Below are 57,671 nucleotides of genomic sequence, written 5' to 3' on the forward strand. Positions count from 1 at the left end.
CAGCTCTTGAAAGACGGTGAGTTCTTTTGTCAGACGTATTAGTTCATGCAACAACACCTTTACGCTTTTATCAGCCGTATAAACTCAAATCGGTCATTAGACCACAATGTTTCAGGAATTCTTTTTTGGGGCTTCAGAATTTTGGAAGTCCCCCCTCACCTTACTAACGCTCCGCACTCTAAGTGCGAAGGCTTAGCACCACATGTGCAGAGGACCTATAACATTAAAAGAATAGGAAAAACCTCAGCAAACGTATGGTGAATAGTGCGACATATAGGGAGAAAAAACTGAATGTAAAGCATTCGTGAGAGTCGACAAAAAAGGAACATATTTGGCACTTATAGATTAAATAGGTGGAAACAGACTGTCGAAAGTTCTGCTATAAATCAAAAATACGCTGCTTGGCGAGCATAAAGCGACAAAAAGGGAATATTTTTTTAAGACGCAATAAAACAGTATAACTCACTGATTATCATCATAAGTACGAATATTGATAAAAGTAAAGTGCGACAAAAAAGTGACAAGTTTTTGTACTTTTCTAACGTAAAAGAGAAAGGGAATATCCATAACTTACTTAATATCAATGCTTTATCAAATAAATAGAGTAGGGTAGTGTCGAAAATAGCTTCCCTATTTGTCTCCGCTATCTTTAAACGATAAAACAGCGTTTTGCGAATGATTAAGAACGAAAAAGGGCTTAGGTGCGACAAAAAAGGAGGAAAAACTCTCATGCCAAAACCTATAAAAAGTATGTCGACAAAGTCATGAAAAGGAGAAAACTCAATGCGAATAACCTTCCTAAAATGTGAACATAAAAACCGAAAAGTTTGAACAATGAAAAGAAGAAATAATCCTTCTAAATTCGATACGAATACCGACAAGCTGATGACAAAGAAAAACATACAAACGTTCTGGCGCATCACCGCCCTTTAATCATTGAACACAAGGAAGTAAAGAATAGCCTCTAAGATGATTAAAAGTCGATAATATACTGATACACAAATATATAAAAACATATTTGAAGATAATAAGGATTCTGTATAACCGCCTAAAAAACAACCGAATAAAGCAAAGATCAACGGTAATAAAAATAAGAAAACGAAACAAAACCTACTACCAAACCGACATGAATCTCACCAAAATTTCCTACCCGAAACCACCGACTAAAAACCCACAAAACCATGAAACGGAAATGAAAACCCGACTCAAAACACTCGTCCTACAAGCCTACAGCAAAACAGAAAACGCCTGCACCGCTCCTAAAACGTATGTGCGACAAAAAGGGAGGTTGCGCCCAAAAACTTTGTTTAAAGTCTTCTTCCCCCAGCGAAAAAGTATATATTTTCTCAAAACAAAACACCTCTTCTTAACTTAGAATATCGTTATATATTCTTTATTAGATATTAGTAGAGGCCCTCAAAGCCATTGAACCTTAAATAGTTACACGACTAATCGACGACAAATTAGTAACTTAGCGGCGACAGATTAGTAAGTAGGTTGCGACAAATTAGTAACTATGGTGCGACACTTTAGTAGCTATTGGGGTGGGGTAGTCGACAAGTTAGGAGGTTAGGTGCGACGAATAGGGAAAGAATAAGGCTTCGTTATGAAAAATATAAACAAATTCTCTCTTTTTATAACGAATATTCCTTTCTTTCACTTCTTTTCCAGTGCTTCTTCCATAAATAAACTTGTGATTTTCTGAATTTGGTCTTCTTTATTTTATCTTATAAACTATTGTATTTTTGATAGTTACGAATTCTTCTCTAAACGTTCGAGACAAAAAGGGAAGATATCGCCCAATCTTCTGTTTACTATTTCTCGACAAATTAGTAAGTTCGTAAAAATACTTTACATAAAAGACCCTTTAAACCAGACATAATGAACGGAAGACATAATGGACAGAGTATGTAAAAGACAAAGTAACAGGGGAACAGAAGCCATAATGACATAATGGACAGAAGCCAAAATGACAGACAGAATGAACAGAAGTTATAATGACAGACAGAATGCCGCAGAAGCCATAATGACATAATGGACAGAAGTCATAATGACATAAGTAAAAAGACATAGAAGTGCCCCTCCCCCGTAGGGAGGGGAGTGAACACCGAGATACCCTTTAGGCTGTGGCAAGAAATAGTAAACGGAAGCTAATAAGCCTTCTTTGCCTTAAAAAAACTCTTAGATTGTGGCAAGAAATAGTAAACGGAAACTAACAAATCCTCTTTGTCTTAAAAGCCTTCTTAAGCTTATAAGGCTTATTAGCACTATTCTTCCAATATAATATCCCAAGCTTTGTTTTTTTGTCATTCTGTCTGAAAATGATTACCTTTGCAGTGAGTATGTATAACACTGTTTTGTACTAAATGAGGCGAGAGCTATAACCAACAATCACTGCGGTAGATGGTAATAGAATAAGGCTCTTGAAAGCACTCAAAACGCATAGAAATACTTAGTTATATTGCTCATAACTATTACCGATATATTGGATATAACTAAATCATATTAGGCTAAATGAATATAAATTATGGGGTTGAATAACAGATTACAGATAGGGGATGTATCAAACAATGGTCAGGTAGAGATTGTTGATGAGGACAGATTATGTTATTTGGTAAGGTCAACAAGTAAAGGTGCTACAGGTTTACGTACAATCTCAAAGAGTCTGTTGGAAGAATATGTAAACTATTGGAGTGAGCATTCTGATGCTACATCTGAATCTGCAAGGCAAGCATTGTCTGGAACCAGTGAGATAGATAAGTATGAGTATGGTTATACGTCCACACTGTCGGTAATGGCTCAAATGGTTCTTCAATCAACTCACAAAGTAAAGAATAACGTAAGCAGTCTCCCCCGCCAGCAAATCTTCTACGGTGCACCAGGCACTGGTAAGTCATTTACAATCAATCAGGAGATAAAGGGGGAGGACGTAATTCGTACTACGTTCCATCCTGATAGTGACTATTCGTCTTTTGTGGGAGCGTATAAGCCGACGACACGAGAGATAACGATGCGTGACTTGTCGGGACATCCTGTTGTTGAGCATGGGCAGACACTGACGGAGGAGAAGATTGTCTATGAGTTTGTACCGCAGGCTTTTCTACAAGCATATATTGGAGCATGGGAGAAGTATGCTGCGTGTGATGAAGGCAATCCACATCGACAGTTCTTAGTGATAGAAGAGATTAATCGAGGTAACTGTGCACAGATCTTTGGTGATTTATTCCAGCTCTTAGACCGCAACCATAGCGGTTTCTCTGACTATCCTGTGAAGGCAGATACCGATATGAAACGTTATGTGGCTAAAGCACTAAAGGGATTGACTATTCCTCAGGCAGGTGCCATCAATAGCCTTTATGGTGGTCGTGATGTAGTGAGCGAGGTGTTGGAGGGTAATATTCTCCTACTGCCAAGTAATCTGTTTATTTGGGCAACGATGAACACCAGCGACCAGAGTCTGTTCCCTATAGACTCAGCTTTTAAGCGTCGTTGGGATTGGAGCTATATGCCAATATCGGATGCAAAGAAAGGTTATGTCATTGATGTTGCGGGCAGTCAATATGACTGGTGGCAGTTCTTAGAGGAGATAAACGAGAAGATAGAGAACACGACCAATTCGGAGGATAAGAAGTTGGGCTATTTCTTTTGTAAGGCACATGGAGGCGTTATTAGCGCAGAGACATTTGTGGGTAAGGTTGTCTTCTACCTTTGGAATGATGTATTTAAGGACTTCGATTTAGTAGGTCCTATCTTTGATGATACAGTTGAAGGTGGAAGACTAACGTTTGCAAAGTTCTATACTGAGGGCGAAATGAAGACCAAGGTAAGGGCGGAGAAAGTGGCACAGTTCCTTGGTAACTTAGGCTTAACACCACTTGAGGAAAGCGAAGAGGAATACAACGGACAGGCTGAGAGTACAGATGACTCTGAGAATCCAAGGGCGACATGGTCGGTGACAGAACGAAAGCGTTATGATTTTTGGCAGGCATTCTTAGCCTATGCACAAAAGAATGACGAGTTTAAGACTTACTTTGGAGGAACCAAGAAGGCTGGTAAGGATCATTGGAAGAATTTCTATGTATCTGGTGCCGATTTCTATATGTCTGTAGTTCTGAAACTTTGGGAGCGTGCTATTGCACTGCAAGTATATTTCGATAGAACCACAGATACCTATTATCATCTTGCTACGCAGAAAAAAGAGATTGAAGCAGAGATGGATACAACGTATGAGTGGCGTGAGAATCCAGAAAAGAAATCAAGTACGATTGTAGAGCGGATAGACGATATAGATTTTGAGGATAAAGAACATTGGACTACTATTTTCGATCTTATTATTACACGAACACTTCGTATGCGTGAGGTCTTTGTTAAGTATTCAAAGCAGCAGTAGACACTCGTTATGCGAATCCTTATAGAAGAATATCAGTACGATGTCTCTAAGGTTAGGGACATTCTCTATGGTATTGATGCCTTAGAGAATATGGAGGGTAGGGTGTCTATCCATTACGTAGGGTATTATTATAACACCCTACTCAAAGACTGTGTGTTTATTCTTCCGAAGGTATTGCTGAAGAATGTTGATGGTCAGGATCTCGTTTTAGGGAAGTATAAGCCAGAGGATATTGCTAACGTAGACAGGTATAATTCAATTGACGAAGTAGAGCGTAGTTTCATCTATAAGTTTGCAGTATGGATTTATCGTGCTATTGTGGTCTATAAGAATGACAAGCGCAGTGACACAACGATTGTATGCCATTCTCGCATAGCACAGATGGGTAATGGAGGTCGTCGATTGAGCAACACCTACCTCGATATTCTCTTGTCGCTGATACAATTCAATCATGACAACCAAAGTTTTTTCTTCTTTGTTATAAAGAATCTGCATAGCGGACTAAACAAGATTAATTGGCAACGAACGATAGCAACGAAGCCGGCTATTATTCAAGATGGGCAGGCGGTCTATCTAAATCCTGTTAATAAGCGTAGACAAGTAAACTTTGATGAAGAATTACTCGTTATCTTCTTCTCTATCTTGAATTATATCGGTGACACCTATGGTTTCCCGAAAGATATCTGTTGTCAGTTTCCACTCATTACAGGGAAACGTTTTGAAACCTATCTCAAAGGATTAGGCAAGACGCGATTACGACAGATAAAGTATAAGTATTTCTCTGATAAAGCCCTGCGGCTATGGAATTTGTGTTATACCTTCTTTAAGGAGGCACGGCAGATATCTGTTTCTACAGAACAGCGAGAATACCTGTTGGTAAAGAACTTCAATATAGTCTTTGAAGCCATTATCGACGAGCTGATAGGCGATAAGGAGCCGCCACGAGGACTGAAAGAGCAAGACGACGGTAAGCGGGTAGACCATATTTACAGTTACCGTAATCTCACGAACAACGAGGAAGATAGACCGATTTATTATATTGGCGACAGTAAGTATTATAAGATTGGTAATAAGATTTCAGACGAGTCAGTCTATAAGCAGTTTACCTATGCTCGTAATGTGATACAGTGGAACCTTAATCTCTTTTTAGATAACAGTGAAGAGAATGCCGCATTGCGCAAGGAACACCCAATATACAGGGACGAACTAACGGAGGGATATAACATTGTTCCAAACTTCTTTATCAGTGCGAAGATGGATGAAAAGCTGTCGTATGCAGATAATGTTTCGACCACAAACCGTGAGAATAATACTTTCCTCTCTCGTCATTTTGAGAATCGTCTTTTCGATCGTGATACGCTGTTAGTATATCACTATGATGTAAACTTCCTCTACGTTGTTTCGCTCTATGCGAGAGAAAATGCACACCAGAAGGCGCAATGGAAGCAGAAGGTGCGTGAACTCTTTAGAGAGAAGATACAAGCCGCATTAGAGGAGAACTACAAGTTCTACGCCATGACACCGAAGCCGGGAGTGAATCATGAGGAATATCTACGTGAGAACTTCCAAGAGCTGTTGGGCAAGGTGTATCGTCCCTTTGATGACACCAACTACCTCTCATTGGCGTTGGATAAGCAAAAAGAGTCAGAAAATAAAGATTTACTGGATAAACTGCAGAAAGACTATTATGTGGTAGAATGTCCGTTAGGAAAGAATCCAACGTCCGTGTTGAGTGGCGAGAAGGCTCAAAATAGTTCTGAGGCTGTTCATGGTCGTAAGGGCGTATTGATGGTGATGATGGAGAAATATGCGACTAAGTCAGCTAATTTCTCTCATGGTAAACTGGCTATTGCTATTAAGATGACCGTAGAGAGTATGGATATTGTGGAAAACCTTAGTAATATTGGTTATGTGCTCTTTCATCATCGTAGCGATAACGACCAGCACCTCTTTTCAGTCAAGGGAACGTGCACGATAAAGGCTGCAGGCGAGTTAGAAGACGACCGCTATAAGAATATGGGCAACAAAGAACTGTATATCTCTGTAGATATTGATACAACCGAACTTCCCAACGATAATCTCCATGCGTCAATGATAAAACCCGCATCAAAGGAAACAAGATATGATGCGCAGTTCGCATGGTTGAGCGATTTGGAAAGTGACAATAGTAAAGTTGCTGAATAAAAAACTTAATCCTGATAAAGGCAGAAGGCAAAGAATACGACAAGACAAAGTAACATAGAGATAGAAGGTACAAGAAACAGATTTATTCTTTTATGGATAAAAATATAGATCTGTTTTTTGTAGCTTTTTTGGGGTGCTTTATGTTATTCTGTCTTATTTTGCTTATCTTTGCAACAGAAATAGGAAAGGTTTCTCAAATACCGCGTCGGATTGCAGTTTCGAAGGGAAGGGTTTGAGAAGCCTTTTCTTTTCTTTTTTCTTTTAGAAACAATGTAAATTATCTTTTGTAAAGATTATTATCGTTTTGTAGATACTTCCTTATCACCTGAGACCAGTCTGCAAATGACATTTTAGGATAGTATGTGGAAAACTCATTCATGCAGTCTGCAACTATCTCCAGGACAGAATTGTTTTGAGCCATAGAATCAATCTTCAACTGGATTGAAACATCTTCCTCTACGCTTACAATCCTTCCCTGAACATGGTTTCCAAGTTTCTTCTGAGTATTATAATCTGTTGGAGGCTCGGAAACACTTCTCGTATCTGTTTGGGTGTCGTCATGCTTTAATTCTTCGAAGTGGGTATCTATCATTTGGAAAAATGATACTGCATCTACACGCTTAAAGAGGACGAACTTATCTCCATTTGTGAGATATTCGTCACGGATTTTTCCTTCTTCAACACTTTCTTGAATGGAGAGACGGCTGTAAAACGAGACATAACTCCTGTTATTTAGTCGTGGTTTTACCTTAGCAGGCTCCCAACATACGAAAAGGTCATTGTCAATGTCGTAGCCAAGAAACAAGAAAGGTATATTATCATTCTTGATTTTGTCAAACTCAGGACGCTGTGGTAACTGAGATCTGCGGTGTTCCAAAGGATAAGGGTTGCCCTCGTGAGTAATACACTTAAAGTAAAGGTAATACTCCTGCCCCTCAAAACTGATATAATAATATGGCAAACCTTTCGAGTGTTCTTTATAGCTCGGCTCTTTTGCCAAGACATCAAGTAACAGTCTTGCCAGTTTTTCGCCCTTGGGGTAATTCACTTTTGCCATATCACATAAACTTTAATAAACCGCTATTGGTTGCAGATAAATCAATCGGCTCTACATCTTTCAGACATGATGCAAAATGTACCGAGGTAACACCTGACGGAACATGCTCACTCTTTATAGATGGCACATCGCGATAGTCGAACTTCATATATGAATTGAGTGCAAGCGTGAAATCATATTTTATCTTTTTTGCTTCTTCAAGGTGTGGGCCGATAGTCAAATAGGCTATCTCCTGAATCTTTGACATCTGCTCTATTGATAGCCCTCTTTGACTGATAGTATCAAGAACGTCAAAGACGTTTACACCTTGACCAGACCTAACCGTTATGACGGATGCAATAGCAAGTTCAGAGCCAGCATTTGGGTTAAGCTGCTCTAAAGCAAATGTGTGAACACGATCAAGGTTGCTCGTTGATTTTACTTCTATCTTATCCTTACCATCGTTAAAGTCATATTTATCTTCAGCTGTAACGTGCCATGCTTTAGCTAAATCTTCTGGAGATTTTGCATTGGCTATCACAAACAACTCTGCCCATAAACCCTGTATCACAACTGCGGAGAATGAGGGCGGCATCATAAAGATTTTTGCCACTTTGGATATTTCTGCTTTTAGGAGAGAAACACTGGGGGTGCTGGAAAACTTATTCAGCACCATAGCAAAAACTTCAAGAAAATAGCTTTGCAGGTCTGCTTCCAAAGAATTAAGCACAATGATAGTGTATTTCTTCGTTAGTGTTTCTCCTCCAGCATCCTTTAAAGTGCAGAGTTGGCTGAAATCAACACTTATCGCTTTTAAGCGGATAGGAGTTGAAACAGCATCATCACAACATTCTACGAAGATAACAGGAAATCCATCCTCGGTTGCACCAAATTTGTGTGGTTTTCCAATAATGAAATCTTCTACCTCGTAGAGACCTGACTCCTTTCTTCTTTCTCTGAGTTGAGAGTATGTTGAATATAGGTTGCTCATAGCCTTATCATTTAATCTTAATCATCCTCGTCATCACTATCCAAACCGACAAAGGAAGTAGCCAAGTTTTCGGGATAGTAAATACAAAGGTTATATAAGTCCTTACTATTAAGCCTATGCAAAGGCTGCTTAATCTTTATATGGTGTACCTGTACACATACCTCATTATCTGTACAGAATTTTATATCACCAGGGTATGAGCCATTTGCGGCACGACCAGCTTGCAGGTTGTTAGGCTTGTCATCCTTTATGCTACGAGTACGAATGTCGCCAGATTGCACGGTGGCTTTATACGCCATTTCATACAAGCGAATATGGTCAACATTCACAGAATCGCGGAGATAATACAGATACTGAATCGTAACTATCTTACGGGTAATGTTCGGTGCATCCTCATACTTAACCAATTTAAAGAAGTCGATAAAATCATTGATAGGAATATTCACCCAACGATGGTTACGAATTGGGTTATTACCGTAGTTTTCGCAATCCGTATATGCGGTTGAAGGAATGTTAGATAGGAAACTCTCAAAGAGAATTTTGTTGTTGTCGATGCAATCTAAAGACGGCATCTGTTTCCAACCAGACAACTTGTTGCGAACTAATTTAGACGACAAGATATTGGTTCTTGTTGGGTTAAGAGTCTCGGCTAACAACATTGCATGGCTATGCTTAGAGAACTCTTCCAAAGTCTCACATTGAGACAGGTTAGCACGCAAGGTCTCCTCGTGTTCAACATAATCGTTGTATTCCACAAGACTCTTTTTCGACAAGTAGATACGACAAATATCAGCATAGTCCATCTTATAACCAAAGAAACGGCAACGCTGTTCTATGGTGTCAGCATTAGACTTCCCTTGTGTCGTTCTTGTCATGTAGGTCATCGAGAGTTTTTCAATAGTAAAACCGCGATTGAGCATATCAGCACCAATCAGAATGTTTGCCTTTGCCGACTTCCACGAGATACCGTCGTCACCAACAGACCCACCTTGTGATTGTACCAAATGAATTTTGGTACGCAGAATAACCTTGACCATATTCTTCATCACTTCATCAAATGATGGAGGATTTTGAATATAGCGTGTCATTTCGTCGTAGGCATTTTTGAATTTCTTGCAGACGAGCTTTCTGCCTGGATCTTTCTCGTCAAGTGTAAGAATATCAATCCACTGCTGAAGAGCGTTTTTCGTCCAGTTGGCAAATAATGTATTTGTGTCACATCGTCCATCGACGTGAATCATCATAGATAGGAAATCTACATTCTTACGTTTCTGAATGAACACAACAATAGCTACACTAACAAGGAACTGTTGCAACGACTCAATCAGAGATTTCGGAGTTGTTGTTAGTGGGTTTCTCTTGTGGTGATAAACTTCTGCATCATCAACAAGGTGCACCAGTTGATAGTTCTTGTTCTTGAAAAAGAACTTACCACCAGTATAACCCTTGCCGGGTGTCAAAACAGTGTGGTATGTTGGTGATAGAATATCGCTGTTATCAATCAAGAAAGCTGCTTGTGGAGTGGCTGTATATTGAATATACGAATGATTGGGCAAGGATTTCTTCAGTGCAAGAATACTTGCATATGTTTTACTGAAATCATCCTCAATCCAGTCAGGATTAGCTGTGTTCTTTTTTGCAAATGTGTTGAAGCTGGACTGGTCTGCCTCGTCATCTATAATGATAACTCCCAAGTTGTTTAGGCAACTCTTTAGAGTGGGAGAAACAAATGTGTCAGCCAGTCTTTGAATGTGCTTGTAGTGCTTCAATATAGGAATAAGGATAACATCATCAGTGTGTATCAAGAAATTCTTAATACTGGTGTCTAAGGTGAAGTTATCATCAATTCCAGACATAAGATTATAGACATCCGAGGAGTCGGTGTCTAAATCGGATGCCAGACGGTCAGAAGTCTGCTTTTCAAGATTTGTTTTTGTTCCAGTAAGATATATTATCATTCGATACCCATTATCTGCCGCAAGTGCGGTTAAGGTAGTGAATGATAAAGTCTTTCCACTTTGTACATATCCAACAGCAATATTCGTTATTGAATCATTAGTGCCAGGTTTGACGCAATGACTTAAAATTTTCATAGCTTCATCTATGATGATTGACTTGCCTTCATCGTCAAGTTTACTTTGCGAATCCATGAAATGCAAGGTGTTGTTCCCAATGACCACTTGGTTGTTTTGCTTGTTGGTCGGATTGATTACTTGTATGGTAGATGACATATACCGTATTCGTTAAATAGTTCCAAATAGATTGTTGAAGGTAGAGCGGAACTTGGTTGCAGCATCACTACCTCCTTTAATCATACTTATCTCAGAAGCGACCATCACCTCAATCATATACGACAACTGCTCTTGTCCTTCTTGTGTTGATAGGGAACTTGCAAATCGCTGGAATACATTATTTTTCAGGTTGATAGTAGCTTCGTATTTATCATCTGCTATTTCGTTAAAAGTGTACAAACCTGCTACGGCCTCTCCTGTTTTGATAGTCAGTTCGACTTTCTCATTATTATCTAACAAGATGTCAACTGGTATGCCATCGAACAAATCAGTTGGAGTTGATTTGATTTGTTCTACCTTGGCTTGAGTCTGTGGAGTAGTTACGGGGATAACCAGCGCTGGCTTTTTAGGTGTTGTATCGTTAGGGGTTGAAATAGTTGTGCTTGGCGTGTGCACAATAGGTTTCGTAAAACCAGATATGATTTGTTTTACGAGCTTAGTTCCAATGTTCTTTATCTCCTTTTGAGTTCTGGGCTTGGTGTAGTGTTGTCCCTGCGCAAAGAGGTCAAATGTTTTGTCCTTGTTGAGATCTTCACGAAGAAGTTTGATTAATTCTGCGAAATCATCATCTTCTTGGAATGAGTTTTTGGTAAAACTTACATCGAAGCCTGTAAGATACAGTTCTCCAAATACACGCTTGTAGAGCGGTGATCCTTCCTGACCGCACAACTCCTTTGGGCGGTATCGTTCATCATAACTGCTACCGATAACACGTCCACGTCTGAACAGCAAGAAACCATTATCTATCGAAGTGCTCATGGTGTCAAGCAAAGCAATAAATCCACTAATAGCGTATCTTTCGCCAAAGGTCAGATTTATGTCTTTCTTCCATAAAATAGGTTTGCCGTTAGGCTCATTGTATTTAGGTGCATTCAGTATGGTAAGTTCCTTATATTCCAATGGCTCGTCATTCACAATAAGTTCGAGCGTTTGCTTTCTAAGATGTAGTGTATAAATACTTGCCAGATGCTTCTTGATATACGAAAGTTGTCTTGGTGTTGGCTTATTTCCAGACAAATGAGACAAGGTGATTCTTGTAAAGTGAGCCTCCTTGTCACATGACTCTTCCGTAACAGGAAGAGACAATTCTTCGTTTTCAACAACTTCATTGAGGTCAAAGGTAACAGTTTTCAGAACATCATCACCATAGGCTGTTGTTTCTACTTTCCATACATTACTCAACCATATTGAGGACACTTTCATTCCCATGCCAAACTCGTTGAGTCCCTTGTTGTCAAGAGGAATGTTTGCCAATTCAAATGCCCTTTGATAATTCTCTTCAGTGATACCAAAGGCATTATCCTCTATGATAATGGTGTCATTCTCGAAGTCCATGTTAATTGACACACGAAGTTTAATACCATCGGGATTTATTTTAGAGAGAACATCCTGATGGTCGAGAAAACTTTGAATAGAGTTATCTATATATTCAGCAAGGGCATTCCAAACCTTGTTACTGATATACCTAAAGGTGCTATACACTAAAGGTCTTGTTGCTATTGATACATTACTTGGCATAATCTAATAGTTTTTTTGCAATCATCTTCACTAACTCAACATTTACTGCATTGCCAAGAGCTTCATAGCTTCTTGCCAGTGATAGTCTAAAATCATCGTTGCCAAAAGATAGTTCTCGCATACCTTGGACGGACGCTGCTTCATGCAGTGTCATGTAGCGTCCTTTGGTTAAGCCTATCTCTGGCTTCTGCATATCTTTGGGAAGTTCTATCCACGGGAATATAGGTACTTGTGTTCCTACAAGATTTAGTGCAGGTACAAACGTGGGCTTCTTCACCCTTATTCCAGAAGCACGGAATTGAACAATCTTATTCTCTATGTGAGGCTCTACGTTTACGCCACAGTTCCATTCCATTTTTAGGTGGCTATTCTCAAAGTGAACGACTTTCTTCATCCAACCTTTAAGCCAACTTTTATGCTTGTTATAAAAGTCACGGTTTTGTTGGATGTATCTAATCTTCCAAACAGGGAAAACTCGTGTTTTATCCGTTTGGGAATAGTTAGGCAACTGTGCTAAACATTCCTTTAATGTCGTTCCTCTAATAATCTTCCCAAGTTTTCCTTTTTTCTCAACTAATTGCTCGATTGATTGAAAAGCAGGAGCTACTGTCTCAAAATCGTATGATGCCCCAAATTCCATTGCCCAAATGGGGAATGTTGGTATCGTACCACCATTGGCAATAGTTTTGTCTATAAACTCTTGCCATATATTCAACTGATAGTGGGTTTCCTCCTTAATAGGAGTAATATCTTTTGCGTTTGCCTCGATGATGTCATTTACATCACAGACCGGCTTATTTCCTTTTGGGAAAGTAAAGTTATCGAGCAAACCTAAATCTTTGCGGATGCAAACAATGTAGATACGCTTTCTGTGTTGTGGAATTCCAAATTCATGAGGAGAAAGAATTTCTGCCTTTACGGAATACTCCTGCTCGTCGAGTTTTTCTTGTATTATGCGCCAAGTGTTGCCATTATCATGCCCTTTCAAGTTTGAAACATTTTCCAAAATAATATATTTGGGCTTATGATATGCCACAATATCAATGATGTAATCAAAGAGCGTACCACGTCCTTTTTCATCATTGAAACCTTGTCGGTTACCAGCCTGACTAAACGGCTGACATGGAAAACCTGCACAAATAATGTCATGCGCAGGAATATCTTTGGGCGCAATCTTGGTTATATCGCCCTCTATTCTTACACCAGGATAGTTTATCTGATATAGCTTGCGTAAATCCTCTTTTAGTTCAGAGGAGAAAACACACTTGCATCCAAGTTTGCTTAGAGCAAGATGGAATCCTCCTAATCCAGCAAAGAGGTCTATAAATTGAAGTTGTTTCTTCTTAGCCATTCTCTAATACTTTATTCGGAAACAATAAGTTCACTAACAGGAATATTTAATAGTCCTGCTATCTTTTTCAAAGTATAGAGGTTTAGCTGTGTCGTATTAGTACACCATTTAGAAAAAGTTGTAGGATTAACTTTCAACTGTTCTGCAAGCCACTTGTTAGTTTTCTTGGATTTAACAAGAGCAAGCTTTATTTGATTTATATCTTCCATTGATTTGCTTATTGCTTTGAATGCAAATTTAGTGATTTTTTAGCAAAAAGCATTCGCTCACGAATGGATATTTATGGGTGATAAGCATTTTGGAACATACTGGTAAGCATAAGCTTCGTCTAAAATTAGTTAAAGTTCAATAATGCGCTCTCTTGAAAAATGTAATTAGTCATGTGGGTTATATCTTCCTCAATCGTTTCGGGCAACGAATCACGACACGAGGGATAGCTCAGCAATTGAAGCATTTTGCAGAGAAATACGGATTGAATCGTGATGTGGTCTATCCTCACTCTTTCCGTCACCGCTTTGCCAAGAATTTCCTCGACCGCTTCAATGATCTTGCTTTGTTAGCCGACCTTATGGGGCATGAGAGTATAGAGACAACACGTATCTACCTGCGACGTACCGCAAGCGAACAGCAGAAAATTGTAGATAGGGTAGTGAATTGGTAGAATAACTTATAACTTTTAGAGGTGGTAGCTTACACCTCTAAGTTTTCTTGTATCTCATCTAAGGCGGAAAATTAGTTGGTTATGAAGGCGTGCAAGAAAAGATGCCTAATTAGACTTCAAAAGGGCCTTAGTAAGGGGCTTAAAGGACATCTTTTCCAAGTTAATTAGGCATCTTTTAGAATCAAAAAGTGCATGTGGATTCTAATAAAAAAATATATATTTTATCTCTTTTGCTATTTAAACGTTATTGCAATAGTAGAGATTCCATCAGGAACACTAAATCCAAAGGAAATTGCTACAGGTACTTGCTGGATACTATTTTTGTTCAATTGGACTTTATATTTCCCTGTCTGTACTTTACTTATTGTCATAAAGTCAAATTCTATTTTCTGGAGTATGCCATTGTTGCAGTAGATAGTGGCTTTGTTGCCATCAGAAAGTTCTACAACAGTCTGTGCCTTTGATAAAATGTCCTTGATTATTCTTTTTGAGATGTTCGAAAAGAGTTTACAAATCTGTCTTCCAGTCCACTCGTCCACTAACTTGTGTTCTTCTGTTACCTTGTCTTTTATTAGAAACAACTCGTCCACTTGTCAACCTTGTTTACTTGTCTACTCACATTACTACATATATCTTCCTTGGAATCGGTTTTTTAGTGTTGTACCTTTGCATCGTCATTAGGAATGAAGGGATGACGAACGGAGTTTTAATGAACCAAATAATCTATAATAATTAATGTGTATGATCAACGATAGTCATTCTAATGAAATAGATTTTGAGGAGCGACTCTCTCCACATTTTACGGTGGGCGAGATGATGCGCTCGGGAAAGGCGGTGGGCATGGGTATTAAGAACGTGCCTGAGGAGAATCCTGCGCCCGGGGAGGCTTCGAGAGCGGAGGTGATAGAGAACCTTCGGGAGCTTTGTAGATGCGTCTTAGAACCGCTTAGGCGGCGTGTGGGACGTGTGATAGTCGTGGGAGGTTATCGCTGTGAGGCTGTGAATAGGGCTGTTCATGGGGCTGAACATTCGCAACATTTGCGGGGAGAGGCGGCTGATATTCATGTCACAGGACTGGAAATGTGTCGGAAATATGCGGCAATTCTCTCTCAAACAGACTTCGATCAGATGATTCTTGAGCCGCAGGAGTCGATAAAAAAGCGGTGGATTCACATCAGTTATAGGCGTGATGGGAAGAATAGACACCAGATTCTTGGGGCAAAATAGGGGAGAAAATGCGGTGAAAGATTTCACTTTTTTGTCGCCGAAAGTCTGAGAAATACTTTTTAAGTTACTGACTGTAAATATTTTAATTATTTACGTGAATATCTTTTCATATTTTTAATCGTTTATGTTTATGATGAAGTATGTTTTTACGTTTTTGTGTTTTCCGACTTTTACCTTTATATTTTTATACGTTTTTGCGTTATTGTGTTTTTAGTTATTTCTGTGTTTATCTTTTTATTTGTTTACGTGTTCATTTATTTACTTGTTTACTCGTTTACATAATTTTACACTTTTTTGTCGCAGTATGTCTTTTAGGTGGTTGTCCCTCCCCCTTCTTTTTGTGTGGGGAGGGGGTGAGGACTGGCGAACGGCAAGGGCGATGAGGAGTGGGAAGAAGGGTCTTCAGTAATAGGTTTGCCACTTAGTTTTAAGGTAGTATCACACAGAGAAAAGGAGGACACGGAAGAGTAATAAGAATAAAGCGATGTAAGTCACGGAGGCACCGTCGTGCGTGGAGCCACGGAGAGGATTTGCCTCTGTCTTATTAGAGCATAGAGTTAAGATTTCATTTTTTCATTTCAATAATTTCTTTGTTTCACTTTTTAAATTTTCAAGTTATGTCAATCAAATTTCGTATGTATCAGGACAATCGTAAGAACAGCAAGCGCAAGGGTTATTGGTATGCCCGTGCGGTGTCTCCCGACCTTGTTAGTGTTAAGGATCTCGCTCTGCGTATCAGTGAGCGTTGCACCGTAACTGAGCCCGACATTTTGGCTGTCATCAGTGCGTTGGTGTTCGAGATGAATCAGGTCCTCAAGGATGGTAACCGTGTGAAGCTCGACGGATTGGGAACTTTCCGCGTAGGTATTCACTCACAGGGTGTTCAGAAGGCGGAAGACTTTAACGCACAGAGAGATATCTATGGTGCGCATGTACTTTTCTCGCCAACGGTGACTATCGATGCGATGAAGCGTCGTGTGAAGACCCTCATCAGCGGTTTGCGTATTCAGGAGGCTGTGCAGTATGATGCGCCTAAGGCTGCCGAGAAGGCGAAGAACAAGGGCAAGAAGAAGGAGAACAAGCCTTCTGCTGGTCCAGAGCCGGGTGAGGCTACTGCCACTACTGAGGGCCACGCATAGTCGATTGGTTTGAGAGATGAGCGTGGGGAGTGTCAAGTTTGCGCCCCTCCGCTCTCCGTTTACTCTAAATCGCTTATTAGGAAACAATGTTATTGTAAGAACGTAACATATTGGCTTCTGATGAGCGAGAGGGATAGGGTGTTGGGTGTTGAATGTTGGGTGATGAGTTTTGCCACTTGTGTTTAGAGTTTGAAGCAATGTCACACGGAGTCACGGAGAGAACGGAGGTAAATGCAATGTTATGGAGGCACCGTCGGTGCATAGAGTGACAGAGCTTGTTTGCCAATTTTATTAGCTTAAATACAAAGCATTTATCCAAAAATAATTGTCAAGAATCTGTAAACTATACCTCCGTCGCTCTTTGTGCCGTCGGCACCTCCGTAACATTGTGCGTTACCTCCGTTGCCTCTGTGACTCCGTGTGCCTATTACCCCATATTTCGGAAGAACCTTTAGTATTCACTTTTAGTCCAAATCGGCTCGGATACAATGCCGTTAACAAGAAGGGACGGCAGTGTGATCTGCTTGCCGATTGGGCTTTTAATTTATTTAGACGTTATGATTAAACCTATTTGGAAGAATATCCTGCATATTCTCGTTACCGTACTCACAGCGTTAGCAACCACGTTGGGCGTCAGTTCTTGTATGTAAAACTCCTCCCATAAACTTCAGTCTTGGACTTAGACAATCATTGTCAGTCACTTTTTAAGACTTAGTTAGACATTCTTATATATTTGAAGTACAGGTGCTTACGCTGAAAATAGGCGACGTATATGTAGGTTACGTGCGACTTCATGGGAGGTTGTCCCCGACAGCGAAGTAGCTTCTGTGCGACAAAAAGGGAGTCTTTTTCCTCATTGTTCGACGGATAGGGAGGAGTGGAGAGACGGATAAGGAGGTTTGTCTCCTTATCTTTCTCTTTTCTTTACAAATATATCCTATTTGTGTTCTTTTCCTTTTGTTTTCATCGTTACTAATTTGTTTGCTACTGTTTTTCGTTTGATTTTCTACCTTTGTAATGTCATGTAAATCAAATGATTGTGGAATATCGCGACAAATTAGTAACTTTCTTCGGTTGAGGCTGTTTGCTGATCTGCGACAAATAGGTAGATTGCTGAAATAATTAAACTTTACACTTTTTTGTCGCAGGATTATATAAATATATATTCTTTTATAATTCATAGTTCATAATTCAAAATTCATAATTATGATTACTACTATAATTCAGAATTATTCGAATGAAGTTCTCATCAGTACGTCATAATTATGATTACCGATGTAGTGACAGTTCAAAGCTCAAGGGTTAAAACACAAATCATAAAGTTCAAAGCTCAAAGTTCAAAATTCAAAGGATTAACGGATTCGGGCAATTTGAGAAATTAGTAGTTCTTGAAGGTTCTATGATAAAGAGTAAATTTGTTTTTGTGTTACGAAGTTGACGAGTTAACAAGTTAGACGGGTTGACAAGTTGCTTGTGATAAAGCTAAATTTGTTCTCATGTTACTTTGTCTCTCTTGGGAGTTGACGAGTAGACAAGTTGGATGAGTTAGCAAGTTGCTTGTTATAAAGTCTAAAAAAAACAGAGCAACAAATTAGCTTGTTACTCTATTTTTATGATTCTATAAAAGAAGTCTTACTGTTTACGCCCCTCTTTCTCATAAATCAGCGATTACAAGTTTGGAGAACCCTTGGGGTATCTCGGTAATCACTCCCCTCCCTACGGGGGAGGGGCAAGGGGGAGGGGCCAGTTGTTTTCTTGTCTTCTTGTTTTCTTGTTCTTTGTTTGCTTGTTTTTACTTACTTTTCTTATTCAGCAGCACATACCCACCTATTCCACCTAAGATGGAGGCGAGGAAGATACCCAACTTTGCTTGTGTCATCAATAGCTCGTCGGTGAAGGCGAGGGTAGAGATGAACATTGACATGGTGAAGCCGATAGAGGCAAGCATACCTAAGCCCAGCAGTGTGCGACGAGTGATGGCGCTTGGAAGGGTTGCCCAACGCATTTTTACCATTAAGAAAGTTGCTCCGATAATACCAATCGGTTTTCCTAAGAGCAGACCCAATGTCACTCCGAGTGCTACGTGGGTAGAGAAGATGTCAGATAGACTTAAATCCGTAAAGCTGATACCAGCATTGGCAATTGCAAAGATAGGCATGATCAAGAAGGTAACGATAGGTGACATCTTATGTTCAAGCTGTTGCAGCAAAGGTATTGCAATCTCGGTGTCGTGCTGTATATGTGTCAGCACGTCCACCTGTCCCTCCTCCAAGGTTCTCACCTCGTTAGGTTCCTCTTTCTCGAAACGTCTTGTCAGTTTCTTCATACGCTTGAGATAGACCGACTCGTTAATCTTTGCATCGGCTGGAATCATAAAGGCAGCAAGTACGGCAGCAATCGTTGCGTGGATTCCTGACAGCAAGAAGGTTACCCATACACCACCGATACCGAGTGCGGCATAGAAGAATAGGCTCTTGATACCGAGTCTGTTGCCTATAAACATCACTGCAAGAAAGCCCAGACCAAAGAGCAAACTCGCAATAGAGAGTTCGGAAGTGTAGAAGAAGGCGATGACAAGCACAGCTCCAAGGTCGTCTACTATGGCAAGCGTTGTAAGGAAAACCTTTGCCGATGCGGGTACTTTATCGCCCAAAAGATATACTACTCCTAAGGCAAAAGCAATGTCAGTTGCCATCGGTATTCCCCATCCCATCGTTTGTGGGGTACCTATGTTCAGACTTAAAAATATCAAGGCAGGTACAATCATACCGCCTATTGCTGCGCCGATAGGTAGAATGGTGTTTCTGATGTCAGCCAGTTCGCCACCGATGAATTCTCTTTTCAACTCTAAGCCGACCACAAAGAAGAACATAGCCATTAAGCCATCATTAATCCAATGGTGCAGACTATAATTCAGATACGGCTCTCCGTTGACGATAAAGCCTACTTCCTGTTCAAAGAAATGGAAGTAGCTCTCAGCAATATTGCTGTTTGCCAATATCATTGCTAAGGTGACACTGAGAATCAGAACGATACCTCCTGACTTCTCCCTACCCATAAACAGTTTTATCGGTAGCATCAAATGCTGGTTTAGCTTCTTTTCAACTCGTTGTCTCATAATTTTCTTCTTATCCTTATTTTACAATATATATAAAAGGTGAAGAACGCTATAAGCCTTATACAATAAAAGTATATAAAGCCTATGCCCTAAACACTCTTCGATTTAAACGGAATACCCTCGTAAGCCAATATACTTGTGAGGGTATTCTGTTTTATTCTTTTTTATCTTCCAGCTTTCATCCTTTATGGGGAATATCCTTGTCCTTTCCCCTAACTTCCCTTCTCGCAATGACCGCAAGTTCAGAAATGATTGGGGGTATCTCGCATTCTACGCCCCTCCCTATGGGGGAGGGGACGGGGGAGGGGCTTCTTCTTCTACTTCTTCTTCCTCCACTCCATATACCCTGCACCCGCAATCGCCAAGAGCAAGATAACAATCGCAATGTAAGCGATGGTCTCAGTAGTAGAGATACTTGTTGGGTGGAAGTCGAGGACTACGGTATGCTTACCCGGCTTCACGCTTACTGCACGGAGGATATAGTTAACACGTCCCAGCTCTGCAGGCTGACCGTCGATAGTGGCTGTCCAACCCGGATAGTAGATCTCAGAGAAGACAACAACACCACCATTCTTAGAGTTGACAGTGTATTGCAGGTTGTTAGGCTCATACTTATCGAGCTTCACGATTGCAGTAGAATCGTTCACCTTCGCCTGACCTAAAGCCGCCTCAAACTTCTTATCAGCTACCGCCTCATGGCGCACGTCAATCTTACCCACCTCAGCATATTCAGCGTTGGCATCGTCAACATAGTTGAGCTTATTGACAAACCAGCCGTTGCCCTGTGCATATGGGTTCTGTATTGGTGCCGTTGTGCCACCCTGCAGTGGAAGGATAAAGTACTTCGTGTTCAGCATATTCAATACAGGGAAGGTCTTCACGCCATCAACCGCCTGCATGTTACCACCTGCAGCAGCAATCGCCTGCATCGTCTTCTGCATCTCTGGAGCGATGTAAGCATCAATCATCTCCTGATAACGACGGAGCTTAGCAGGGTGATAACCACCGATACTCTTATGGAAGTAAGAAGTCTCGTTCTCGTTGAATGTATTTGAAGCAAAGTTCAGCACACGATAGTCGAGGCTCTTGTCCTTATTAATCTCAAGGTCGGCTGCTGTTGGTTGCTGTGGCATATCGCGCTCACTCTTTGGTACGAACATCTCGTCATTGAGGTAACGCTTGTCCACCTGCCACATATCAACGAGGCAAAGCACCAAAAGACCAGCCACCATATAGTCGGCACGCAACTTCTTCATCTTATAAGCGAAGAGCAGCGCAAAGCCGATAAGGATAACGATAACCGAACGCCAAGCATCAGAGCTGACCATTGCAGCACGCATCGCAGAGACATTCGCGAGGATTGTTCCTGCTGTATTGCTGTCCATGCCCTGAATACTATTAATCATCTGGCGTTCCTGATCGCTGACAAACGGACCCATCATGTCTGGGAATACAGCCACTAAAAGGGCTACACCCGCTGTCAAACCAAGGCTGATATAAGCATACTTCATCTTCTGTCCTAAGAGTTCAGGCTCGTCAACAAGGCGTTTTAAGGTCAGTGCTGCCAAGAGCGGGATGGTGAACTCAGCGATAACAAGGATACTTGCCACCGTTCGGAACTTCGCATACATCGGGATGTAATCGAGGAAGAAGTTGGTAAAGCCCATGAAGTTATGACCCCATGAGAGAAGAACGGAGAGGATTGTAGCTGCTAAGAGTGCCCACTTCATCGTACCCTTCACCAAGAAAAGTCCTAAGATGAAGAGGAAAAGCACGAAGGCACCCACGTAAACTGGTCCGCTCGTACCCGGCTGTGTACCGAAATACTGTGGGAAAGCGTCATAGAGCTGTGGAATCATTGACTGTATCTGTGGGTCAACCTTCGACATAGCCGTACTGCTTTGGCTCAATGGAACACTCGCACCACCCTTTGCATCAGGTACGAGTAAGGTCATTGTCTCATCAATACCATAACTCCACTGCGTGATATAGTCGCGATCAAGACCAGAGCTTGTCTGGTTCGCGCCATCAGCCTTCAGCAACTCACTTTTGCCACGCATACTCTCTTTCTGATACTCCCATGTGTGGTAAAGGCTTGAGAGATTGATTAATATACCAATCAATGCCGCTACAGCCAATACGCCCGAAGCCTTGAGGAAACCCACGAGTTGCTTCTGGCGAACGGCTTGAACGAGATAGCCAATGACCATAAAGAGGACGATAAAGAGATAGTAATATGTCATCTGCACGTGGTTGGCTTTCACCTCAAAGGCGGTGAAGATAGCCGTCACGATGAATCCCGACAAGTAACGTCCTCGATAAGCCAAGACAATACCGGCAATCATTGGTGGAAGATAAGCCAATGCCATTACCTTCCAGAGGTGACCGGCAGCAATGATGATGAGGAAATAGGACGAGAAAGCCCACATGATACTACCCAATGCCGCCAACGACTGTCGGAAGTCAAAGGCTCGCAACAGAATATAAAAGCCTAAGAGATAGACAAAAAGAAACCATACATTGTCGGGCAACCAAAGGTGGTAAGCGTTCATCACCTGCGACAGTCCGTCTGTTGACTGATACGATGGTGACATCTGATAGGTAGGCATACCACCGAAGATAGCGTTTGTCCAGCGTGTTGCCTCACCAGTACGGTTCTGATACTCTGTCATTTCCTGTGCCGAACCGACACCTGCTGAGGCATCGTGGCGATAGAGAATCTTACCCTGAGTGACCGGTACGAAGAAGTAAGCGAACGAGATGACCGCAAACAACACGACTACCAGTACATCGGGTAGAAATCTTTTCCAAGTTTTCATTTTTATTTAATTTTGCTTATGTCGGACAAATGATTAATCTCTGCAAAGTTACAAAAAACTAAGAACTTACAATATCCAACTTGTAACTTTTTCGTACCTTTGCAGTATGAAAATAGGAATCATCGTTGCGATGGACAAAGAGTTCGCGCAACTTAAAGCAATTCTTTCCAACACCGAGACGAAACATTTTAATCATAAAGACTTCGTTACGGGACGGTTGGGAGATAAGGAAATCATTCTGCAGCAGTGTGGTATCGGTAAGGTAAACTCTGCCATCGGTGCTGTAGAGATGATTAATCATTACCACCCTGACCTTGTTATCTCAAGTGGTTGTGCGGGTGGAGCCGACACTTCATTGGAGGTTACTGATGTGGTGGTGGCAACGGAGTGTGCTTACCACGATGCCTACTGTGGCGATGAGGTAGCTTACGGTCAGATTATCGGTATGCCTGCTCGCTTCAAGGCTCCTACGGAGTTGATTGAAAAGGCGCTGTCGTTGAACAACCTACCTGATTGTAAGGACCTGCATGTCAAGGCAGGACTGACCGTCAGTGGCGAGTGGTTTGTTAACTCACGTGAGAAGATGCAACAGATTATGGACCACTTCCCAGAAGCAACAGCCGTAGACATGGAGAGTTGTTCTATTGCGCAGGTCTGCCACATCTATCAAACCCCCTTCGTCTCCTTCCGTGTCATCAGCGATGTTCCGCTCAAAGACAATAAAGCCAGCCAGTACTACGACTTCTGGGAGCGCATCGCCAACGGCAGCTTTGAGGTGACAAGGCACTTTATAGAGGCAATTCATAATTCATAATTCACAATTCATAATTATGATTACCGAGGTAGGCAGAGTTTATAGAATAAGTAATTTGTTTACTTATCCGCTTGATTCTATCACGGAACTAAAGATATACAGATTTCTTTTTAGCTAACAAAAGCTTAAAGGTTATGGATAAAACTGAAGCTAACATCGGTAATCATAATTATGAATTGTGAATTATGAATTCTGAATTAAAGTAGTAATCATAATTATGAATTATGAATTCTGAATTGTGAATTAAACATGAATTATGAATTTTGAATTAATAAAGGATTAAATATGATTTCTGTTTTAAGTGAGAATAATGAGTTAAAAACATAGATTACATCGGTAATCATAATTATGAATTGTGAATTATGAATTCTGAATTAAACAAGATTCCTTCTTTTACCATTGACCACGAGCGTTTGCTGCGTGGCATTTATGTGAGTCGTAAGGACGAAGTGGGTGGCGAGACCGTTACCACCTTCGACATCCGTATGAAAGAACCAAATCGTGAGCCAGTGTTGCACGTCGGTGCTATCCACGCTATTGAACACTTGGCTGCCACCTTCCTCCGTAATGACGACGAGTGGAAAGACCGTGTTATCTATTGGGGTCCAATGGGCTGTCTGACTGGTAACTACCTCATCCTTCGTGGCGACCTTGAGTCGAAAGAGATTGTCGACCTCATGCGCCGCACCTTCCAATTCGTTGCCGACTTCGAGGGTGAAATCCCCGGTGCTGCTCCACGCGACTGTGGTAACTACCTGCTCCACGACCTGCCTATGGCAAAGTGGGAGTCACGTAAGTTCCTCACCGAGGTGCTGGACAATATCACCGATGCTAATCTCGTTTATCCGGAAAAGTAGACAAGTTAACGAGTGGACGAGTAAACAAGTTGCTTGAGTAATAAGACAAAGTAACATGGTGAACGAGTTGACAAGTTAAAAAGTAGACAAGTTAACAAGTTGCTTGGGATAAAGAGAAAAAAGCAGTGTTAGAGATTTAAAAGGGCGTTAATTCCATGTGAATTAACGCCCTTTTGGCTTGCTAAAGATGCCCTTTTACCTTTGAACTCTTTTACCTTTGAACTTTGAGGTTTGAACATTGAACTTTATGATATGAACTTGAAACATTGATGTTTGAACATTGAACTTGGAACTTTCGGTGACTACGAATTTCTCTAATTACGCTAATCCTTATTGCTAAATAATTCGTGTCATTCGCATAATTAGTAGTCTTTAAAGGTACATATCATAAAGTTCAATGTTCAAACCTCAAAGTTCAAAGTATAATAATTCGTGTCATTTGCGTAATTAGTAGTCATTAAAGGTACATATCATAAAGTTCAATGTTCAAACCTCAAAGTTCAAAGTATAAAAATTCGTGTCATTCGCGTAATTCGTAGTTAACTTTATGATATGTACCTTTAATGACTACGAAACAATGCGGATATAGCGACAATGAAAAAAAATAACGATTTTTCTTGTTTAAAAAAAAACATTTTGTATATTCGCAGCGTGTTAATATAAAGAATACGATTGATAGACAAGTTTTAAATTATGAAATACACCTCTTGTAGAGAATATAATTGCAGGCAAACTGATAGAAAAGTTCGGTTTATGCCTGTAAAATCCATTCGGTTCTTTTCATCCAAGAACTCTAATCATTATTGGACAGAGTATGATCAGACAAAAACGTAGGATATGGCTAAAATGCTCTATCTTCTTGATATATCTTAGAAGGAATCTTCTGGATTTACAACCTACAAGCAAGCGTTATTTCTTTACCTAAAAGATAATTTAGAGGAATCTCTATTACACCATACCTCTTGTGAACAATACGAATCAAACATTGAGAATAAAATATGAAAACCTTTTGTACAGCTTTAATTTTGTTATGCCTTACCGTCTGCATATCAGCACAAACCTCAGACAATACTATTACCATTGAAGGTAGAGTGCAAGACTTTGTTACTCATGTAGATGTCCCTGGCTGCTTAGTTGAAGTGCTAAATGCTAATGACAGCTCAATCGTTGCTTCAACGAAGGCTCTTGAAGAATATCAGAATGGCGAACAGAGCTGGAAAACATCTGAATATAGGATAACGATTCCACGTAAGGAGGGTGATTATATCCTTCGCGTTACCGAAGATGGTTTTATACCTACCTACGTAACCTTACCACTGCATCACTTTTATAAGCGAGAGGTAAGCAGAGAAGTTGGTACCATCTTTCTGAAACGACCGAAAACAGTAGACTTAAAGGAGGTGGTTGTTAAGGCTACAAAGGTGAAGTTCTATCATAAAGGCGACACGATTGTTTATAATGCCGACGCATTCCAGTTAGGTGAAGGCTCTATGCTCGATGCCCTTATTCGTCAGTTGCCCGGTGCTGAACTAAGCAAGGATGGACGCATATATGTTAATGGAAAGTTTGTTGAGAGTTTACTTCTCAATGGAAAAGATTTTTTCCGTGGAGATAATACTGTTATGTTAGAGAATCTACCTACTTATATGGTAAACCAAGTAAAGGTGTATGACCGTCTTGGTGAAAATAGTCTTTTTCTCGGGCAAGAGGTGGCAGGAGACAAGAAATACGTGATGGATGTTCAACTGAAAAAGCAATACAACATTGGATGGGTAGGTAATGTGGAAACTGGTGGAGGGACAAAGGAACGCTACTTGGCTCGTCTGTTTGCTATGCGGTTTACTGATCACTCCCGTTTGGCTGTCTATGGAAATATGAACAATCTAAACGACGATCGTAAGCCCGGTGAGAATGACAATTGGTCGCCTTCTGATCTTTTTGGTGGGTTGACACAGCAACAGTTAGGAGGTCTTGACTATAATATAGATGCACGCAGTGGTAAGTATAAACTTAGTGGAAATGCACAGGTTAGGCATGCTGATAACACGATAGTAAATAACACTAATCGTACAAATTTCCTTGCTAACGGAGATACATACGACCGTATGGTAGCTAATAATAGAAATCACAATTTTTCTCTCTCCACCGATCATCAGTTTTATTTTGAGTTTAAGAATGCCAACTTGAATATCAAGCCACGTTTTAACTACCAATATTATAACAATAAAAGCGGATATTCTTCGCTGACGCTTAATCGTAGTTTTACGTCTTTCTCAAAGGCGCAGTTGGATAGTTTGTACACACCAGTGATAGGCAGGGAGTTGATTCGCACAGCCATTAACAGAAATCTTCGCAATGGATTATCAATTGGACATTCTTTAGAAGGTTCGGTTTCGATGGAGTCGTTAATTAAGTTCAAGCATTCTCCCGACCATATCACCCTTTATGCTGACGCTTCTTTGAGGCATGCTAATGAGAATAGCTTTGACCGTAACCGCATTGATTATTATACCAATGGTCTGCAAAGTAATACAGACTTCCGCAATCGATATTTCAACAACCGTCCTGACCACGGCTACAGCATGACAGGTAAAGTGACTTACAGCTATTTAGTAAAGCGTGGCTTGTTCTTCGACTTTAGTTATAAATACAATCGGACTACCTCAAACCGATATTCTTCACTCTATCGTCTTGACCAGTTAGCAGATTGGGGAATTAATTCAGAGCACGAGCTTGGAATACTCCCTTCTGTGGATGCTTATAACAGAGTAATGGATATTCATAATAGTTATGACAGCAGGCAGACGGATAATACCCATACCCTCGGTGCCTTTCTTGTATGGAATAAGAAAACGACGAAGTCGGAGTGGTGGGCACAGCTTGTACCTAATTTATCGCTGCTTTCACGGACGATGCATTATCATAGTGGAAATGTAGATACGACTTTTACGAAACGTTCTATACTTTACAATATGAATAGTACGTTCATCAGATGGCGTAGTACTGATCACAAATATGAATTCATGTTTCAATATCATGTGAACGGGCAAGCTCCAGACATGAACCTGTTTGTAAACATCCTCAATACCACTGATCCATTAAACGTAACAATGGGTAATACCAACTTGAAACCATCCTATAAGCACGAACTTATATCACACTTCCTACGTATATATCCGAAAAAAGGGCTGATGTGGTTAATAGAGGCTCAATATATCCCCACTGTTAACGCTATTGCTATGGGCTATACCTACGACAAGGCTACAGGACAGCGAACATTCAGACCAGACAATGTGAATGGTAATTGGCGAGGTCAGCTTGCTTTAGGTGGTGCTGGACCATTGACCAAAAATCGCAAGTTGGATTTTAAAGCTATGGCTGGATTAAGATATGAGAAGAGTGTCGACCTTATTGGTTTGGCAGGCACGTCTGCATCTAATAGGAGCATAGTAGAATCGTTAAACTACGTTGGTGATTTACAGTTGAACTATAGGCTTGGGCAATCTTCCATTGGTTTCATTAGTAAAGGAAACTGGGCACATGTCGATGGTACTCGTGAAGACTTTGAGGCATTTAATGTGAGTGATTTCAATTACGGCTTAACAGCACAATTACAGTTGCCATGGGATTTCCGACTTGGGACAGACCTGACAATGTATAGTCGCCGAGGTTATTTAGATAAGTCGATGAATAGCGATGATTTGGTGTGGAACGCCCGTCTGTCACGCTCATTCTTCAAAGGACAGCTTACCTTATTGCTTGATGGCTTCGACATTCTTGGTCAGCTGAATAATGTCACACGGACGATGAATGCACAAGGAATCACAGAAACTTACAGTAATGTTATTCCCCGCTACGTGATGCTACATGCCGTCTATCACTTCAATATTATTCCTAAGAAAAAATGAAAAGTATAAGACCCTTCCGAACTTTGAACTTTGAACTTTGAGTTTTGAACTTTTTTTATCCTTTGAACTTTGAGGTTTGAACATTGAACTTTATGATTTGAAACTACGAATTGCGCGAATGACACGAATTACATTACAATAAGCATTAGCGTAATTAGCGTAATTCGTAGTCATTAAAGGTTCATATCATAAAGTTCAAAGTTCAAACCTCAATGTATACTAATTCGTAGTCTTATACGTTAAAGTTCAAAGTATAATAATTCGTTTAATCCAAACACTTTTTTATGATTTCATCGTTGATGCCATTTTCTTTCATTCTTTTAGCCACAACTTGTTTATAATCATTTGCTTCATGGTAGTGGAATATCATGTGTCCAAGTTCCTCCAAAGCTTTTTCAATACGTTTCCTGCCTTGCTCGGTCTTCAAATCAATATCGGCAAATTTCGATCTATCACGGTGGAGATTAAGGTAATATATTCCCCCAATAATCAATGCAGATATAGCAGATATATCTATATCCTTAAATTTCCCTTTGTAAGTATTGACAAGAGGTAATGTGTGCATTTCCCTAAGCATAGCTGTACGAACCGTAGTTTCATTTCCTTCTGCTATTTCCCAACGCAGTAATTCCAGCATTACGGATTTGTCTTGAAGTGACTTATGCACATCCTTGAAGATGTCGATATAACCTAATTCGGAATCAGTAGGAAATGGAATATCAGTCAGGACATCCTTAAACCAATAGTCGTATCTCTTAACGAATTCATCATAAAATTCGCTAAGATTATCATATCTGTTATAGAAAACAAGCGGTTCTATTTTGGCTTTTTTAATGAGTTCTGTCACCAACATTGATGCAAAGCCTTTTTTCTTGATAAGACTTTCTGCTGCCTTGACAATGTCAGCCTGTATGTTGACGTTTGTCCTTCTGTATCTTTTGGGTTTATTTTCTTCTTCTGCCATCTAAATAAGGTGTTGATTTTCTGATTTCCAAAAGAGCGGTCACTAATTACTCTAACTATTCAATCTCGTGGGAAGCAATACACTGACTCTAAGTCGTGTTTCCTTGGTTCTTACTGCAGGGTATGTGATACCGCTTACAAAGATACATCTTTTCTGTAATTCTTTTGCGATTTCGTATATATTTTTATTATCTCTGTCCATAAATGGAAAATGACTGATAAGAAGCAACCTATATTATAGCCACCTTACCCAAGCATTTATAATATTCAGCTGTTCCTTTGCCGTTTCTCATAACTTCAACATGGGCATTATCCAACATAAGAAGACAATTGTATTTCTTATATACTGCAAAAGACACTGGAAGTTATGGTAATGTTCGATAACATTCTCGTTTGGAGTAATCTCTAAATCCTTTTAATGAAATAATCTTTTGTACATATCAATATTGTATAGTTAGTAAATAGTACTACAAATATAGTGAAAATGCTAATAAAAAAAACAAATTCTAAAGAAAATAAGAAAAATTCTTGTTTTAAACAATTTATATTTGTATATTCGCAGCGTGTTAATATAAAGAATACGATTGATAGACAAGTTTTAAATTATGAAACACATCTCTTGTAGAGAATATACTTGCAGGCAAACTGATAGAAAAGTTCGGTTTATGCCTGTAAAATCCATTTGGTTCTTTTCATCCAAGAACTCTAATCATTATTGGGCAGAGTATGATCAGACAAAAACGTAGGATATGGCTAAAATGCTCTACTTCTTGATATATCTTAGAAAGAATCTTCTGGATTTACAACCTACAAGCAAGCGTTATTTCTTTACCTAAAAGATAATTTAGAGGAATCTCTATTACCCCATACCTCTTGTGAACAATACGAATCAAAAATTGAGAATAAAATATGAAAACCTATCACAAACTATTACTCTTAATATTACTCCTACCATTTTGTGGTAATATATCTGCCCAGCAAAAACAAGGTAAGGCAACACTTCCTTCACCCTTCGAATATGGAATAAGGAATATGAAAAAAGTTGGGACGAGTAAAATCCGTATCAGGTATGCTTTTCAAGCACAAGATTTGAATGATATGGATACGTGGATTGACTGTGGACAACTTCTTACAGATGGCAAACTGACTCAATATTCAAGTTATTTCCTTTCTGAAAGTAATAAAGCTTTATTAAACTGGATGAAAGAGCATGCTGATGCAGGCTTTTATCCCAGTGAGCTAAATCTGAGAGGCAGGATGAAGGATTATTGGACAGAATACCAGTATTCTCAAATCTTCGTTCATGGCAATGAGTTAACAGAGTGGGCTGTAATGCCTTTGGTAGAATCACAGCAATGGAGATATAAGGAATCCTACCCATCTATGAAATGGACACTTGGGAAGGATAAGAAAAATATTTGCGGATATGAATGCCAGAGTGCCACATGTCATTGGCGAGGTCGCGACTATGTAGCTTGGTTTACACAACAAATACCCTTGAGGTCTGGTCCATGGAAGTTTGGAGGATTACCCGGTCTTATTATGAAAGTGTATGATACAAAAAATCTCTACACATGGGAGGCAGTTGGTGTGGAAAATGGAGAATTTCCTATTTTGCAATTGGATGAAAAGAAATTCAAAGATACTACTCGTGCAAATGTTTGGAAAATGCAACGTGATTATAACGTGAAGTTTAATGAACTGTTTGGTAGATTTAATGCACAAGGTCAGCCTATTACAAAACGTTATCCTTATAATCAACTGGAATTAGAATGAAACAGCTATTTACTTTCTTTTTATTTATATTCATCTCGAGTATATCTTCTGCACAGACAGTTATTACGGGGCATGTACAAGATAGTAAAGGGAAAACGGTAGAATCATTTGTGATGCTATCAACGAAGAGTTCTGGAACCACAGAAAGCTATGCCGACGTAGATGCCAAGGGTCTCTATAAACTGGAGTATACAGGCGAAGCTGATTCACTTGTATTGACAGTGTCGGGTATGAATATTGGCAATGTGACTCGTGTAATAGCTAATAAGTCGCAAGTAGTTGATTTTACTGTAGACTCAAAAGCATTAAGGCTGAAGGAGGTTGTCGTTAAAGCTGAAAAGATTCGTCAAGCAGGCGACACCTTGAATTATAATGTAGCTGCCTATCGTGATAATAACGACCGCGTTATTGTCGATGTTCTAAAGAAGATGCCTGGTATTGGAGTTTCTGAGGATGGCAGTATTTCCTATAATGGCAAGAAAATCAAAGAATTCTATGTAGAGAATATGGACTTGCTTCAAAGCCGTTATAACATTGCTACCTCTAATATTTCGGCACAGGATGTGGCAACTGTACAGATAATGCAAAACCATCAGCCCGTACGATCTATGAAGGACTTAGTTCCGAGCAGTGATGTCGCTATTAATATTAAACTTCGTAAAGATGCTAAAGGAACTTTTGCGCTGACAGCAATGGTAGGGGCAGGAGGTGAAGAAGCTGGTAGAGGTGACCGCTTCTTATGGCAGGGTGAGCTTGTGGGAATGTACTTTGGCAAGAAGCAGCAGAATATAACCCTTTACAAGGGAAATAATATCGGAAATGATGTTGCAAAGGAATTCCAAGAGAAGAATGGTCACGAATTGTTTTACGGAAGTATTCCTCTATCGCTAAAGATGATGGCATCTCCGGGCATTCAACAAAATAGATATTTACAAAACCATACTCATGTGTTTTCAACCAATCAGATATGGAAGTTGGATAGTCTGACTGACATTACTCTTAATGCTGTCTATCATGAAGATCGCATCCGTGAATGGGGTGAGAGTGTGAGTGATTATTACATGAATCCTACGCAAAGAATGTCGATTCGTGAGTCAGCAGAGGCAATCAGCCATATACACCACCTATCTGCTTCCGCAAGGTATCAGGCAAACAAAACGAAGAATTACTTGTTGGATAAGTTAAATCTTAATGTAGACTGGAATAGTAAGGATGGAAGTGGAACTATGGAAAGCGGGAGAGGGACACCTTTAGGCATTTATCAGCACTTAAAAAGTCCCTCATTCACCATCGAAAATACATTTCATTTTTTACATAACACAGGAAAAAAGTCATATACTTTTCATTTAGCTGCAGGCTATACTCAGAAGCCTTATATGCTATCTATAACCCCCACTTCTTTTATAAATAGAAGTCTTGCCGACTCTCTTGTACAAGATTATACTTTGAAGAACTTCAACATGAAGGCATTCACAGGACTTGGTTGGAAATGGGGTGTTTTTAAATTAGACTACAATTTCTATACTAATATCAATCTTCAACAGGTTGAATCTGAATTGAAAGGATTTGAAAATCCTAATCCTTCAAATTCATATAGGTTTAACAAATATGAAGTGGGCGTTGAACAGTATACTCAGATTGATTTGGAGAAATGGTTTTTCTCTTTGAACTTACCAGTTGCTTTGAATTTACAGAATTTGAACGACAGATTATTACAAACCAATCGAACATGGACGCATCCCTTCGTCAGTCCTAAAATAGAAGTGAGATTTATCCCATCACAAAATACATGGTTTGTTCTCAACAGCAGTTACTATCATATAATTGATAATGAAGCACAGGCTGGTAAGGGAATGATAATGTATAACTATCGTATGTTTCAACGTAGAATAGTAGAGGAAGCAAGTAGAAGCAAAACACTGTATAGTACCTTTGCCCTTTACCACAAGAATACTTATCGTCAGTTTTTCATAAATACAAATGTTTCATGGCTTCATACGCACAGTAATGATGTAACAAGTATTGAATATGATGGCATACAAACTTTAAGCCGGCTTACGCCATTTTCTCATAATGAAGACCAATTAGGTGTTAATGCCGAAGCAAGCAAAGGCTTTAATTTTTGGCGTACAACCCTAAAATTAGTGGGAAGTTATGGATTGACAAATACACGTACGTTAATTCAGAATATGCCTACAGATGTGCGTTCTCGTTATTGGAGTACTTCTACCTATTTAGTATTCACACCAGTAGCTTGGTTGAACATTGCCACTGCATATGCATTCGGACAAAGCCGCAGCTATGTGTCAAGTGCCGATGAGGCTCAAAAAGTAAACAACTCTACTATTCGTCTTGATATGAACATCTATCCTACGTCACGTTTGATTTTGAATTTTGCCGTAGAGGATAATTATAATAACATTACAGCTAAGGATAGACATTGTTGGTTTGGCGATGCTAAAGTAAAATACAAAACTAAGCATATTGATTATGAACTGGATGCCGTAAACCTTTTTAACCGTTCGGTATTCACTCGTGTAACCTACAATGGTTTGGATATGTTTACCAATACGAGTTATCTACGCCCACGCCATATTGCTTTTTCTATGAGATTCAAACTGTTATAGGATTTTCCGAAATATAAACTAAAAATCTTATATAATAAGGGACACGGAGTTACGTAGGGGACGGAGGTAAAGGCAATATCACGGAGGTGCCGACGGTACAAAGAGCGACGGTGCCTTTGTTGATTTGGAAGAGTTGTATATTAAATCCTCTATTCACTCCGTGCCTCTGCGTGCCATTTCTTAAAGTCCTAAACGTAAAAGGCAAACCTTAATCATTCTAATCTTATGAAGTCCCCCTTTTTTTGTTAGAATTTTTCACATGCTGATTTTGTAAAGACCATAAAACGGCTTGCAATTAACGCCCTTTTGGCTTGCTAAAGATGCTCTTTAGTCCCCTTACTAACGCCCTTTTGAAACGTTACTAAGCACCTTTTAAAATATTCTCCTGCATCCACTTGATAACAAGGTACTTATAACGGTACTAAAAATACTTGTTTTTAGCTCTTTTCCTCACTTTTTCTGGACAGGATGTAATAATATTTCAAAAGGTAAATCTCAAAAAATCAAAGTTCAAAGTTCAAAGGTCAAACAACGTTCTTCTGTTACTTTGTCTTCTAATACTCTGTCTCAGTCCCCCCTATCGCTATTAACTCGTTAACTTGTCCACTCGTTAACTCGTCAACACAAAAAAAGGATACTGCCGAAGCAATATCCTTTCTTGAGTATATATTTTGCAAAGTTTGTTGGGACTTACGAGACGCAAGTCCCAATGTTTCAAATGGATTACAATGAACCGTTGTTTGCCTGACGAACCATCTCAGATGATGCATAGAGGTAAACCTCTACACGGCGGTTAGCCTGACTAACTGTCTTGTTCTCGATAGGGTTGGCACTACCGAAGCCCTGTACTGAACGAATCTGACGGCTGCTTACACCACGACCCTTGAGGTAAGATGATACCGCATCAGCACGACGCTGTGACAATGGGAGGTTGATGTTGTCGTTACCAGAAGCATCAGTGTAACCCTGGATAGCAACGTCACAGTTAGAGTTGCGCTGCATCAAAGAAGCGAACTTTGTGAGGTCGTTCTTAGCTGATGCGCTGAGGTTTGAACCGTTCAATGGGAAGAGGATACCAGAGTCGAAGGTAACCTTCACACAGTCTAAACCATTAGCATCTGTCACCTTGTCGACACGTGCATTTGGCAACTGCTGTGCTGCCTCGCGTGCTACCTTGTCCATGTGACGACCGATGAGGGCACCTGCACCAGCACCTATTGCACCACCGATAGCTGCACCAATAGCTGTACTCTTACCATTACGACCTATAATCTGACCGACGATACCGCCTAATGCTGCACCACCGCCACCTCCGATTAATGCACCTGTACCTTGCTTTGTCTGACAACTTACGACAGTGAGGAGACACATTCCTGCTGCCATCATTTTCATATTCTTCATAATCAAACGTATTTATTGATTAATATCTTTTACCTTTCGGTTTGGCTTTTTAGCCGCACCTTAATTCATTTTAATTCGTGCAAAGTTAAACAAATATATGCCATTGGGCACGCATTGCCAACATTTTTTTGTATTTTTGCAAAAAATAAAGCTAACTCGGCAAAGTGAAGCAAGTTTCGTTTGCACTCATTTGCATTATTTTTGCAAAGGATAGGCTGGTATCAGCAAGTGGGAACGGGGTTCCCTTTGTTCTTGACATTCTCAGCCGTATCTGTGTGCAAAGTTAGTGTTTCAGGGCATACTCGCAAAAGGGAAATGCCTATAATAGCATGGGAAATCCCCTAAAGGTGCAAAATAAAAAATAGAATAATATATTTATGGCAAAAGAACTAAAAGAGATGACCAAGAGAGCAGACAACTACTCTCAATGGTACAATGACTTGGTAATAAAGGCAGACTTGATTGAGCAGTCTGCCGTACGTGGTTGTATGGTTATCAAGCCATACGGCTATGCTATCTGGGAGAAGATTCAGGCACAGCTTGACAAGATGTTTAAGGAGACAGGTGTACAGAATGCTTACTTCCCAATGCTGATTCCTAAGAGCTTCCTCTCTCGTGAGGCTGAGCACGTAAAGGGATTTGCCAAGGAGTGTGCCGTGGTTACTCACTATCGTCTGAAGGCTACAGAGGATGGCAATGCAGTGCAGGTTGACCCTAACGCAAAGTTGGAGGAAGAGCTGATTATCCGTCCTACCAGTGAGACAATCATTTGGAATACCTATAAAAACTGGATTCACTCTTGGCGCGATCTGCCATTGATGTGCAACCAGTGGTGTAATGTTATGCGTTGGGAGATGCGTACGCGTCCTTTCCTCCGCACATCTGAGTTCCTCTGGCAGGAGGGTCACACGGCTCACGCTACACGTGAGGAGGCTGAGAAGGAGGCACAGACCATGTTGCGTGTCTATGCTGACTTCGCTGAGAAGTGGCTTGCTGTCCCTGTCGTACAGGGTGTGAAGAGTGAGACTGAGCGTTTCGCTGGTGCGTTGGATACCTATACGATTGAGGCAATGATGCAGGACGGTAAGGCTCTCCAGAGTGGTACTTCTCACTTCTTGGGTCAGAACTTCGCTAAGTCATTCGACGTCACCTTCCTTAATAAGGAGAACAAGCCAGAGTATGTATGGGCTACCTCATGGGGTGTTAGTACCCGATTGATTGGTGCGCTCATCATGACCCACTCTGACGATAACGGTCTCGTTCTTCCTCCAAAGATTGCACCTATTCAGGTGGTTATTGTACCAATCTTCAAGGGTGAGGAGCAGTTGAAGGCGCTCACCGACAAGTTGCAGCCAGTGATCGATCAGCTCCGCGCGTTGGGTATCACCGTTAAGTATGACGATGCCGACAACAAGCGTCCGGGCTTTAAGTTTGCTGACTACGAGTTGAAGGGTGTGCCAGTACGCCTCGCAATGGGTGGTCGTGACTTGGAGAACAACACTATCGAGGTGATGCGTCGCGACACATTAGAGAAGGAGAGCGTAAGCTTTGACGGCATTGTTGAGCGTATCAAGAACCTCCTCGACGAGATTCAGGACAACATCTTCAAGAAGGCTAAGGACTTCCGTGATGCTCACATCTACGAGTGTGAGAACTATGAGGAGTTCAAGGAGAAGGTGAAGGACGGCGGTTTCTTCCTCTGCCACTGGGATGGTACTGAGGAGACTGAGGCGAAGATTAAGGAAGACACGCAGGCAACTATCCGTTGTGTCCCTTATATGTTCGAGCAGACACCGGGCGTCGACATGGTAAGCGGCAAGCCTGCTAAGTATCGTGTCATCATCGCAAGATCATACTAATCGTCAATAATACGCATAGATTTAACGGCTTCAGGATATTTATAAAGGCAGGACTAACAACGAATGCTTATAAATTCTGGAGCCGTTAATCTTTTTATTCTAAAGTCTAAAATCCTAATTAAATAACATTTGCCTTATGAAAAAATCACTTTTTACTTTCGTTTTACTCCTCGCTGTAACAGCGTTGAACGCCCAGACCTTAATCAAGGCTAACTTCCAAAAAGGCGACCAAGCTACCTATGAGAGCGTAGCTGATATTAAACTCAGTGTTCCGATGGCTGGAAACTCTGAAAGCATAAAGACAAACAGCAAAACTAAGATTACTGTAAAAGATGCTACTACAGATGGTTATGTCATCGAAATGACGACAACCAATGTGAAGATGGAAGGCAATAAGGAGGTTGCACAGCAGATGATAAACATGATGGACCAATACCTCGGTAATATTCCATTGCTCCTAAAGACAGATGCTAACGGAAAGGTGAAGGACATCTTGAATTATAGTGAAGTCCAAACAAAGGCCAGCAAATTAGCAATGGTACTTATTGACTCGCTCTATAAAGCCAAACCTGAAATGGAGAAGGCGCTGCCTAAGTATAAGATGGCTATGTCTGTCAACAACCAACTCACCAAAGAAGCTTTCATCAAGTCTGTTGAAAACAATACTTTCTTTATTCTTTTTGGTAAGACACTCAAGACGGGTGACAAAGGAGAAATGAATATGCAAGGCATTAAAACCTCTGTAACCTACGAGGTAAACAAGGAACCAAACGCACTCAATATCATTGGTAAGATTAAGGGCAATATGACCGAAGACGATGTCAAAGCCTTCTTTATAGACAAGATGAAGCAGACGGGTGCTGACGAAGGTATGGTTTCAAAGCTCGATGCTAACTGGGAAAGAATGAAGCAGATGGGTATGGCAAAAATGGATGTCGACGGTACTTCTACTACCAAACTCCTCAACAGTGGTTGGGCTACGGAATACAGTACGGACGTGAAAACAAAGATGATGGGAATGGAAATGACCATCAAATCTGTTACTAAATTGGTAGAAAAGAGTTGGAAATAAGCATCTTCAGAAATTTGGAGTGATAAGTCAGTCGCCTAAGTTTTGAACTTTGAAATAATGTCACACGGAGGGGCGGAGGGAACGGAGGATTGTTAGACACAAAGCGATAGGAGTCGCGGAGGCACCGTCGGTGCAGGGAGCAACAGAGCTTGTTTGCAAGTTTTTTTGGGGAGGTATGCCCAAAGCATTTGTGCCCAGAGTTATCAAGAATTTGTACGCTATGTCTCCGTCGCTCTGTGTGCCATTAGCACCTCCGTGCTATTGCGTTTATCTCCGTTTCCTCCGTTTCTCCGTGTGCCTTATTCTGTAAGAAGTTTGGTTTATTACGTCATATTTTGAAAGCCTCTTCTTATTTCCTTCTCTCACGCTAAAAAGTCGCCTCTTTTTCTGTTTGTGTGCTTATGAATCTTATTGACAAGTATTGACAAAACAGACCACGCACCTATATTTATTTCCTATTCATGGTTAATACCAGTGGTGCGAAGTATAAACACTATATGTGCGGGGCGTCCGCACATCAATTAAAGAGAGAAAAAAAGAGTCTTTCTTTTATGTCATAATTCATTACAAGGCACTGCTTATTGACTTACAGGCGGACGGAATTAGCACATTACACATTGATTTTGTCTACAATAACAGGCTATTGTGACGTGTAATCGTATAAAAAAACATAAAAATACACAACCAAAGGTGTTCGGATTTGGTTATTCACATATTTATATGTACCTTTGCACGCCGTATCAATTTTGGATAACGGAAATTAGCTATATTTTTAGGAGGAAATAGTAAACAATTCATGAGACAACTTAAGATTTCAAAAAGTATCACCAACCGATCAAGTGAGGCACTGGATAAGTATCTCGTTGAGATTGGTCGTGAACCGATGATTACCGTTGACGAAGAGATTGAGCTGGCACAGGAAATCCACAAGGGCGGTCGCAAGGGCGAGCGTGCGAAGGAGAAACTGATTAAGGCTAACCTCCGTTTCGTCGTTTCTGTAGCTAAACAGTATCAGCACCAAGGACTCTCTCTCACCGACCTTATCGACGAGGGAAACATTGGTTTGGTAAAGGCAGCAGAGAAGTTCGATGAGACTCGTGGTTTTAAGTTTATCTCATACGCTGTTTGGTGGATTCGTCAGAGTATTCTGCAGGCTATCGCTGAGCAGAGCCGTATCGTGCGTCTTCCGCTGAATCAGGTGGGTGCTATCTCAAAGATTAATCAGGTAACGAACGAGTTTGTGCAGCAACACAACCGTCGTCCTTCTATCCATGAGTTGGCAGAGTTGACTGGTATCGATGAGGCTCGCATCCGTCAGAGTCAGAGTGCAGACAACCATCACATGAGTATCGACGCTCCATTTAGCGATGACGATGATAACTCAATGAGTGATATGCTGTCTTCAGGTGACGACTCTCGTACCGACCGTGGCGTTGATTTCGAGTCAATGTCAGACGATCTCCGTGCCGTTCTTCAGAACACTTTGAAGGATCGTGAGATAAAGATTGTCACCGAGTGTTTCGGTATCGGTTGCCAAGAGAAGGGTTTGGAGGAGATTGGAACAGAGATGGGTCTTACCCGTGAGCGTGTTCGCCAGATTCGTGAGAAGGCTATCGAGAAGATTCGTGAGAGCGGCAACGCACGCGTACTCATGAAGTACTTGGGCTAAAAAAGACAAAAGATAGATTTCAATTATAGAGGTGGATGTGTCAAATGAGGCGCATCCACTTTTTTATATCTGCTGATGAGGAACCGTAAAGTGCAAGAACCGCTTTGCAGCAAGTCTTTCACTTCTAAGTAACTGAGAAAGACAATAAAACGAAATCAGCAACGTTATATAATGTATGAAACGTAAGGATATTCAGAAATACATATTACTACTATTGTTCATGGTGACAGCGCAGTTAGCATTTGCGCAATCGTTCACACTGCAAGGGAAGGTTTCCGACAAGGAGGGCAACCCAATCGAGTTGGCTTCTGTCATGGTTGTTACGCAAGGAAAACTGTCGATGACCAACCTAAAAGGCGAGTTCAATATGCAGTTGCAGAGTGAAGACTCCGTGAAGGTGCGCTTCTCAATGATTGGTTACAAGACCAAGACGAGGATTCTCGTGCGTCCAAAGGGAAAGCAGACACTACTCGTACAGCTTGCTGACGACAACGCATTGGAGGAGGTTGTAGTGCAGGGCAAAGCCAAACAGCACGGAACAACGGAAGAATTGGATATTCAAAAAACTAAACAAGGACCCTCTACGTCGGGCAATGCTGTCGAAGAAATGGTACAGACTCAGGCGGGTGTTTCAACCCACTCGGAGCTATCCTCACAATATAATGTGCGTGGTGGTACCTTCGATGAGAACTCTGTCTATATCAATAATATAGAAGTGTTCCGTCCCTTCCTTGTGCGAAGTGGACAGCAAGAAGGACTCTCTATTATCAATCCCGACATGGTTGAGAGCGTTGGTTTCTCAACCGGTGGATTCGAAGCGAAATATGGTGACAAGATGAGTTCAGCCTTAGACATCACCTATAAACGCCCGAAGAAGACGGAAGCCTCCGTCTCTGCCTCACTTTTAGGTGCCAGTGCCTACCTCGGATTGGCTACGAAGAAGTTGACATGGACCAATGGTGTGCGTTATAAAACCAATCGTTACCTCCTTGGATCACTCCAGACAAAGGGTGAATATCGTCCGTCATTCCTTGATTATCAGACTTATCTCTCATGGCAACCCAACAAACGTTGGCAGGTAGACTTCATCGGTAACATCTCTGACAACCGTTATAACTTCGAGCCAGAAGACCGTGAGACAAACTTCGGTACGCTGCAGAACGTGAAGAAGTTCCGTGTTTACTTCGATGGACAGGAGAAAGATCTCTTCCGTACCTTCTTCGGTTCGTTGGCTATCACACGCCATTTGAGTTCGCGCACAGACCTCTCCCTCCTCGCATCGGCTTTCACAACGAAGGAGCAGGAGCGTTATGACATTCAAGGACAGTACTGGCTGACACAGACGGAGACGTCGGAAAACCTCGGTGTGGGTACGTATATGCAGCATTCTCGCGACTATCTCAACGCTGACGTGAAGAGTTTGAAGCTGATGATGCAGCATCGGGCTGGCAAACACAAGATTGAGGGCGCAGTGACCTATAAACTTGAGCGTATCAAGGAGAACTCTGCCGAATACGAATACCGTGATTCAGCGGGTTATAACGTTCCGCATACGGGGCGTGACTTGAAGATGATTTACTCGCTTCGTGCTCGTAACGAACTCAAGGCGAAACGCTTTGAAAGCTATTTGCAGGACACATGGAACTTCCAGACACGCGACTCTGTTCCAACGCTTTTCACACTGAATTATGGCGTTCGCTTTGCACATTGGGACTTCAATGGCGAGAGTCTGTTCTCTCCACGTGCATCGCTGACCATCACACCGGGTAGAAATCGCAACCTGAGTTTCCGCATTGCAGGTGGTATCTACTATCAGGCACCATTCTATAAGGAGCTTCGCGACACATCAATCGTCAATGGTGTCACCTACGCAACGCTCAATCAGAAGATTCGCGCACAGCAGTCTATCCACGCATTGGCAGGTATGACCTATCGCTTCGAGATGTTAGGTCGTCCGTTTAAGTTCACTGCGGAGGCTTATTATAAGGCACTCTCACACCTCGTTCCTTACTCAGTTGACAATGTGAAAGTGACGTATTATGGTGAGAATACAGCCACAGGACATGCCACAGGTCTCGACCTTAAACTCTTTGGTGAGTTCGTTCCGGGTGCTGACTCATGGCTGACGCTGAGTGTGATGAACACGAGTATGAAGTTGAATGGTAAGAGTATTCCGCTCCCAACCGACCAGCGTTATGCGCTCAACCTTTATTTCACGGACTTCTTCCCAGGTACGACGCGTTGGCGTATGTCGCTGAAATTGGCTTATGCAGACGGTCTTCCATTCTCTGCTCCACACAAGGAATTGGAGAATAACACCTTCCGCGCCCCAGCTTACAAGCGTGCCGATATCGGTATGAGCTATCGCCTATTAGACAATAACGACGGCCATCGCAACACAATCTTTAAGAATATCTGGCTCGGTTTGGACTGTCTGAACCTCTTTGGTATCAATAACGTCAACTCGTATTATTGGGTGACAGACATCGCCGGACAGCAATATGCCGTTCCAAACTACCTTACTGGACGACAGATAAATGGTAGGGTAACGGTGGAGTTTTAGAAAAAGGAGCCTCACCCCAGCAACTGGCCCAAGCAACTGGCCCCAGCAACTGACCCAAGCAACTGGCCCCTCCCCCTTACCCCTCCCCCAAAGGGAGGGGCGTAAACACCGAGATACCCCTTCCGAGCCTCTCTCCCCATCTCCTCTTCGAACCAACGGTGATTTACTAAAGGGAAATAATGAGAGAAGGGTTAGTTAGTTTTGAGGCTTGGACTTGCTTATTTTTTTTGTCTAATTTTTTTTCAGACCCTTTTCCAAAACATACTCTTTTAGTTTATTTTTAACGCCTAATTGGCTTGCAATAGGTGCCCTTTTGAAGTCTTACTAACGCCCTTTTGGAGTCTAATTAAGCACCTTTTCTTATGCTGCTTTATAACTAACTGATTTCCTTTTAGTTATAAACCTACTTTTAATATGTGTTTTTGCCGTGATTTATAGATGTTTTATCAGAACTTATGTAATATTTTTTCGAATCCTCATCTACGGTCGGAGTCTTAAAATGAAGTGCTTTTTTGTGTGCGAGGATGATAATAGAATAAACAGTTGAGTGTCTTGCTATGTTTTTTATAGCTATTAACTTAAACGTTTTCCATGCCGGAAGGGGTATCTCGGTAATTACGCCCCTCCCTTTGGGGGAGGGGTAGGGGCTGTTATCTCTCTCTCATTTCACGCCCCTCCCTTTGGGGGAGGGGTAAGGGGGAGGGGCTGCTTAATGCTTTGCGGTGTCCATATTAAACCCAGCACAGATTCCCATACCATTCAGCATATTGCTGTAGGTGGTACGGATAGTAGAGAGGCCCGCTTGAGCAAGGGAATTGTTCGAAACATCGTTCAAAGCCTGTAGGAAACGGTAGTAGGCTGGGGCGATGTGATAGAACTCTAACTGTAATCCTTCCTCTATACCATACTTTGTCTTTAGCTCTGCCAAAGACGCTTTGGTCTCATCTCTTATACCAGTGTAAGGTTCAACGTTCAGACGAAGTGTGTAAGTCTTGCCGTTGATTGTCGCATCATCGAAGACATAGAACTGCTTATAAAAATCACTACTGAAGTCGAAATCATCGTCAATGTCTGACAATGGGTTCAGAAGCGGTTCACTTGCCGTTGAGATAGGTATATACTCAGTTACCAAGTCGTATCTTACAGCCACACTATCATAGCTGTTGGTCTTACGTCCCTCCATATAGTCAGCGTAAGAATAGTAGCTCATCACCTCCTGCATATAGCCACCCATATTCTTAAAACAGGCAACATAAAGGTAGTGCAACTTCTTACTCTTGACACGCACAGCATAATAATCGTGTGTCTGGGCAGGGTCGGTGAAGGTAGCCTGCAGCTGCAGGAAGTCTTCTACATTTGCCGAAGGGTCTTTCTTCATACGTACCATACGTGTGGTAATATTGCTGATGCCAATCGGTTGTGGAATCTCCGTAGACGACTCGACAGCCTCTAAGCCCTGCGCTTCAACACGCAACTGCACCTTATCGCCCGCCTTCTGCTGTCCAACGACACGATAGCGACCATTGCCCAAGGCAGTCACCGTCCTCGTCTGTCCGTTCAATTGATAGCTGATTACTGCATCATCAATCATCACATTCTTCTCTGTTGTGTTATATTGTTTCAAAGGTATGCTACGTGACACTGTGATATAAGTGGTGTCGGAAGTAGAAGGCATACAATAGACCACCAACTTTGGCTTTGCATCAGGCAGATTGCTGACACTGAAATCATCCTTGCAACTCATCACCGATAGGGCAAGGAAGAGGAGAAAAAATATCTTTTTCATGTTCGAAACTTAGAATTTAAATGTGTAACTGAACGATGGAATCACAGGGATGAACGCTATGTTCCTTATCTTCATCTGGTTATTGCCGTCGATTTTCACACGTACCCAGAGTGAGTTCAGGTGGCAATAAGCATTGTAGAAACTGAGGTTCCAGATGCGCTCATGCCCCTTCTTGGTGGTATGATGGAAGTCGAAGCCGATGTCAAGACGGTGATAAGCCGGCAAGATAACGTTATTAGGCTTTTCGTAAGCAAAGTTCAACGTGTTGTCATCAGATGAATTAAAGGTCAATCCTCCCTGCTCCTGCGCTGGAACGTCAGGCAACCCGATATACTGAGTAGGGATTGTCATGCGGTTACCCGTGCGGAATGTCCATGCTGCAAAGGCTGCAATCTTCTTTGTGATGTTCCATCTTCCGGTGAGGGTGAGCTTATGACGGTTGTCAAACTTATCATAATACCAACCATCGTAGAAGTCATCAAACTTCTTCTCAGTCCATGAGAGCGTGTAAGAACCATGTAGTGTGAGGTTGGAAACGTTGTAATCAGCATCCAATTCAACACCGTAAGAGCGACCATCACCCTCCATAACCATATAGTCCCAGTTGGCTGCTGGTGGTTCCAATCCTGCCCAACTTGAATACTGCAGGATATGACTTGAATGCTTGTAATAAGCCTCTAACGAGAGCAACCAGTGCTTGTCAGGTTTCATATAAGCTCCTGCAGCCACCTGCCAAGAGCGCATCGGATGTAGACGAGCCGTCGTTGGCACCCAGTAGTCGGTTGGAAGATCGAGGAAGGAGTTGGCAATCTTATGTACAAACTGGCTCATCAGCGTGTAGCTTGCCTTAAGAGACAGGCGCTCCGTTGGCTGGAACTTCATCGAAAGACGTGGACTCAGCGTTGCGAAGGTCTTACCGCTAATATGGAAGACATCGGCATTCACACCCCCGTTGAGGCTCCATTTCTCGTTGAGCATCATCTCGTCTTCGGCATAGAAGGTCAGCTGATGTGCCACATTCTTATTATAACTGTGGGTCGCAATCGTGTCAGCCTTTGCCTCACTATTGGTTTGATAATTATCAAAACGGTTGTAAGTCTGTGGCTGGAAGCGATGATAGGTATAGTCCTGACCAAAGCGAATGTGGTGACGAGGGCTTGGACGGAAGTCGAAGGCTGCTCGATAGCCGATGTCATCAATAGATGAACGATAGCCATGAGAGGTCAATGTTAGTTGTTCTTTCTCTCCAGGGCGTGTAAATCTCCACTCGTCTGAGCTGCTAACCGTTGAGCGATTGTGCGTATAGACGGCTGTGAAGTTAGCAAAGAGCTTCGGTGAGAACTGATAGTTCCAGTCTAAGGCAGCATTGAAGTTACCCCAGTGGAAGCGATTCACATAGATGTCTACGTCGTTATAACCACTGCTATTGTTACTGTGCCACTTGTCTTTTGCGTCCAATCGGTCCTCACCAGAGTAGATACTCAGCGACATTCGCGAACGTTCGTTGAAGATATTGGTCAACTTGAAGTTTAAGTCATGGAAGAAATACGACATACTCAACTTATCCTCATCGTTGCTCTTGTGGTTCATTATCGCAAAGGCAGGACGCGTGAGGAGGTCCATCCAGCTACGACGCAAACCGAAGTTATAGGATGTCTTACCCTTTCTAATAGGTCCCCCGATATGGAAGGCACCATCGAGTAAGCCGATACGATAGCTGCCGTGGGTGTTATAAAGGTCGCCATCAGCCGTGCGAACGTCGATGACACTCGATAGACGACCGCCATAACGTGCTGGGAAACCGCTCTTGTAGAAGTCGACATTCTTCACAACATCGGCATTGAACGAAGAGAAAAGACCTAATGAATGGTTGGTATGATAGAGGGGAGTACCGTCGAGTAAGAAGAGGTTTTCGTCGCCATTACCACCATGAACGTAGAGACCGCTGGCAAGTTCCATACCATCAGCCACACCGCTCGTACGCTGTAAAGTCTTGATAACGTCCGGACTACTCATCAGTGCGTACTCCGTTTTAATATCTTTCTGTGAGAGAGAGAGTTTTCCAGTCTGCGTTTTCAACAAAGGTGAGTTCAGGTCTGTCGTCACAACCACCTCATCCAACTGTGCTTCGTTTTGCAGGATGATGTCATGGTTTTGGTTTGCAGATAGGTCAATGGTCTCAATAAGGGTTTTATATCCTACGTAGCTACACCTTATTTCGTGTTGTCCTTCGCCCAATGTGAGCGAGAAATGTCCGTAGGCATTCGTCATCGTGCCTTGTCGTGTGGTGAGGTCGTAGATAGTTGCATTGATAAGTGGTTCTCCGTTACGGTCTTTCACATATCCACTGAGCGTAAAACGCTGGTGCGTCTTGTCCTCATCAATGCCCCGAATCGTTCTTTCTTTTGGCGCTTCGTTTTTCCATGTTACCGCACCAATCCCATTAGCCTTATGTGCATACAATCCCAAAGGGCTGAGCCATAAGGCAGCTAATAAAAACTGTTTATTCATCTGAAATAAATTTAAGCGGTGCAAAGGTAGTGCTTTTAATTCAGAATTCATAATTCAAAATTCATAATTATGATTACCGATATAATTCATGATAGTAGACGAGTAGACAAGTTTACGAGTGGACAAGTGAACCAGTTGCTTGTAGACAGAGTAAATAAAAGACAAAGTAACAGATGAACAAAGTTCTTTTGAGTAACAAATTTACGGGTGGACAAGTGAACAAGTTGCTTGTAGACAGAGTAAATAAAAGACAGAGTAACAGATGAACAAAGTTCTTTTAAGTAACAAATTTACGGGTGGACAAGTGAACCAGTTGCTTGTAGACAGAGTAAATAAAAGACAAAGTAACAGATGAACAAAGTTCTTTTGAGTAACAAATTTACGGGTGGACAAGTTAACAAGTTGCTTGTAGACAGAGTAAATAAAAGACAAAGTAACAGATGAACAAAGTTCTTTTGAGTAACAAATTTACGGGTGAACGAGTTGCTTGTGCTGGACTTGTTTTTAACGTTACTCTTGGTTAAAAACTAATGACAAAAGAGGAGCCTAATCCTAAAGAATGAGAACAAGTGCGCACTCCTGACACACGACAAGGTAAGAGATTGTAGTCTATAAGGAAACGAACACTATAATGTTGACGAACTCTGAAGGTCAGTGAAAGACCTGTTCCAAAACCTACTCCATGATGAGAATCAATTAAATCGTCCGTTAACTTTATGTCGGGATAAAACACAGATGAAACCAAGAGTTTACTACCGAGAAGCCAACGCTCTGATAACGGATAAGAGAAATAAGCACCTCCACCTAACTTCCACGTATCGAAGACATTATCTTCAGCCTTGACATTGTCTACGATGACTGACGTACGGGTCACAGAGAACCGCCCACCAACACCAATATAAGGATTAAAGAAGTAGGCTCCCTCAACAGCTGAGGTACATCCACGCGACACCTTAACTTTTGAGCTTTTCCCATTGAGATACGTACCTAACGGCTCATTAATAAGAAAATTAAGACCAACGTATGACGGCTTCTGTAGCTTATCAAACTTTTCCTCTACATCAGCCTTTCTTAACCCATGCTCCTTAAATATTAAATCCGTAAAATAATAGCCTAATTCTGTAGCCACAATACCTACGCCTGCCCCTGTCAGTACGTCGCTCAGCCAATGCTTATTGTTTGCCATACGCATTAAACCTGTCGCAGCTGCCACTGTGTAAGCACCGACACCTATCCACGGACTCCGATAGCCATACTCCTTATTCAGCATGGTAGCAGTCATAAAGGCTGTCGCAGTGTGCCCAGAAGGGAAAGAGCGTAGGTCCGTACCATCTGGACGCTCTACTTGAGCAGAATATTTTAACGAATTAACAATACCTGCCATCAACGCTACCGACATAGCATCAGAGGCAAGCATACGCCCCCAGCTACTTCTACCTTTCACGCCACTAAACTTTAAGCCAAGCATAACGGCAGCAGGGAGATACTGCGTGTAGTTATCTAAACTCCTATCAAATCTTGGTATATAGTCATTTCGCAAACCACGAAATTGCCTACTCTGCCCTTTCATGATAAGACCGTTTATAATAAGTGGTGTACAAGTATATATAATCCTATCAAAATGCGGTTTAGAAGCGTTACAAGACTTTTCCTCTCCCTCTGCAGGAACACATTTTATAGAGGGAACTAAACCTGTGTCAGCAACAAGGCTTAAACTATCAACCGTTTTTATTGAGTCCGCAAGCTGTATGCTATCTTGCAATACAGCAGATGCCTTTGCCTGACAACAAAGACATACGAATAGTATCGGTATAAAAAATAACTCCTTAAAACGTTTCATCTCCTCAACGAGCATTGATCGTAAGTTTGTCTAACATGGGTTTATCGGCTACAAAATTACTACTTTTCCACGGGAAATGAGAATATTTTTTACCTTTAAGAGTAATCTTAACAACTATCTGTCGATAAATGATTATAATTTACCAAAATTCACACACCCTCTCCTCATTATTTCCTTTGGTCAGCGACCGCTGAGTTGGAGAGCCTTCCACTTACCATCCTTCAAGACAAGGACCTTATTATTCTTAACCTGACGATAATTAGCGATGCTATCGTACTGCAACGGCACAACCTCATTGCCCTGCTTATCAATAAATCCCCACTTACCTCCAACGGCATATTCGTGTTCTGGATTATCAGCAGGTCGCACTGTCTTGCATCCCACTGCCACAGCTGCCAATCCCTCATGATATGGGAAGAACCAAAATTATTATTCCAATTCAAGGCTTGACCTCGACTCTCTAATCATATACGATAAAGAAAAATATACCTATAGCTATTTATCCTTGTCACGCGACACGTATGAGCGGTTACACAATAGCAAGCGCAAGCTATCTTAGAACTTATTTTAACGGCTACGGATATTATAATGTAAAAACAAGTAAGCTTAAGATTTATCTTCGTCCTTTCAATGCATACGCAGTGCAATTCTATGACACCTTTCAAAGAACAAGAATTCCACTCACAGGACGTTATCTGATTTATGAACTCACAAAGGTTCAATAAGGTATACTGACACATCTTCTTTTGATTTTCAGTATAAGATATTCAAAAAAAGTATATTTTCCTCCTTCGCAACTTATAGTAGGATAAAAAAGAAGAGAGAGGGAATTAAACCTTTGTTATTAGTTGTCGTCATATAGACAATTATGGTAGAAATTAGGTATTCAATGATTATCAATGCAGTGCTTGCCATTGCACTTGTATTCCTTAAAAAGCAATTTCAATAAAACAATAAATATGAAGAAACTAATTATTGCATCCTTAGGAATGATGCTCGCAATGAATATGAATGCTGCTAAGAAACCAAAGACAAACACTCTGCAGTTTAATCCTGAGAGTGGAGTGAAGGCTTCGTTGACAATGCCTGATGGCAAAGTGGTGAACTACACGGCTTACAACAAACTTTATTTTGTTACCAACGTAGAGGATTCTACCTATCAGTATATGAATATCTTTGTACCAGAAGGGGCTAATGAGCAGACACCTATCTTCCTCCGCACTTACGTCGGAGGTTATATGGCAAGTCAGGCAGGTAACCCACAAGCACAGGATGCCAGCGGACGTGCCTTGGCTGAGGGCTATGTTCTCGTCATTCCCGGTAGCCGTGGCCGTTCTTCTACCGTAAAGAAAGGAAAGAAGACGGTTTATACTGGTCGTGCTCCAAAGGCGCTACTCGACTTAAAAGCGGCTATCCGTTACCTGCGTCACTTTGACAACTTGATACCGGGTAATACGGAGAAGATTGTTACTGACGGTACAAGTGCAGGTGGAGCGATGTCGAGTTTGATGGGTGCAACAGGCAACAACCCTGCCTATGAGCCACTGCTCAAGGCTATGGGCGCAGCTGACGGACGTGATGATGTCTTTGCGAGTGTGTGCTATTGCCCGATTACCGACCTCGATCATGCTGATATGGCATACGAATGGCTGTATGGCAATACCGATAGTCGCAAGAGCCTCGCTGCAAGTAAGCAGACATTAATCAAGGAATTGGCAGCACAGTTCCCATCTTATATTAACTCACTCGGCTTGAAAAAGACAGATGGTACATTGCTCAATGCCGACAACTATCTTGACTATATCAAGCAGATTATCATCCGTAGTGCGCAGGAAGCTAAAGATGCAGGTGCAGACATCCCTGATACTATCGGTTTTACATTCAGCAGTGAGGCAGCTTTTCAGGCTCCTATCAATGGCGGTGTAGGTATGGCACGTCCAGCAGGAATGGGTGGCGGTATGCCTCCGATGATGATGGGTGGCAGAAAAAAGGTTGGTGAATACATCACAGACCTTGATATGAACAAGTATCTTAATTACGTAGTAAGTACGCAAGCACTCAAGGGTGTACCCTCTTTTGACAGCTACAACGTGGACGGAGCAGCTGCAAGTGGCGAGAATGGTGAGTTTGGAAACGAGCAAGGTTCTGATGTTAACTTTACTGCATGGGCTGCTGCAAAGACCGGCAGCACATTGTCTGACGAGGTGAAGGAGAATGTTCGCCTACTGAACCCTATGTATTTCATCGGTGATGCAGCTACCTCTGTTGCTCCTCACTGGTATATCCGACATGGTGCTCGCGACCGTGATACTGCTTTCCCTATCGCTATCAATCTGGCAACAAAACTGCAGAACGCAGGTAAGGATGTTAACTTCAAGCTACCTTGGAACCGCCCTCACAGTGGCGACTATGCCCTGAATGAACTCTTCAGCTGGATAGCTAAGATTGTAAAATAAAACAATGAGCGATAAATATACATTCCTGACCCAGGCGCCTGTCCATCGTGTGATAGGCGCCATGGCTATACCTACCATCATCTCTATGCTGCTGACCAGTATGTATAATCTGGTCGACACGTTTTTTGTTGGTAAGATTAATACACAATCCACGGCTGCGGTAGGTGTCGTTTTCAGTGTGATGTTTTTCATACAGGCCTTTTCTTTTTTCTTTGGTAATGGTTCGGGCAATTATATTTCCCGTCAGTTGGGTGCTCAGAATACCAAGGATGCAGAGGTGATGGCAAGCACAGGACTTTTCTACACATTAGTATTCTCGCTGATTGTCATGCTACTTGGATGGTTTTTCCTTGAGCCTATCAGCATCCTTTTAGGTAGTACGCCCACAATCCTACCTTATACTCGTCAATATCTGGGCATCAGTCTGCTGGGTACTCCCTTCATCATGGGTACTTTCTGCATCAATAATCAAATGCGTTTTCAGGGCTTTACGAAGTATTCTGTTTATGGTGCTATCAGCGGATCGATTATCAACTGCCTTCTCGACCCTGTATTCATCTTTGTTTTTTCTATGGGTGTGAGCGGCGCTGCAGTGGCTTCAGTCATTGGTCAGATATGTGGATTTGTTATCATGCTGATAATGAGTCAGAAGGAAGGTGTGATACATTACACACATCGTCGTATCTCATTTGAGGGACGATTTGTAAAAGAAATCATAGCTGGTGGAACTCCCTCTATATCTCGTCAGGGCTTGGCAAGTGTCAGTACGATAGCCCTTAACAGTGTAGCTGGTAATTATGGCGATGCGGCTATTGCGGCAATGAGTATCGTGACACGCATCAGCATGTTTATATTCAGCGTCATTGTCGGATTAGGACAGGGTTTCCAACCGATGTGTGGATTCTGTTATGGAGCAAAACTATATGACAGAGTGAAGGAGGGATTCTGGTTCGGTACGAAGATAGGAACGCTCTTCCTATTGTTTTGGTCGGTGGTTCTTATCATCTTCAGCGGTGAAGTGGTCTCACTCTTCCGTGATGATCCGGAGGTAATAGCCATCGGTATTCCGGCACTACGCTATCAGATGATAATTTTCCCAGCCTGCAGTTTTATGATGATGGCAAACATGATGATGCAGACGTGTAGAAAGACTATCCGTGCGAACATCCTTGCTGCTTCTCGCCAAGGGCTGTTCTTCATACCGCTAATATTTGTACTGCCTTACTTCTACGGACTCTTTGGGGTTGAAATTTGCCAGGCTGTAAGTGACGTTATCTCACTAATCGTGACAATCCCTATTGTGTGGTCTGCCTTCAAAGAAATGAGATAAAAGTTGTTTAATCAAATAACTTTGTCGTAATTTTTCACACCTTCGATTTCAAAAGGGCGTTAATAGCATTTGAAAAGATGCCCAATTAGTTTTGAAAAGACGCCCTTTTGAAGTCTTACTAACGCCCTTTTGAAGTCCAATAAAGCCCCTTTTTAAATGAACTTTCCTAACGTTTTGATATCAAGTGTGTTACAGATGTGCTGATATTGCTTACTTTTAGGGCATTTCCCCACCTTTCAGCGAGTTTTTCTGTAATAATATTTCGTAAGTCTTGAGAAGTATTGCCAACCTTCTTTACAGAGTATTAGAATCTAAGTTTCCAATAAAAGATATACTATATCCCTCATTGCTCCAAACTATCTATTTATTTAGGGTCTTCAGCAATTTGGAGTGATATCTTTTGAGATCAAAGCTTTGATGTATTGTCACACAGAGCAAAGGAGAACACAGAGGTTTTATATCGTTGTAATCGTCAGGCACAGAGGCACCGTTGGTGCGTGGAGGAACAGAGGATATTTACGAGTTTTATTAATATTTTCGTCTACTTCATTACAAAAGCAGTGGTTTACAAGATTTCTTAAAACGTTTATTCGTTTATTACCAAAGCTATCAGCAACACGTACACTACGGCTCTGTCGCTCTTTGTGCCTTCGGCACCTCCGTGAGGTTGTCTGCTTTCACCTCCGTGTTCTCCCCCTCTCTGTGTGACTTTTATATGTATTAGACTTACTTTATCACTCCATATTTCGGAAGAACCTCTTTTTATATTAGTATTTTGGCTTATCATCCCATAATTTGAATGAGTTTTGTTTTTTTTATTATGTTCATGAACTTTTGACTTTGCTGTCACTCCTCTCACTCAATTTTATTCTGGAACCCTTTGGTTTATAGTTGTTTTATGCTATTTGTTAAAAGTGACAGCAAATTAAATCAAAACTCTTCTTGTTAGTTATTTAAGTCTTTTCATATTTGTTTGTCACCTTTTTTTGTCTACCGCCTTTTTAAACAGCCTCATGCCAGAAACGTTAGGAACAAACATTTCCAGCACCAAGCCTTTTTATGATAAAGTTAGATTAGGACTTTTACCCTATTGTTATTTTGTAGCCGGAAACCAGCTTCGTGTGTTATTGGCAATCCTTACTAACATCAACATCACCGGAACTTCGACCAGCACGCCCACCACCGTAGCTAATGCAGCCCCAGATTGTAAACCAAAAAGAGAAATAGCCACAGCAACTGCCAATTCAAAGAAATTACTTGCCCCAATCATTCCGGCAGGTGCGGCAACATCATGGGGTAATCTCCACCATTTCGCCCAACCGTAAGCAACGAAGAATATCAGAACCGTTTGTAACACAAGCGGAACTGCAATCAATAAGATATGCAGGGGATTGTTTAGTATCGTTTCTCCTTGAAATGAAAACAGGATAATAAGCGTTAATAGCAATCCACCTACCATGTAATTATTAAATTTCTCAATAAATACATTGTTGAAATACTCCACACCTTTGCGGCGGACAACCATTATTCGGGTAATGACCCCGGCAGCAAGTGGTATCACAACAAACAGCCCTACGGATAGCAACAGAGTGGCCCATGGGATAGATACGCCGCCAACTCCCAGCAAGAAAGCAACGATAGGGGCAAACGCTACCAATATGATTAAATCGTTCACTGCCACTTGTACCAGTGTATAAGCGGCATCCCCTTTAGTAAGGTAACTCCACACGAACACCATAGCTGTACAAGGTGCAGCCCCCAATAATACCGCCCCGGCTAAATATTCTTCGGCTAATCTGGCAGGTATAAAGGCTTTGAAAATCACATAGAAGAACAAATAAGCAATTCCGAACATGGTAAATGGCTTTATCAGCCAATTTGTAAAGCCAGTGACTATTATTCCTTTCGGACGCTTACCGACATTCTTAACACTTTGAAAATCTACTTTTAGCATCATCGGATAAATCATTAACCAAATCAGGATTGCCACGGGTATAGACACGTTGGCATATTCAAATTTACTTAATGTTTGTGGGATTGCCGGAAGCCATTGTCCCACGGCAATTCCAATAATGATGCACAAGGCAACCCAGATAGTCAGGTATTTTTCAAAAAATCCAATTCCTTGTTTCTTTTCCATAACAACAACTATTTAGCTTAATTTTGGTTTTAATTCGTTCAGGTAGAAGTCATAGAAACGGGCTTTTATTTCATCCCGTACCCGATGAAATTCACTGTTTATAAACTCTGGCGTTCCAGTTGCTTCCGAGGGGTCGTCAAATCCTATATGTAGCCTGTTCCTTACTTCACCTGTAAATATCGGGCAGCTTTCATTTGCCCCACCGCAGACCGTAATAACGTAGTCCCATTCCTGCCCTAAATATAGGCTCACACTTTTAGGGATATGGTGGGCTAAATCTATACTCATTTCATCCATAACCTTTACTGCCATCGGGTTAACCTTTTCAGCAGGTTTTGTTCCTGCAGAAAAGACATCCAGTTTATTGTCAAATGATTGTAGAAAGCCATGTGCCATTTGACTGCGGCAGCTATTCCCTGTGCAAAGAATTAATATCTTCATATTTTCAGTTATTTTTCCAAGCTATAAGGGCAGCATTTCCCTTTGACAACTCTTCTACTTTCTTAATCCAAACCAATTCATTTTGCGCCTTTGCTCGCAAGAAAGAATTTTCGGTGTCAGTTAATGACAAGCAAGCATTCACGACCCACCATTTATTATTAATCCCAGCACGTTGTAAATCCATTTGCAAACGTTCGGCTTCAAATACGGGTGTTGCTTCGGGCAGGGTCACAATAACGACTTCTGTCTCCTGCTGGTTTCTTAAACGTGGTAACAGCTTTCTTATGGAAGCGGGAGTGTCGCCATGTGTACGTTGTACTTCTTTATGGTAACTTTCCGTTGCATCCAGCAATAACAAAGTGTGTCCGGTAGGTGCGGTGTCAATTACGACGACTTCATTTTCTGCTTTATCGACAATTTCAGCAAAAGCCCGGAATACTGCAATTTCCTGCGTACACGGTGAACGTAAATCTTCCTCTATATATTCCATATCTTCGGCTGTCATTGTTTCTGCAGCTTTACTGCGAACCTCGTTTTTATAGGCTTCCAACACTTCCGCTTCGTCAATCCTGCTTACCGTAATGCCAGCCTGAACAGCAAGGTTATAATTCAGATGGTTTGCCGGGTCAGTAGTGGTAAGATGCACCTTTGCACCCAGTTTTGTTAATTTCAGGGCTATTTCAGTGGCTAAAGTGGTTTTTCCCACGCCGCCTTTTCCCATAGTAAAAACAACCCTTTTCCCTGATTGATAGAGGTCGTTTACCAGTTCATCCATCCCTTTGGCATCGGTAATCCGCTGATAGTTCGCATCATTTGTTAAATTATCATTGTAAAGCATCCGACGGATATTCGCAATATTAGATAAAGTGTATGACCGTAAAGGAACATAATAAGACGGATATTCCAGCAGTTCCACAGGGGTTTGTTTTAGGGCATTTTGCTGCCTGTCATATATCTGTTTCGATACGTTATCGGCTTCATCTAATTGCAGCAAAAGCCCGTTGATTACCAATAGCTGGTTTTTAATTCCCAGTAATTGCAATTCATGTGAAGAACGGGCGGCTTCTTTTAATGGTGCGATTTCAGGACGGCTAACCAATACTAAGCGGGTTGCGTTTGCATTCGAAAGTGTTTCAACTGCCTGCTTATAGATACCTTTTCGTTCCTCCAAACCAGATAATTGACCTAAGCAAGATGCACCGTGCGTACTCTCACTAATAAATGTACTCCACGCTGATGGTAGTTGTAACATTCGTAAGGTGTGTCCCGTGGGGGCTGTATCAAAGATAATATGGTCGTATTTTTTTGCTTTATCAGCATCCGTGATAAAATCGGAAAACTGGTTGAAAGCCGCAATTTCTACCGTACAAGAGCCTGAAAGTTGTTCTTCCATATTCTGAATTACACTTTCGGGCAGTTGTCCCCGGAAAGGAGCAATAACGCCTTCCCTGTATTCGGCTGCGGCTTGTTCCGGGTTGAGATTAACGACCGTTAAGCCGGGTACTTCTTGAATATCCGTGCCGTGTCCGTTCAGTGTTTGATTAAACACATCTTGCAGGTTTGAAGCCGGGTCTGTACTGATAAGAAGTATTTTCTTTCCATTATCTGCCAAGCCTACCGCAGTAGCACAAGCAATCGAAGTTTTTCCAACACCGCCCTTTCCAGTGAAGAAAAGGTATTTCGTTAAATCTATATCTGATAAATTAAATGTCTTCATTTTTGTATAATTAGCCAATGAATACTCATTTTATTGGCATAAAATCCAAATTGATACCCGTCCATTCACTCATTTGTTTGGTGGTAGGATAGGTTTTTGAAACAGCGATTTCACCGTCCACTAAAGTAATAGGCAGTGCATCCGCCCCATGTTTTTGCAGATGCTCGTTTACAGTTTTATTACTTACATATACTTGCGGTTCGTCACGTAAATTGTGACGGGTAACGATGATACCGTGTCTCTTCAATGTTTCAATAACAACCGCAATACGCATTAATTCAGGGTCAATATTTGTTCCACAAAGACCTGTAGGGCAACACATTGCCGGGTCGAAAATTTCTATCTTTTTCATACTGTTTTTATTTAAAATGATACTCTATGTTTATAGATAAAATACTACTGCATAATAAATTCCTACCGCAATAAAGAGGATGGCAACTATTTTACGAAACCATTTCTCGAATATTTGTATCCGGTTATAAAACTTACCCAGTCCAGCAACACTGTACGCTAAAATCCATGCAACAAGGATTACGGGCAATCCCGTAGCAATAGCGTAAATTACAGGTAAGAGATACCCGCCCGTTTCCGCTGCTGACAAAGGCATAAGCATACCGAAATAAAATACTCCACTGGTAGGACAAAAAGCAAGGGCGAATAAAATACCCAATAGCATAGCCCCCCAACCGCCTTTAGTCCTCTTTTTCAAACTTTCACCGCCGATATTGATTTTCGGTAGATTGAGTTTTATTACATCGAGCATAAATATTCCAATGATGATTAACGCCGGAGCAATCAGCATTTCCCCGTACTTGCTTACGGCTTTTTGAACCATAAACATACTTGCCCCCTCACGGAGAATAGGGATAAGGATAAAGCCAAGAACCGTATAGCTTGCTATTCTGCCGAAAGTATAAAGCAATCCGTTTATAAATATCCGGTGATGGTTTTCTATGTCCTTACTAATAAATCCTATTGCCGTTATGTTGGTCGCTAACGGACACGGGCTGACCGCCGTTAAAATTCCCAATATAAAAGCTGTAATAGCAGGAATAGAACTGTTATCTAATAGCGATTGAAGAAAATCCATCTTACAACTGTTTTAGCAATTCGTCAATCTTGCTTTTAATTCCCTCTTTAAACTTGTCCGGTGCATTTTTCGCATTGGAAAAACTAAACTCGGTCATGTTGTTTACATTCTCTTTGCCGTCTTTCC

General features: G+C 41.4%; 38 protein-coding genes and 1 pseudogene (1 of these 39 cut by a window edge). 17 read left to right on the top strand and 22 right to left on the bottom strand.

Annotated elements, in window-relative coordinates; all coding sequences use genetic code 11:
- The first annotated feature begins 2,527 nt into the window (after nucleotides 1-2,527).
- Both HMPREF0659_RS11795 and HMPREF0659_RS11800 read left to right on the top strand, forming a co-directional pair.
- Entirely contained in the window at nucleotides 2,528-4,390 is a 1,863-nt protein-coding gene (locus HMPREF0659_RS11795; protein WP_013265526.1) for a DUF4268 domain-containing protein, read from the top strand.
- A 9-nt stretch (nucleotides 4,391-4,399) separates the two neighbouring features.
- Complete coding sequence (locus HMPREF0659_RS11800) at nucleotides 4,400-6,574, top strand: LlaJI restriction endonuclease (RefSeq protein WP_013265709.1); 2,175 nt, start codon at nucleotides 4,400-4,402, stop codon at nucleotides 6,572-6,574.
- Between the two features lie 277 nt (nucleotides 6,575-6,851).
- On the opposite strand, the gene HMPREF0659_RS12275 is transcribed toward HMPREF0659_RS11800, so the two are convergent.
- From HMPREF0659_RS12275 to HMPREF0659_RS11830, 6 genes are read right to left on the bottom strand one after another with little or no spacing between them, the layout of a single operon-like run.
- Nucleotides 6,852-7,631 carry a hypothetical protein gene (locus HMPREF0659_RS12275; protein ID WP_013265529.1) on the bottom strand — a complete coding sequence of 260 codons (780 nt, stop codon included), beginning with the start codon at nucleotides 7,629-7,631 and terminating at the stop codon, nucleotides 6,852-6,854.
- A gap of 1 nt (nucleotide 7,632) precedes the next feature.
- Nucleotides 7,633-8,601, bottom strand: coding sequence for a PD-(D/E)XK motif protein (locus HMPREF0659_RS11810; RefSeq protein WP_013265793.1), 969 nt, complete (start codon nucleotides 8,599-8,601; stop codon nucleotides 7,633-7,635).
- Nucleotides 8,602-8,618: 17 nt separating this feature from the next.
- Nucleotides 8,619-10,832 (bottom strand): Z1 domain-containing protein, encoded by a 2,214-nt coding sequence (locus tag HMPREF0659_RS11815; protein WP_013265299.1) that lies wholly within the window; start codon nucleotides 10,830-10,832, stop codon nucleotides 8,619-8,621.
- 12 nt (nucleotides 10,833-10,844) lie between these two features.
- Nucleotides 10,845-12,410: an ATP-binding protein gene (locus HMPREF0659_RS12280; RefSeq protein WP_013265452.1), complete on the bottom strand. Its 1,566-nt coding sequence runs from the start codon at nucleotides 12,408-12,410 to the stop codon at nucleotides 10,845-10,847.
- Nucleotides 12,400-13,761: a DNA (cytosine-5-)-methyltransferase gene (gene dcm / locus HMPREF0659_RS11825; RefSeq protein ID WP_013265127.1), complete on the bottom strand. Its 1,362-nt coding sequence runs from the start codon at nucleotides 13,759-13,761 to the stop codon at nucleotides 12,400-12,402. The genes HMPREF0659_RS12280 and dcm overlap by 11 nt, the downstream gene beginning before the upstream one ends.
- Before the next feature lie 11 nt (nucleotides 13,762-13,772).
- Nucleotides 13,773-13,970 carry a helix-turn-helix transcriptional regulator gene (locus HMPREF0659_RS11830; protein WP_013265221.1) on the bottom strand — a complete coding sequence of 66 codons (198 nt, stop codon included), beginning with the start codon at nucleotides 13,968-13,970 and terminating at the stop codon, nucleotides 13,773-13,775.
- A gap of 152 nt (nucleotides 13,971-14,122) precedes the next feature.
- Here HMPREF0659_RS11830 and HMPREF0659_RS11835 point away from each other — a divergent pair, with 152 nt between their 5' ends.
- Complete coding sequence (locus tag HMPREF0659_RS11835; RefSeq protein ID WP_081439563.1) at nucleotides 14,123-14,422, top strand: tyrosine-type recombinase/integrase; 300 nt, start codon at nucleotides 14,123-14,125, stop codon at nucleotides 14,420-14,422.
- A gap of 233 nt (nucleotides 14,423-14,655) precedes the next feature.
- On the opposite strand, the gene HMPREF0659_RS11840 is transcribed toward HMPREF0659_RS11835, so the two are convergent.
- The gene (locus HMPREF0659_RS11840; RefSeq protein WP_013265549.1) at nucleotides 14,656-15,012 is read right to left on the bottom strand and encodes a hypothetical protein; all 357 of its coding nucleotides are present in this window, start codon (nucleotides 15,010-15,012) and stop codon (nucleotides 14,656-14,658) included.
- Between the two features lie 151 nt (nucleotides 15,013-15,163).
- Between HMPREF0659_RS11840 and HMPREF0659_RS11845 the strand changes: the two genes are divergently transcribed.
- The 3 genes from HMPREF0659_RS11845 (at nucleotide 15,164) to HMPREF0659_RS12690 (ending at nucleotide 17,438) form a co-directional block, all read left to right on the top strand.
- Nucleotides 15,164-15,649: a D-Ala-D-Ala carboxypeptidase family metallohydrolase gene (locus HMPREF0659_RS11845; RefSeq protein ID WP_013265666.1), complete on the top strand. Its 486-nt coding sequence runs from the start codon at nucleotides 15,164-15,166 to the stop codon at nucleotides 15,647-15,649.
- 617 nt (nucleotides 15,650-16,266) lie between these two features.
- Nucleotides 16,267-16,788: an HU family DNA-binding protein gene (locus HMPREF0659_RS11850; RefSeq protein WP_004359161.1), complete on the top strand. Its 522-nt coding sequence runs from the start codon at nucleotides 16,267-16,269 to the stop codon at nucleotides 16,786-16,788.
- 557 nt (nucleotides 16,789-17,345) lie between these two features.
- On the top strand, nucleotides 17,346-17,438 hold the full coding sequence (locus tag HMPREF0659_RS12690; RefSeq protein WP_152031158.1) for a smalltalk protein: 93 nt from the start codon (nucleotides 17,346-17,348) through the stop codon (nucleotides 17,436-17,438).
- Between the two features lie 1,142 nt (nucleotides 17,439-18,580).
- Here HMPREF0659_RS12690 and nhaA read toward each other — a convergent pair.
- Entirely contained in the window at nucleotides 18,581-19,906 is a 1,326-nt protein-coding gene (gene nhaA, locus HMPREF0659_RS11855) for a Na+/H+ antiporter NhaA (protein ID WP_013265600.1), read from the bottom strand.
- Nucleotides 19,907-20,223: 317 nt separating this feature from the next.
- Nucleotides 20,224-22,725, bottom strand: a complete 2,502-nt coding sequence (locus HMPREF0659_RS11860; protein WP_013265876.1) for a YfhO family protein — start codon at nucleotides 22,723-22,725, stop codon at nucleotides 20,224-20,226.
- Nucleotides 22,726-22,831: 106 nt separating this feature from the next.
- Here HMPREF0659_RS11860 and HMPREF0659_RS11865 point away from each other — a divergent pair, with 106 nt between their 5' ends.
- The 3 genes from HMPREF0659_RS11865 to HMPREF0659_RS11875 all read left to right on the top strand — a co-directional run bounded on the left by HMPREF0659_RS11865 (nucleotide 22,832) and on the right by HMPREF0659_RS11875 (nucleotide 28,304).
- Nucleotides 22,832-23,539, top strand: coding sequence for a 5'-methylthioadenosine/adenosylhomocysteine nucleosidase (locus HMPREF0659_RS11865; protein WP_044046144.1), 708 nt, complete (start codon nucleotides 22,832-22,834; stop codon nucleotides 23,537-23,539).
- Nucleotides 23,540-23,901: 362 nt separating this feature from the next.
- On the top strand, nucleotides 23,902-24,396 hold the full coding sequence (locus HMPREF0659_RS11870; RefSeq protein WP_013265890.1) for an S-ribosylhomocysteine lyase: 495 nt from the start codon (nucleotides 23,902-23,904) through the stop codon (nucleotides 24,394-24,396).
- Nucleotides 24,397-25,394: 998 nt separating this feature from the next.
- Complete coding sequence (locus tag HMPREF0659_RS11875) at nucleotides 25,395-28,304, top strand: outer membrane beta-barrel protein (protein ID WP_013265422.1); 2,910 nt, start codon at nucleotides 25,395-25,397, stop codon at nucleotides 28,302-28,304.
- A gap of 265 nt (nucleotides 28,305-28,569) precedes the next feature.
- On the opposite strand, the gene HMPREF0659_RS11880 is transcribed toward HMPREF0659_RS11875, so the two are convergent.
- Nucleotides 28,570-29,268 (bottom strand): TetR/AcrR family transcriptional regulator, encoded by a 699-nt coding sequence (locus HMPREF0659_RS11880; RefSeq protein WP_013265249.1) that lies wholly within the window; start codon nucleotides 29,266-29,268, stop codon nucleotides 28,570-28,572.
- Nucleotides 29,269-29,314: 46 nt separating this feature from the next.
- Nucleotides 29,315-29,478 (bottom strand): annotated as a pseudogene (locus HMPREF0659_RS13055) (aminotransferase class I/II-fold pyridoxal phosphate-dependent enzyme); the annotation flags it as partial.
- A 698-nt stretch (nucleotides 29,479-30,176) separates the two neighbouring features.
- On the opposite strand from HMPREF0659_RS13055, the gene HMPREF0659_RS11885 reads away from it, so the two are divergent.
- The gene (locus tag HMPREF0659_RS11885) at nucleotides 30,177-31,043 is read left to right on the top strand and encodes a GLPGLI family protein (protein WP_013265500.1); all 867 of its coding nucleotides are present in this window, start codon (nucleotides 30,177-30,179) and stop codon (nucleotides 31,041-31,043) included.
- Nucleotides 31,040-33,670 (top strand): hypothetical protein, encoded by a 2,631-nt coding sequence (locus tag HMPREF0659_RS11890; RefSeq protein WP_044046145.1) that lies wholly within the window; start codon nucleotides 31,040-31,042, stop codon nucleotides 33,668-33,670. Before HMPREF0659_RS11885 ends, HMPREF0659_RS11890 begins: the two co-directional genes overlap by 4 nt.
- Before the next feature lie 723 nt (nucleotides 33,671-34,393).
- Here the strand turns inward: HMPREF0659_RS11890 and HMPREF0659_RS11895 are convergent.
- Nucleotides 34,394-35,071 carry an OmpA family protein gene (locus HMPREF0659_RS11895; protein WP_013265686.1) on the bottom strand — a complete coding sequence of 226 codons (678 nt, stop codon included), beginning with the start codon at nucleotides 35,069-35,071 and terminating at the stop codon, nucleotides 34,394-34,396.
- Between the two features lie 377 nt (nucleotides 35,072-35,448).
- On the opposite strand from HMPREF0659_RS11895, the gene proS reads away from it, so the two are divergent.
- From proS to HMPREF0659_RS11915, 4 genes are all read left to right on the top strand, one after another.
- Entirely contained in the window at nucleotides 35,449-36,930 is a 1,482-nt protein-coding gene (gene proS / locus HMPREF0659_RS11900; RefSeq protein WP_004359175.1) for a proline--tRNA ligase, read from the top strand.
- Nucleotides 36,931-37,066: 136 nt separating this feature from the next.
- Nucleotides 37,067-38,002: a hypothetical protein gene (locus tag HMPREF0659_RS11905; protein ID WP_013265438.1), complete on the top strand. Its 936-nt coding sequence runs from the start codon at nucleotides 37,067-37,069 to the stop codon at nucleotides 38,000-38,002.
- A gap of 796 nt (nucleotides 38,003-38,798) precedes the next feature.
- Nucleotides 38,799-39,671 (top strand): sigma-70 family RNA polymerase sigma factor, encoded by an 873-nt coding sequence (locus tag HMPREF0659_RS11910; protein WP_004359180.1) that lies wholly within the window; start codon nucleotides 38,799-38,801, stop codon nucleotides 39,669-39,671.
- A 175-nt stretch (nucleotides 39,672-39,846) separates the two neighbouring features.
- Entirely contained in the window at nucleotides 39,847-42,234 is a 2,388-nt protein-coding gene (locus tag HMPREF0659_RS11915; protein ID WP_013265587.1) for a TonB-dependent receptor, read from the top strand.
- A 709-nt stretch (nucleotides 42,235-42,943) separates the two neighbouring features.
- On the opposite strand, the gene HMPREF0659_RS11920 is transcribed toward HMPREF0659_RS11915, so the two are convergent.
- The 4 genes from HMPREF0659_RS11920 to HMPREF0659_RS11935 form a co-directional block, all read right to left on the bottom strand.
- Nucleotides 42,944-44,020: a DUF4249 domain-containing protein gene (locus HMPREF0659_RS11920; RefSeq protein ID WP_013265833.1), complete on the bottom strand. Its 1,077-nt coding sequence runs from the start codon at nucleotides 44,018-44,020 to the stop codon at nucleotides 42,944-42,946.
- Nucleotides 44,021-44,029: 9 nt separating this feature from the next.
- The gene (locus HMPREF0659_RS11925) at nucleotides 44,030-46,531 is read right to left on the bottom strand and encodes a TonB-dependent receptor (protein WP_013265886.1); all 2,502 of its coding nucleotides are present in this window, start codon (nucleotides 46,529-46,531) and stop codon (nucleotides 44,030-44,032) included.
- 520 nt (nucleotides 46,532-47,051) lie between these two features.
- Nucleotides 47,052-48,371 carry a phosphatase PAP2 family protein gene (locus HMPREF0659_RS11930; RefSeq protein ID WP_226893219.1) on the bottom strand — a complete coding sequence of 440 codons (1,320 nt, stop codon included), beginning with the start codon at nucleotides 48,369-48,371 and terminating at the stop codon, nucleotides 47,052-47,054.
- Nucleotides 48,372-48,551: 180 nt separating this feature from the next.
- The gene (locus HMPREF0659_RS11935) at nucleotides 48,552-48,761 is read right to left on the bottom strand and encodes a WG repeat-containing protein (protein ID WP_226893223.1); all 210 of its coding nucleotides are present in this window, start codon (nucleotides 48,759-48,761) and stop codon (nucleotides 48,552-48,554) included.
- Between the two features lie 569 nt (nucleotides 48,762-49,330).
- Here HMPREF0659_RS11935 and HMPREF0659_RS11940 point away from each other — a divergent pair.
- The gene (locus HMPREF0659_RS11940) at nucleotides 49,331-50,827 is read left to right on the top strand and encodes a CocE/NonD family hydrolase (protein WP_013265794.1); all 1,497 of its coding nucleotides are present in this window, start codon (nucleotides 49,331-49,333) and stop codon (nucleotides 50,825-50,827) included.
- Between the two features lie 4 nt (nucleotides 50,828-50,831).
- Nucleotides 50,832-52,157 (top strand): MATE family efflux transporter, encoded by a 1,326-nt coding sequence (locus HMPREF0659_RS11945; RefSeq protein WP_013265400.1) that lies wholly within the window; start codon nucleotides 50,832-50,834, stop codon nucleotides 52,155-52,157.
- A gap of 1,093 nt (nucleotides 52,158-53,250) precedes the next feature.
- On the opposite strand, the gene arsB is transcribed toward HMPREF0659_RS11945, so the two are convergent.
- The 6 genes in view from arsB to HMPREF0659_RS11980 are tightly spaced (at most 30 nt apart) and all read right to left on the bottom strand, a layout consistent with a single transcriptional unit that may run on beyond the window.
- Nucleotides 53,251-54,297 carry an ACR3 family arsenite efflux transporter gene (arsB, locus tag HMPREF0659_RS11955; RefSeq protein WP_013265095.1) on the bottom strand — a complete coding sequence of 349 codons (1,047 nt, stop codon included), beginning with the start codon at nucleotides 54,295-54,297 and terminating at the stop codon, nucleotides 53,251-53,253.
- Between the two features lie 12 nt (nucleotides 54,298-54,309).
- On the bottom strand, nucleotides 54,310-54,738 hold the full coding sequence (locus tag HMPREF0659_RS11960) for an arsenate reductase ArsC (protein ID WP_013265751.1): 429 nt from the start codon (nucleotides 54,736-54,738) through the stop codon (nucleotides 54,310-54,312).
- Between the two features lie 4 nt (nucleotides 54,739-54,742).
- Entirely contained in the window at nucleotides 54,743-56,455 is a 1,713-nt protein-coding gene (gene arsA / locus HMPREF0659_RS11965) for an arsenical pump-driving ATPase (protein ID WP_044046147.1), read from the bottom strand.
- 25 nt (nucleotides 56,456-56,480) lie between these two features.
- Nucleotides 56,481-56,807, bottom strand: coding sequence for an arsenite efflux transporter metallochaperone ArsD (gene arsD, locus HMPREF0659_RS11970; RefSeq protein WP_013265041.1), 327 nt, complete (start codon nucleotides 56,805-56,807; stop codon nucleotides 56,481-56,483).
- A 30-nt stretch (nucleotides 56,808-56,837) separates the two neighbouring features.
- On the bottom strand, nucleotides 56,838-57,545 hold the full coding sequence (locus tag HMPREF0659_RS11975; RefSeq protein WP_013265166.1) for an aromatic aminobenezylarsenical efflux permease ArsG family transporter: 708 nt from the start codon (nucleotides 57,543-57,545) through the stop codon (nucleotides 56,838-56,840).
- Nucleotide 57,546: 1 nt separating this feature from the next.
- A protein-coding gene (locus HMPREF0659_RS11980) for a nitrophenyl compound nitroreductase subunit ArsF family protein (protein WP_044046148.1) crosses the window boundary here: on the bottom strand, nucleotides 57,547-57,671 show its 3' portion. Its footprint extends 319 nt past the window's final position; 125 of the gene's 444 nt are visible here — the last part of the coding sequence; its start codon lies beyond the right edge, outside the window; its stop codon occupies nucleotides 57,547-57,549.

Origin of the sequence: Prevotella melaninogenica ATCC 25845, from assembly GCF_000144405.1 — a bacterium.
Taxonomy (GTDB): Bacteria; Bacteroidota; Bacteroidia; order Bacteroidales; family Bacteroidaceae; genus Prevotella; species Prevotella melaninogenica.

Excerpts from the sequence above, each read along its gene's own strand:
- HMPREF0659_RS11795 (WP_013265526.1), top strand. The coding sequence starts at position 2,528 with ATGGGGTTGAATAACAGATTACAGATAGGGGATGTATCAAACAATGGT.
- HMPREF0659_RS11800 (WP_013265709.1), top strand. The coding sequence starts at position 4,400 with ATGCGAATCCTTATAGAAGAATATCAGTACGATGTCTCTAAGGTTAGG.
- HMPREF0659_RS12275 (WP_013265529.1), bottom strand. The coding sequence starts at position 7,631 with ATGGCAAAAGTGAATTACCCCAAGGGCGAAAAACTGGCAAGACTGTTA.
- HMPREF0659_RS11810 (WP_013265793.1), bottom strand. The coding sequence starts at position 8,601 with ATGAGCAACCTATATTCAACATACTCTCAACTCAGAGAAAGAAGAAAG.
- HMPREF0659_RS11815 (WP_013265299.1), bottom strand. The coding sequence starts at position 10,832 with ATGTCATCTACCATACAAGTAATCAATCCGACCAACAAGCAAAACAAC.
- HMPREF0659_RS12280 (WP_013265452.1), bottom strand. The coding sequence starts at position 12,410 with ATGCCAAGTAATGTATCAATAGCAACAAGACCTTTAGTGTATAGCACC.
- dcm (WP_013265127.1), bottom strand. The coding sequence starts at position 13,761 with ATGGCTAAGAAGAAACAACTTCAATTTATAGACCTCTTTGCTGGATTA.
- HMPREF0659_RS11830 (WP_013265221.1), bottom strand. The coding sequence starts at position 13,970 with ATGGAAGATATAAATCAAATAAAGCTTGCTCTTGTTAAATCCAAGAAA.
- HMPREF0659_RS11845 (WP_013265666.1), top strand. The coding sequence starts at position 15,164 with ATGATCAACGATAGTCATTCTAATGAAATAGATTTTGAGGAGCGACTC.
- HMPREF0659_RS11850 (WP_004359161.1), top strand. The coding sequence starts at position 16,267 with ATGTCAATCAAATTTCGTATGTATCAGGACAATCGTAAGAACAGCAAG.
- HMPREF0659_RS12690 (WP_152031158.1), top strand. The coding sequence starts at position 17,346 with ATGATTAAACCTATTTGGAAGAATATCCTGCATATTCTCGTTACCGTA.
- nhaA (WP_013265600.1), bottom strand. The coding sequence starts at position 19,906 with ATGAGACAACGAGTTGAAAAGAAGCTAAACCAGCATTTGATGCTACCG.
- HMPREF0659_RS11860 (WP_013265876.1), bottom strand. The coding sequence starts at position 22,725 with ATGAAAACTTGGAAAAGATTTCTACCCGATGTACTGGTAGTCGTGTTG.
- HMPREF0659_RS11865 (WP_044046144.1), top strand. The coding sequence starts at position 22,832 with ATGAAAATAGGAATCATCGTTGCGATGGACAAAGAGTTCGCGCAACTT.
- HMPREF0659_RS11870 (WP_013265890.1), top strand. The coding sequence starts at position 23,902 with ATGAATTCTGAATTAAACAAGATTCCTTCTTTTACCATTGACCACGAG.
- HMPREF0659_RS11875 (WP_013265422.1), top strand. The coding sequence starts at position 25,395 with ATGAAAACCTTTTGTACAGCTTTAATTTTGTTATGCCTTACCGTCTGC.
- HMPREF0659_RS11880 (WP_013265249.1), bottom strand. The coding sequence starts at position 29,268 with ATGGCAGAAGAAGAAAATAAACCCAAAAGATACAGAAGGACAAACGTC.
- HMPREF0659_RS11885 (WP_013265500.1), top strand. The coding sequence starts at position 30,177 with ATGAAAACCTATCACAAACTATTACTCTTAATATTACTCCTACCATTT.
- HMPREF0659_RS11890 (WP_044046145.1), top strand. The coding sequence starts at position 31,040 with ATGAAACAGCTATTTACTTTCTTTTTATTTATATTCATCTCGAGTATA.
- HMPREF0659_RS11895 (WP_013265686.1), bottom strand. The coding sequence starts at position 35,071 with ATGAAGAATATGAAAATGATGGCAGCAGGAATGTGTCTCCTCACTGTC.
- proS (WP_004359175.1), top strand. The coding sequence starts at position 35,449 with ATGGCAAAAGAACTAAAAGAGATGACCAAGAGAGCAGACAACTACTCT.
- HMPREF0659_RS11905 (WP_013265438.1), top strand. The coding sequence starts at position 37,067 with ATGAAAAAATCACTTTTTACTTTCGTTTTACTCCTCGCTGTAACAGCG.
- HMPREF0659_RS11910 (WP_004359180.1), top strand. The coding sequence starts at position 38,799 with ATGAGACAACTTAAGATTTCAAAAAGTATCACCAACCGATCAAGTGAG.
- HMPREF0659_RS11915 (WP_013265587.1), top strand. The coding sequence starts at position 39,847 with ATGAAACGTAAGGATATTCAGAAATACATATTACTACTATTGTTCATG.
- HMPREF0659_RS11920 (WP_013265833.1), bottom strand. The coding sequence starts at position 44,020 with ATGAAAAAGATATTTTTTCTCCTCTTCCTTGCCCTATCGGTGATGAGT.
- HMPREF0659_RS11925 (WP_013265886.1), bottom strand. The coding sequence starts at position 46,531 with ATGAATAAACAGTTTTTATTAGCTGCCTTATGGCTCAGCCCTTTGGGA.
- HMPREF0659_RS11930 (WP_226893219.1), bottom strand. The coding sequence starts at position 48,371 with ATGAAACGTTTTAAGGAGTTATTTTTTATACCGATACTATTCGTATGT.
- HMPREF0659_RS11940 (WP_013265794.1), top strand. The coding sequence starts at position 49,331 with ATGAAGAAACTAATTATTGCATCCTTAGGAATGATGCTCGCAATGAAT.
- HMPREF0659_RS11945 (WP_013265400.1), top strand. The coding sequence starts at position 50,832 with ATGAGCGATAAATATACATTCCTGACCCAGGCGCCTGTCCATCGTGTG.
- arsB (WP_013265095.1), bottom strand. The coding sequence starts at position 54,297 with ATGGAAAAGAAACAAGGAATTGGATTTTTTGAAAAATACCTGACTATC.
- HMPREF0659_RS11960 (WP_013265751.1), bottom strand. The coding sequence starts at position 54,738 with ATGAAGATATTAATTCTTTGCACAGGGAATAGCTGCCGCAGTCAAATG.
- arsA (WP_044046147.1), bottom strand. The coding sequence starts at position 56,455 with ATGAAGACATTTAATTTATCAGATATAGATTTAACGAAATACCTTTTC.
- arsD (WP_013265041.1), bottom strand. The coding sequence starts at position 56,807 with ATGAAAAAGATAGAAATTTTCGACCCGGCAATGTGTTGCCCTACAGGT.
- HMPREF0659_RS11975 (WP_013265166.1), bottom strand. The coding sequence starts at position 57,545 with ATGGATTTTCTTCAATCGCTATTAGATAACAGTTCTATTCCTGCTATT.